The following is a 57,671-nucleotide window of genomic DNA, read 5'->3' on the forward strand; positions in this document are numbered from 1 at the left end:
GTCGAGCTCGTCGTTGTCGTACTGCCCGTCCGCATCGGTCGTCACGACGTACTGCGCTCCGCCCTCGGCAGCGAGGTGGTAGCCCAGCCGGAGCGCGGCCCCCTGACCACGGTTGCTCGGGGCAACACAAACGATGGCCTCGTGCTCACGGGCAACGTCGGCGGTATCGTCGGTCGCGCCGTCGACAACGACCAGGACGTCGACCGGTTGGCCTGCACAGGTGCGCGGCATGTTCGTCAGCACCGGGCCGATCCCGGCGGCTTCGTTGTAGGCGGCAATCACCACGACGATCGGCGCGAACGACGGCTTGCCGAAGTCCTTCACCGCGAGGGAATCCACGTCGTCCGGGTAGTCCGCCATCGCCGGCCGCGCCTGGTCCCTGCCGAGCAACGCCCGCAACCCGATCGCCCCGGCCAGCGGGAAGAGCACCAGGCCGGGCAGCTGGTAGCGCCAGGAGAACTCGAATGCCGCGGACCCCAGCAGCAGGATCACGCCCGCCGCAGCGGGCAATAGAGCCGCAGACCTGAGCCCTGAGGTCTTGGCACGACCGAGACCGGCGACCGCGGCCAGTGCGATCAGCACACAGATTCCGAGCGCGAGGCCGGACGTGTAGCCGCCGTTCAGCTGGTAGGCGCGCAGGATGACAGCAGGCACGTGCGACACGTGCGGCTCCGACCCGCCCCATTTCACCGCGGCCTGGACGGTGTTGGGGTCCTCCAGGTTGGGATACGTGGTCTGGAACTGCCAGCGCTCCAGCGGTACGTCGTCCGGCGACGTGGTCCGCGTCGCCGCGAAACCCTTGAAGAAGTCCTTCAGCGCAGCCCCGGTGACGTCGAGTGGCTGGTGCCGGATCACCAACCGCGCGAACTCCGTGGCCAGCTCCTGCTTGGTGGTGCCGGGTGGTAGCGGTCCAGGCCAGTTGGGGTCGCCGTAGTGGTTGTGTGCGTACTTGTCGACGCCGAGGCGCTGGCCGAGTGGCTCCTTGGGGCAGAACAGCTTGGTGCCCTCGTTGAGCGGCAGCTTGGCGCAGTCCGCGACCACAGCGGTCCGGCCGTAGAGCACCTGGTTCTCAGCACCGGTGAATCCCCCCCGGCCGGTCTCCGCGTGAAAATAGATCGCATAGGCGCTGAAGACCACTGCGAATCCAGCTATGGCTGCAGCAGTACGTCGTACCAGCTCAAGACGGCGCCGACGCCAGGCATTGCCCACCACGACCAGGTAGAGCACGACTGCGATCAGCAGGGTCAGGCCGATGGTGCGGACCGCGAAGGCCGCACCCAAGAGCAGACCTACTGCGAGGGCACGCTTCCAGCCTGGGACACCCCAGCCGAGGAGGAGCCAGAGGGTGGCGACCAGCAGTACGTCGAAGGTGGTCTCGGCCATGATGTTCTGCTCGATCTGCACCTGGTAGGCGTCGAGCAGGAGCGGTGCGGCCGCTACGGCGGCCAGCCAGCGGTAAACGTTGAGCCGGCGGGCCAGTGCATAGATGGCGATACCCAGCAGCAGTCCAACCAGGTGCTGCACGATCACGACGAAGGTGAGGCCGCCGAGCGCCTCGAGAGGGCGTAGTACGAACTCGTAGCCGATCGGGTTGAGCGCGTCCGGCTTGAGCTCCTTCATGTTGTTCAGGTACTGCACCGAGTCGGTGTAGATGATCGCCGGCCGGTAGGCGATGGTGGCGAGCACGCGCAGGACGGTGCCCGCCAGCAAGAAGAGGGCGAGCAGCCAATGCGTCCTGAGGATGCGCCTCACTGGGCGCTGAAGTACTGCCACTGCCACGTTCGGGCGAGCCCGTCCTCCAGCGACACCGTCGGCTCGTAGCCGAGGTCGTTGGTGATGTCGACGACGACCGCCGGCATCTCCCCGGCCGGTGCCTCGATGTGCTCGGCCGGGACCGGACGGCCGGTCACGCCGCGCACGGTCTCGACCATCTCCAGCACGGACACGGACCGACCGGATCCGATGATCGCCCGGCCGTCGTACCCCTTGTCGAGCGCGAGCAGGATGCCCGCGACGACGTCGTCGATATAGACGAGATCGCGTCGCTGCTTGCCGTCGCCGTAGATCCGGACGCCCTCATCCTTGAGTGCCGCCCGCATCATCCGCGGCACGAAGCTGTCCTTGTGTGACATCCCCGGCCCGTAGACGTTGGTGAACCGCAGTGCGGCAGTCGCGAGACCGTAGCTGCCCGAGTACGCCGACAGCAGCATCTCGCACGCTGCCTTGGTCGCGCCGTACGGCGTCAGTGGCCTGAGCGGGAGGTCCGCGGTGATGGTCGACGTACCCACGTTGCCGACGACGGCGTTGGTCGACGCGAGGATGAAGCGGTCCACACCGCTGCCGCGGGACAGCTCCAGCAGGACCTGGGTGATCGTCACGTTCTGGGCGAAGGTCTGCATCGGCGCGTCGACCGAGCGCAGTACCGAGGTCAGCGCGGCCAGGTGGACCACAGCGGTCGGCCGGGTCTCGAAGGCCGAGATGCAGACCTCCTGGTCGGCCAGATCGCCGGTCACGACGTGCACGCCCTCGTCCCAGGACGCGTCCGGCGGCTCACGATCCACCGCTGTCACCGGGACACCTCGCTGCCGCAGGCCGGCCACCACGGCCCGCCCGATGAATCCGGCCGCTCCGGTCACCAGCACTCGTTCGTCCATGCCCATCAACTTACCGTCGGCCGACCAATCCCGGGACACAGGCGAACGGTCTGCGACGAACCCTTGACCCCAGGTGATCATGATGGGCAGGATCACTTTCGGACGCGGGCTGACAACCTTGTCATCGGGGCCGCGTAGAACCCACTGGCGGGCGGCTGGTGTCGCGGGGAGGCTGTGTGGTTCCCGCGGCGGCGGCCGTGTGCCGGTCCGGCCGTGCAAGGAGCGTAGATGAATCTCCGCCGCCCACTGGGGCTCGTCGCGTCTCTCGGACTGGTTATGACAATGTCCTCTGCTATGACGCCAGCGAATGCCGTCCCACCAGCCTCCACAGCGGAGCAGCCGGTGGTGAGCGGTTCGTCGTTCTTCACCTCGTTCGAGCCGGGGCAGCCGCAGCCCGGATACACCGATGCCGTCGAGACCGGCCCGGACGGGAAACCGCGCACCGAAGGGGTCCGCGGGCCGACGCCGACCGGCATCGGCGGCAGCGAGATGGACAAGGTCACCACGGTGACTGCGAACGGTGAGAACACCGGTGGCGGCGAGATCGCCACCAATGTGGCCGACGGTGACAAGTTCACCAAGTGGCTGGTGTTCGAGCCGACCGGCTGGCTGGTCTACGAGACCTCGGTCCCGGTGGTGATCCGCAAGTACGCGCTCACCTCGGCCAACGACGCCGACGGCCGCGACCCGCAGAACTGGACCGTGCAGGGCTCGAACGACGGGACCACATGGACCACGCTGGACACCCGGACCGGCGAGAACTTCGAGACCCGGTTCCAGACCAAGGAGTACAGCTTCACCAACGAGACGGCGTACAAGTTCTTCAAGCTGGACATCACGCTGAACCACGGTGAGAACATCGTCCAGCTCGCCGACTGGTACCTGTCCAACGGCGCCCCGCTGCCGCCGCCCGGCCCGACCGCGGAGTCGCGGCTGGACTCCGGCCCGACCAGCGCCTACAACGCCCGCGCCCGGGTCGGATTCACCGGCGTCAAGTCGTTCCGGTACGCCGGTCATCAGACGGCCGAGGGCCGTGGCTACACCTGGAACAAGATCGCCGACGTCGCTCTGTTGGTCGGCAAGGACACCCGGCTGTCGTACAAGATCTTCCCCGAGCACACCGAAGGCGATCTCAGCTACCCGAGCACCTTCGCCGCACTCGACCTCGCGTTCTCGGACGGCACGTATCTGAGCGATTTGAAGGCCAAGGACCACCGCGGCTTCGAGCTCAGCCCGCGCGGCCAGGGCGACACCAAGGGTCTGTCCACGAACCAGTGGAACAACATCGACGCTGACCTCGGGAAGGTCGCCGCCGGCAAGACGATCGAGCGGATCCTGGTCGGCTACGACAAGCCGTCCGGCCCGGCCGACTTCCGCGGCTGGATCGACGACATCCGGATCGCCGCCGCGATCAACCCCGATCGCGCCGCCCAGAAGACCGCGGCCAAGCACCCGTCGGACCTGGCCCTCACCACCCGCGGTACGAACTCGACCGGTGGGTTCTCCCGCGGCAACAACTTCCCGGCGACCGCCGTACCGCACGGCTTCAACTTCTGGACGCCGGTCACGAACGCGGGCTCGACGTCCTGGCTGTACGACTACGCCAAGGGCAACAACGAGGCCAACAAGCCGACCCTGCAGGCGCTGTCGATCAGCCACGAGCCCAGCCCGTGGATGGGTGACCGGCAGACCTTCCAGGTGATGCCTTCGACAGCCGCGACGCCGACCGCTGACCGGAAGGCGCGGGCCTGGTCGTTCAGCCACGACAACGAGATCGCCCGGCCGTACTACTACGGCGTCACCTTCGACAACGGCAACGCGGCCGAGATCGCGCCGACCGACCACGCGGCGATACTGCGGTTCTCGTTCCCGGCCGGCAACCCGTCGCTGGTGTTCGACAACGTCAACAACAACGGCGGTCTGACCTTGGATCCCGAGACCGGTGTCGTCACCGGTTTCAGCGACGTCAAGAGCGGCCTGTCCACCGGCGCCGGCCGGCTCTTCGTGTACGGCGTGGTCGACCAGAAGGTGGTTGCCTCCGGCAAACTGTCGAACGGCGGCGGCGCGAATGTCGGCGGCTACTTCTCCTTCGACCCGAAGGAGACCCAGGTCCAGCTGCGGATGGCAACCTCGCTGATCGGCACCGCACAGGCGAAGAAGAACCTGGAGCTCGAGCTCCCGGCCGGGTCGAAGTTCGGCAAGGTCAAGGACGCGGCCCAGGAGCAGTGGGACGCGAAGCTGCGCACCATCGAGGTCGAGGGCGCGACGGCCGACCAGCTCAGCACGCTCTACTCGAACCTCTACCGGCTGTTCCTCTACCCGAACAACGGCTCGGAGAACACCGGGACGTCGTCCAAGCCGGTCATCAAGTACGCCTCACCGACGTCACCGAAGGTCGGTACGGACACCCCGACCACGACCGGCTCGAAGATCGTGGCCGGCCAGACCTACGTGAACAACGGCTTCTGGGACACCTATCGCACCGTGTGGCCGGCGTACTCGCTGTTCGCCCAGGACTCGGCCGCCGACCTGGTGAACGGGTTCGTCCAGCAGTACAAGGACGGCGGCTGGATCTCCCGCTGGTCGTCCCCGGGCTACGCGAACCTGATGGTCGGCACCAGCTCCGACGTCGCCTTCGCCGACGCCTACCTGAAGGGCATCAAGGGGATTGACGTCCAGGCGACGTACGACGCCGCGCTGAAGAACGCGGCCGTCGTACCACCGTCGCAGAACGTCGGCCGCAAGGGCCTCGACCTGTCCACCTTCAACGGCTACACGGCCAACACCACCGGTGAGGGCTTCAGCTGGTCGATGGACGGCTACATCAACGACTTCGGCATCGCGAACATGTCGAAGCAGCTGTACGACACTGCGAAGAAGAACGACCCGCGCAAGCAGGAGTACCTGGACAACTACAAGTACTACCTGAACCGGGCCCGCAACTACGTGACGCTGTTCGACCCGGCGATCGACTTCTTCCAGGGCAAGGACCCCGACGGTGTCTGGGGCTACTCGCCCAGCACCTTCGACCCGCGCGACTGGGGTCACGACTACACCGAGACGAACGCGTGGAACATGGCGTTCTCGACCCCGCAGGACGGCGCCGGCCTGGCCGCCATCTACGGCGGCCGCGACGGCCTGGCCAAGAAGCTCGACGAGTTCTTCAGTACGCCGGAGGACGCGCTGCACACCGGCGGGTACGGCGGCACGATCCACGAGATGCTCGAGGCGCGCGACGTACGGATGGGTCAGTACGGGCACAGCAACCAGCCGTCGCACCACATCACGTACATGTACGACTTCGCGGGTCAGCCGTGGAAGACGCAGGCGCTGGTGCGCGAGTCGTTGTCGCGGCTCTACCTGGGCTCGGAGATCGGGCAGGGGTACCCCGGTGACGAGGACAACGGGGAGATGTCCGCGTGGTACCTGTTCAGCATGCTCGGGTTCTACCCGCTGCAGATGGGCTCGCCGACGTACGCGATCGGCTCGCCGCTGTTCACCAAGGCGACAGTGCGGCTGCCCGGCGGCAAGAAGCTGGTGATCAGTGCACCGGCCAACAGTGCGCGGAACGTCTACGTCAAGAGCGTCCGGGTGAACGGGAAGAAGTGGACCTCGACCGCGCTGCCGCACAACCTGATCGCGAGCGGCGGCAAGATCGAGTTCGAGATGACCGACCAGCCGTCGTCATGGGGCACCGGCCGTAACGACGCGCCGCCGTCGATCACCACCCCGGGCGAGGACCCGAAGACGTGGCAGGACTCGACCTCGGACGAGGGTGCGGTGGTCGGCGCCGGTGGTCAGGACGTGACCGCGCTGACCGACGACGACGCGAAGACCCAGGTCACGCTGACCGGGGCGAACCCGACGATCACGGTGGCGCTGCCGCAGGGCCGGCCGGTCGGGATGTACACGCTGACCAGTGGCACCACCGGTGCTGCACCGTCGGCGTGGGTGCTGGAGGGGTCGAACGACGGTACGACGTGGTCCCCGGTTGACCGCCGTACCGGCGAGAAGTGGGCCTGGGCGTCGTACACCCGGTCCTTCAGCATCGCCTCGCCGAGGGCCTACACGCAGTACCGGCTGGTACTGACGCCCGCTGGGACCGACGGCGTGACGCTGTCCGAGATCGAGCTGCTCGGGACGCTGAAGGGTGTCGAGGCCGGGACGCACCCGACGGACAAGCGGGTGGCCGAGACCAAGCCCAGCCCGACGCCGTCGCAGTCGATCGACCGGAACTACGGGTAACAGTCAGCGGGGGCGGCGGCCTCAGGCCACCGCCCCCGCTGGACGTTTCTCCGGCGGAGCCTGCCCCTGAAAGGTTCCGCCGGAAGAGATGAGGAGGGGTGGCGGTCCCCGCCCGGACTGCCACCCCTTCACCCTTATCGACGTCCGAGTCGTCCGAGACGTTGCCTGGGGTGCCAAAGAGTCCACATGCCGGACACGATCAGCTGGTGACGACCGCGAACCAGGCGAGATTCAGTGCCACCAGCGCCGTACCCGCCGCCACGGTCGGCACCCAGCCGAGACCGGCTCGCCGGGCGAACACGGGCAGCGCGAGCGCCATCGCCAGACCACCGAGCTGCACGGTGAACAGCACGCCCAACAGGTCGGCCACGCAATGCTCCGCCGAGGGGGCACACAGCGGCGCGCCGGTCCGGACCATCACGTCGTACGCGAGCGCCGCGGCCAGGCCGGTCAGCGCCGCCTGGAGCAGACTCCTACCGAACAACCGGGTGTCCATACGATCACGCTAAGCGCGCGGCGGACGCCGTACCTGAGCAAAACTACTCAGCCGGTCCAGCGGCCGGTGAAGAATCCTGCCGCCCAGATCGCGGCGAGGGGTATGGCTACGGCCAGGTAGAGGCGGCCGAGCCATGGTTTTCGCTGGACGAGGACCGCGAGGCCGATCCAGAGCGGCCACCAGAGCAGGGTCGCGCGGGTCAGCGAGTAGATCCAGAACGACGTACAGAACGCGCCGATGGTGGCAGCCACCCAGGCGGCCTCACCCCAGGATCGGCGCCAGAACAGCCAGGCGAGCAGGAGTATGCCGATCACCAGCGCGACCAGCTCGGCCCGGAACATCCAGGTCCAGTCGCTGCGGTCGGCGGCGAAATGGCCCTTGGTGGCGGCATCGATCGTGTGCTGGATCGAGACCCACGGCCAGGTGAACTCGCGCGCCCAGCCCTTCTCCTGGGCGGCCTGCCAGGCGAACCAGGAGCCGTGGATCTGCTTCAGGTAGGCCATGAAGCCGAGCACCGGGACGGCCGGCAGCGCCAGCCACGGCAGCGACAGCCAGTCCCGCTTCTTCGAGGTGACGAACTCCACGATCAGCGCGAACGCGAGGAAGATCCCGGACACCCGCACGGTCGACGCCAGCGCGACCAGGACCGCGGCCCGTGCCCACCGGCCCTGCCGCGCGGCCAGCCAGGCCGGGAACGCGAACGCGCAGAACAGCGCCTCGGTGTAGCCGGCGGCCAGGAAGACACCGACCGGCGCGGTGAACCAGACCACCGCGGCGTTGGGGCCGAAGTTCTTGAGTTGCGGGAACTCGTACTGCGCCAGTCGCGCGAGGTACACCCCGGCGACAGCACTGGCGACCGCCGACACGACGATGCCCGCGGCAACGTATCCGATCCCGGTCCAGCTGACGACGCGGACGAGCGCCGGGAACCCGGGGAAGAACGCCGCCAGCGGTGCCCCGGACGGCTCACCGTTGGCGTACCCGAACTCCGCGACCGCCTTCAGGTGCCAGACGTCCCACTGCAACCAGGCCCGCCAGACGTTCGGGTAGTCGCTCCCCCGGTTGAACAGCAACGGCGCCGAGATCGACAACAGGAACAACCCGGCCCGGGTGACCAACCACCACCCGAGCACCTCCCGCGTCATCGCACTCGGCATCCACCGCTGCAGGCGCGCTCCGTCAACCCGAGCCCGCTTGGCCTTTCCAGGCGTGGGTTCCTCAGCAGCCGTCCGCTCAAACACCGGCGCACCCGCCGCTCACCGAACCCACCCGAGGCCAACTCACGCCCCCCATGGTGCCCCATGCCAAAAGCAACCGGCGGCACCCGGGTGGGTGCCGCCGGTCAAAGCTATTGCCCGCCGCCGGGTGTCTCCGGCGTCTGACTTGGTTCAGTTGTCGGGGCCCCGGTGGGCAAGGACGGCCAGCCTGGTGAGCTCGGCTTGGTCGGCTTGGTCCTCGTCGGTGGTGTCCTGGTCGGCTTCTGCGACGGCGTCTGCGTGGGGGTCTGGGTCGGCGTCTGCGTCGGGGTCGGCGTCTGCGACGGAGTCTTCGACGGCGTGATCGTCGGCGTCGGCGTACCCATGTTGTCGTCGGACGGCTCGGGGAAGTCCTCCACCGGCTGGCCGTCGAGCGCAGGCTTCATGAAGTCGACCCAGGTCTGCGCCGGATAGTCACCACCGAAGAAGGCGTTCTCCTCGGTGTAGTCGTCGAGGTCGGACTCACCCTCCTTGCCGGCGCGGTAGAGCACGGCCGTCGACAGCTGTGGCGTGTACCCGACCCACCACGAGGTCAGGGTGTCGTCGCCTTCCTCGAACTTCTCGCACTTGCACTTGGCGTTCGCCCGGCGGTGGTCGATGGACATACCACCCGCGGTGCCGGTCTTGCCGGCGGCCGGCCGGTCGATCGCCTGCGCCTTGCGGCCGGTGCCCTTGCGGTCCTCCACGACCTGCTGCAGCGCGTAGCTCGTCGTGTTGGCGATGTCGGCATCGATGGCCGGCACCTGCTTGTACTTCGTCTTGGCCGAGAACTTGACCACGTTCTTCAGGTCGCGGACTTCCTTGATGATGTGCACCGGGGTCCGCTTGCCCTCGTTCGCGAAGACCGAGTAGGCACCCGCCATATCGACCGGCGACGCGTAGGCGTTCGGGCCGAGCACCAGGGCAGGCGCGTCCCGGTCCGCCTTCGGGATGGTCGGAATGCCCGCGGCCTCGGCCATATCGCTGACCTTCTCCGGACCGTCCTCCATCTGCTGGTCGACCAGGTCGTAGAACGCGGTGTTGACCGACTGCTCGGTCGCGGACAGCAGGCTCACCCGGCCGTAGTTCTCGCCGAACTCGTTGTCGTACTTGCCGCCGCGGATCTCGATCGGCCCGTTGCCCTCGAACGTGTCCTCGAGCGTCTTCCCGTCCTTCAGCGCCGCCGCCACCGCGAACGGCTTGAAGGCCGAACCGGGTCTGGCCTTGGCCGTCGCCCAGTTGATCTGACTCGTCAGGTAGTCCGGTCCGCCGACCACCGCGACCAACTCACCGGTCTGCGGACGAACCGAGGCGAGGCCGATGTGCAGGTCCTTCGCGCTACCGGGCTGCTTCTTGTTGAAGACCGCCTTGTTGGCCGCGTTCTGCAGGTTCCGGTCGATCGTCGTGTAGACCTTGAGGCCGCCGCCGACGATCTCGTCGTCGGTGAACCCCTGCTTGACCAGCTCCTTGCGGACCATGTCCAGCAGGAAGCCCTTCGACCCCTTGAACCGGCTGCTCCTGGCCTTCTTCTTCAGCGGCGGAGGGGCCTTGCTGTACTGGGCGTACTGCGCGTCCGTGATCGTCCCCATCTGACGCATGCCGTCCAGGACGTACTGATACCGCCCGAGGATTCGCGTCTTGGTCGCCGCGGAGGTGTCGTCGGGGTCGAAGACGGTCGGGTTGTTCAGCACCGTGGCGAGCAGCGCGGCCTGCGGAACGGACAGGTCCTTCGGATTCGGGACCTGGAAGTACGCATCACCAGCGGCCGCGATGCCGTAGGCACCCTCACCGTAGTAGATGGTGTTGAGGTAGCCCTCCAGGATCTTCTGCTTGTCCTCGGACCGGCTCAGCTTGGTGGCGATGAACAGTTCCTTGAACTTCCGGGCCGCCGTTCGCTCCTGGGTCAGGTACATGATCTTCACGTACTGCTGGGTCAGCGTCGAACCGCCCTGGAGCTGCTCACCCTGGGCGATGTTGAAGGCCGCCCGGGCCATACCGGACGGCGAGATCCCCGGGTTGGTCCAGAACGTCCGGTCCTCGGCCGCGATCACCGAGTCCTGGACGTGCTTCGGGATCTGTGCCAGCGGCACCGACCGGCGGTTCTGATCGTAGAGCTGGCCGATCTCGTTCTTGCCGTCGGCGAAGTACACCGTGGTGGTGTTGGTCTGGAACTGCTTGTTCGTGTCCGGGATCTCGGTCGTCTGGTAGACGATGAAGAAGGTGGCGACCGCGCCGATCACCCCGACGAAGAACAGAGCGAGGAGCCAGCCGAGGACCCGGAGCGCCCAGTGCTTCTTGCGCCGGACGGGTACGGCCTTTCTACGAGCTTCACTCACTGTGCAATCCTCGACGATCTCGCGGAAGTCATTGCCCCACAGACTACGGTGGGTGTGGTAACGGCCCCGAATCCGCTCCGGATGCTAACAAGTCGGCCGGTCACCCCGCGATTCGCCTGGAACTAGCCTTACCCAGATCTTTCCCAGGGGGTCGGCAAGCGATTACCCCGTGAGGTGGGGTGCGAGCAATGTCACGGCGATCAGGGCGGCCGGGAAGCAGGCGAGGAACATCGTGAACGTGTAGCCCATGATGTCGCGCGCCTTGAGCCCGAGGATGGCCAGCGTCGGCAGCATCCAGAACGGCTGCAGCAGGTTCGCGCCGGCCTCGCCCAGGTCGTAGACGACCACCATCCAGCCCGCGTCCACCTTCAGCTCGTTGGCGGCCTGCAGCACATACGGCGCCTCGATCACCCACTTGCTGCCGCCACTGGGCACGAAGATGCCGAGGATGCACGAGTAGATCGCCACCAGCGGCGGGAACAGGAACTGGTTGCTTGCCTGCACCAACCATCCGGCCAGCCGGGCGGAGATACCGGTGTACGCGATCATCCCGAAGATGCCGCCGTACAACGGGAACTGCAGCAGTACGCCGGCCACCGCCGGAGCACCGTCGCGCACGGCCCGGGCCATCCGCCACGGCCGCCAGTGCAACAGCAACGCGAGCAGGAACAGGATCAGGTTGACCGTGTTCAGGTCGAGCGCGTTGAAGAAGCTCTTCCCGCTGAAGTAGCGGACCAGATACACCACGCCGAGCAGGACGATCAGCAGACTGAACAGCGGCGAGTGCTCGATCCAGTCCCCCGGTCTACGCGTCTCACCTTCCTCACGCCGGCCGTTGTACGCCGAGCCGCGGCCGATGAGCGGCCGTAGCTCGATGCCGAGGTGTTCTGCGGTCTTCGAGTTGTCCTCACCCGGTGCGACGAACCAGGCCATCACTAAGCCCACGACGTACACGAGGAGCGTGGCGACGAGCGCCTGCCAGGTGAAGATGGTGTCGCTGAGTGGGATCAGCCCACTGGCGTGACCGCCGGCCATGATGACCTCCTGCACCGGCGCCGGGCTACTGCTCGCACTGGCGACCTGCAACGCGGCCGAGCCCGACAGGCCTTGCGCCCACACAGTGCCCAGACCGAGGAACGCCATCGCGCCCAACGCGCGGTAGTCCGCCTTCGGCACGTTGCGGGCCACCTCACGCGCCAGGATCGCGGCGAACACCAGACTGAAGGCCCAGTTCAGGTACGACGCCAGCATCGCGACCGCGGCCACAAAGGCGACGGCGGCCCGCGGCGTCTTGGGGATGCGCGCCAACCGCGCGATCAGCCGGGCGACCGGCCGACTCGTCGCAACGGCGTACCCACCGATGATGATCATCGCCATCTGCAGGGTGAAGGTGATCAGCGACCAGAAACCGATGCCCCAGGCATCGACCAGGCCGAAGCCCTTGGTCGCGGCCGGGTCGTCCGGGCGTTTCAGCAGCGGTTCACCGGTGACGAGTCCGAAGACCAGCACCACGAAGGTGCCGACCAGGACGAACCCGAACGCGTCGGGCAACCACTTCTCGGTGAACGCGGTGAACCGCAGCGCGATCCGGGCCAGCGGGCCGTCACCGTCAGCACCGTGCTTCGCGTGCTTCCCATGGGTGTCGCGCGGCATGAGTACTGCCATGACCCTCCGCTCTTGGACCACGACTCTGCGTGTCGACTGATTAACGCAGCACGGCGACTGACGTAACAGGTTTCCTGGCGCGTCCGCGGGAGCAAGGTGACATACGGCGACTTTGTTAGGTCTTGTCCACAGCTCCCCGGTCTGCTTACAGTGGCGGCACGATGTATCGAACCGATACATCAGGTCATGACAAACTAGACCGAGGGAGGTGGGTCATGGGAAACCGCAGTGGGGTCCTGGAGCTCGCCGTACTCGGTCTGCTGCATGAAGCGCCGATGCACGGCTACGAGCTCCGCAAGCGCGTCAACGCCCAGTTCGGCTGGGGACGCGTGCTGTCGTTCGGTTCGCTCTACCCGTGTCTGAAGGCGATGCTCCGCAACGGCCTGATCACGGCCGACTCCGGTACGCCGGAGTCCGGTCGCAGGCCCAAGATCGTCTACACGATCACTGCCGACGGCAAGGACTTCTTCGCGCACGCGATGCACGACGCAGGTCCGTCGGCGTGGGAGGACGACACGTTCGGCGTCCGGTTCTCGTTCTTCGGCCGGACCGATCCGGCCACCCGGTTGCGCATCCTCGAGGGCCGTCGGGCCCGGATGGAGGAGCGGCTGGCCAACTTCCGGGCAGCGATGAGCCGGACCGCGGAGCGGATGGACGCCTACACCCTCGAGCTGCAACGGCACGGCCTGGAGTCGGCCGAGCGCGAGGTCCGCTGGCTGAACGAACTGATCGACGGCGAGCGGCGGCAACAGCGGCCCCCTGACCAGCATCAACCGCCTACCCAAGGAGATCCCAGATGACCTCGATCCGCGTAGCGATCGTCGGCGTCGGCAACTGCGCCAGCTCGCTCGTCCAGGGCGTGCACTACTACCGGGACGCGAAGCCCGACGAACGCGTACCCGGCCTGATGCACGTCCAGTTCGGCGACTACCACGTCCGGGACGTGCAGTTCGTCGCCGCCTTCGACGTCGACGGCAAGAAGGTCGGCCTGGACCTCGCCGACGCGATCGGCGCCAGCGAGAACAACACGATCAAGATCTGCGACGTGCCGCCGAGCGGTATCACCGTGCAGCGCGGTCACACCCTCGACGGCCTCGGCAAGTACTACCGCGAGACCATCACCGAGTCCGACGCCGAGCCGGTCGACGTGGTCTCCACGCTGCGTGAGGCGCAGGTCGACGTCCTGGTCTGCTACCTGCCGGTGGGTTCGGAGCAGGCGGCGAAGTTCTACGCCCAGTGCGCGATCGACGCGGGTGTCGCGTTCGTGAACGCGCTGCCGGTGTTCATCGCCGGCACCAAGGAGTGGGCCGACAAGTTCACCGCGGCCGGCGTGCCGATCGTCGGTGACGACATCAAGTCGCAGATCGGCGCGACCATCACGCACCGGGTGCTGACCAAGCTGTTCGAGGACCGCGGCGTCACCGTCGACCGGACCTACCAGCTGAACGTCGGCGGCAACATGGACTTCAAGAACATGCTCGAGCGGGAGCGGCTGGAGTCCAAGAAGATCAGCAAGACCCAGTCCGTCACCTCCCAGCTGCGCGACGAGATCGACGAGCGCAACGTGCACATCGGCCCGTCCGACTACGTGGCCTGGCTGGACGACCGCAAGTGGGCGTTCATCCGGCTCGAGGGCCGCAACTTCGGCGACGTCCCGCTGTCGCTGGAGTACAAGCTCGAGGTCTGGGACTCGCCGAACTCGGCCGGCATCATCATCGACGCCATCCGGGCCGCGAAGATCGCCAAGGACCGTGGCGTCGGCGGCCCGATCCTGTCGGCGTCGTCGTACTTCATGAAGTCGCCGCCGGAGCAGTACGCCGACGACGTCTGCCGCGACCTGGTGGAGAAGTTCATCCGCGGCGAGGTCGAGCGCTGATCTGTTGACAGCCGCTTGATGGTCCCGCAGTCGGTTTCGGCCGGCTGCGGGACTGTTTTATAGGTTTGTCGTCATGCGACTGCATGTGGGGTGTGCGCAGTGGACGCATGCCGCCTGGCCGCAGCCGTCCCGGGAGAAGCTCCGCTCGTACGCGTCGTGGTGCAACGCGGTCGAGAGCAACACGACCTTCTATGCCACTCCCTCCCAGACCACTGTCGCCGGCTGGGCGGCGCAGACTCCAGCCGACTTCCGCTTCGTGGTGAAGCTCCCGCAGCTCATCAGCCACGAGCGTCGGTTGAGTGGGGTGGAGGTGGAACTTCGCGCCTTCCTCTCCGCGATCGAACCACTGGCCGACCGCAACCACGCGTTGTGGATCCAGCTGCCCGCCTCGTTCTCACCGACCGACCTCGGCAGTCTCGCCGCATTCCTCCACCAGGCACCGCGCGGCTATCGGTACGCCGTCGAAGTCCGCCACCCCGCGTTCTTCGACGAGCCGCGGACGGCCGAGTTGCTCGAGCGGGTCCTGGCCAGGGTCGACGCGGAGTGGGTCCCCTTCGACACAGTCACGCTCTTCCAGCATCGACCGACGAGCCTTGCCGAACGTGATGCCTGGATGAAGAAGCCCCGAGTGGTACGACGTACTCGCGCGCTGACCGCGCATCCGATCGTCCGCTACATCGGCCGGGACGACGTACAGCAGACCGTGGACGGGTGGGCCTACCTCGTCGACTCGGTCGTGAACTGGCTTGGCGAGGGTCGCTCGCCCACCGTCTTCCTGCACACACCGGACAACGTCGAGGCGCTCGGGCTCGCCCGCCGGTTCCACTCCGACGTCCGCTCACGCGTGCCTGCGTTGGCCCCACTCCCTGAGCCCGTCGAGGTCGACCCTCCCACGCTGTTCTAGGGCGCGTCGCCCTTGTCGGGCATAGGGTCGGGCCGCATGGCGCTGCGACTTGTTCAGGTGAATTTCAAGGCTCGGGATGACTCGGCGCTCGGTCGGTTCTGGGCGGACGCGCTCGGCTGGGGTGTTTCCAGCGAGGGACCCGGGGTGACCAACGTTGAGCCCGTGGGCTTCGTCTGGCCGGGCCCTTCCGCCGTCTGCGTCGATGTCGTCGCCGTCCCGGACCCCGAAACGGTGAAGTACCGCGTGCACCTCGATCTCGCCACCACCTCCCAGGCCCATCAGGCCGAGTTGGTCGCGCGCCTGGAGGAGCTCGGTGCGACGCCCGCCGATGTGGGTCAGGGTGAGGTGCCGTGGACGGTCCTGGCTGACCCGGAGGGCAATGTGTTCTGCGTGCTGGAGCCTCGGGAGATCTACCGGGACACCGGGCCGATTGCCGCGGTGGTGGTGAACTGTGCGGATCCGCGGGCCATGGCGCGGTTCTGGGGCGAGGCGATGGACTGGACCGTGCACGAGGTGACCGACGATCATGCGAGGCTGCGGTCGGCCAAGGGTGTCGGGCCGTACCTGGAGTTCATTCGCACGCCCGACGTGCAGACCTTCTGGAACCGTGTCCATCTGGACCTGATGCCGTACCCCGGTGACGATCAATCGGCAGAGGTGGCCCGGCTGCGCGCTCTGGGCGCCACTGACGCCGACGTCGGCCAGGGCGACGTGCCATGGAAGTGCCTCGCCGACTCAGAGGGCAACGAGTTCTGCGTCCTCACCCCGGGCTGACGCAGAGCCTCGGCCCTAGCCGCCCTAGCTGTTCCGGGGTTTTCCACAGCTGGGCAACTCGTCGTCCGGACGAGGGCGAATCTCCATATGTTCTCCGCCGAGATCACACCTCGGGAGGACAGACATGGAGCACGAAACCCTTGCAGATCAGGCCGGTTCGACGGGAGTGCGGGCCACCGCGGAGGAGCGGCAGGCGCGAGCCGAGTGGCTCATCGCCGAGTTCCGCCGACGTGCGGCCGCCTGCGACGATCCCCGTGAAGAAGCGAACCTGCTCCGCTCCGCGGACTCGCTCGTCCGCCTGGCCACGGCGTACCAGCCGTGACCGCGACGTTGGTCGCCGCGCCGGCGGCCACCTCACTGGAAGACCTGCTGACCCGCAGTGGCCCGGAGGCGGTCGCGCTCTCCGGCGCGGCCCAGTCCGCCTGGAACGGTCAGGTCATCGAGGCCACCGGCGAGGTGCTCGGCCTCGCCCACTGGGACGGCACGCTGTACCTCGGTGACAGCATCCTCGATCCACTGCGGCAGATGTACGAACGCTCCGGCGAGAAGCAGCCGATGCCGGATCTTGTGCGGTACCGCGAATCCCTCGCCACGATCCTGCACGAACAGGCACACTTCCTCGGCCCCGCCGGCGCGACCCAGGAGGCGGCTCGGGGCGCCTTCACCCGGCCCGGCGGCCGGCAACTCGAGGAAGGCGTCGCCGAAGCGTGGGCCCAGGACCACCTGAACGACTTCCTGACCCGCCTCGGCGTGGACAAAGTTGCCCCTGGCATCAACGACGTCAAGGGCGGCGGCTATTACCCCGCGTTCGTCCCTGCCGTCCGCATCCTCACCACCGACCTCGAGAACCGGGCCGGTCTCAACCGCGGCGAGGTCCTCAACGCCCTGAACCGCCAAACCGCCGAAGGCCAGCTGCCACTGCTGGTCACCCTCCACTACAACTCCAGCCGCCTGCCCGAGCTGGATTCACCCGCCGAAGCGGCCGAAGTCCGCGGTCGCCTCGAAACCCTCCTCCGCGACGGCCTCCCCCAACTCGACGCCTTCGAACTCCTCCCGCCCGGCTTCGCCGCCGCTCGCTCCCGCTCCACGACCGGAGCCCTATTGGACCGCCTGCACACCGAGCTCAAAGCCGCCGAGTCCGACCGCTTTCCCCATCCCACCGCTTGCGCCCTGCCCGCTCCCGCCCCAACCACCGCATCTCGCCTGATCCCAAGTCCGCACCACACGGCCCTCTCCGGCCTAGCTCCCCCCACCAACCACTCGGGTTCCGCGGCACCTGGCAGTGCCAGGTCACCCGACCGCAGAGCAGCACCTGCAAAGGACCTTGCTCGCTGAGCGGTGTCCCTGCAGATCACCGCCTCCCGCGACTCCGACCGATGAGCCGGCCCGTCCTCGGCGGGTGACCTGACCCGGGTACGGTGGCGAAACGTCCACGCATTCGAAGGAGCTGATTGATGAACCTGGTCGAGGAAGCCGCCGCCATCGCACCCGGGCTGATCGATCTGCGGCGGGTACTGCATCAGATTCCCGAGGTGGGGCTCGATCTGCCGAAGACTCAGGCGATGGTGCTGGATGCGGTGGCGGGGCTGCCGTTGGAGATCAGTACCGGCAAGGATCTGACCTCGGTGATCGGCGTACTGCGGGGTGGGCAGCCTGGGCCGACGGTGCTGCTGCGGGGTGACATGGATGCGCTGCCGGTGGTCGAGGAGACCGATCTCGAGTACGTGTCCACCAACGGGAACATGCATGCCTGCGGCCACGACCTGCACACGGCCGGACTGGTCGGTGCGGCACGGCTGCTCAGTGCGCATCGCGAGGAGTTGCAGGGCAATGTGCTCTTCATGTTCCAGCCGGGTGAGGAAGGTCTGGGCGGCGCGGGCTACATGATCCGGGAGGGTCTGCTGCAGGCGACCGGTGACAAGCCGATCGCCGCGTACGCGATCCATGTCTGGTCGCACGCCGCCAAGGGACTGTTCCAGACCCGGCCGGGGACGATGATGGCCGGCTCGAACCAGTTGCACATCACCGTGCACGGCAAGGGCGGGCACGGCTCGTCGCCGTACACGACGGTGGACCCGGTGCCGGTGGTGGCTGAGCTGGTGCTGGCGTTGCAGACGTACGCGACTCGGAGGGTGGACGTGTTCGACCCGGTGGTGATCACGGTGACGCAACTCGCGGCCGGGGTCGCGGTCAACGTCATCCCGAACACGGCCCGGCTCGGCGCCACCGTGCGCACGCTGTCGAACGCGACCTTCGACCAGTTGTCGCGGGAACTGCCGGCGTTGGCTGAGGGGATCGCGACGGCGCACGGCTGCACGGTCGAGGCGGACTTCAGCAAGCAGTACCCGGTGACGATCAACGATGCGGCGCGGACGGCGGAGACCTCGGCACTACTGGGCGAGGTGTTCGGCGCGGAGCGGGTGCCGCCGTTCGACAACCCACTGATGGGGTCCGAGGACTTCTCGATGGTGCTGGAGCAGGTGCCCGGGACGTTCGTGATGCTGGGCGCGCGCCCTGACGACGTCGGCGAGGACGGACCGTCCAACCACTCGAGCGTGGTTCGCTTCGACGACGCCGTCCTCGGCGACCAGGCCGCAGCCCTCGCCCAGCTGGCGACATCTCACCTGATCCCCGCCTGAGCCCGCGGCTGAGCTCTGGGTGAGGGCCTGTGACTGGCCGGCCCGCCAGAGGCCGGCCAGCCACAGGGATCAGGACGGCGCGACGGTGAGGCTGTAGGCCCCGCGGCTGCCGTAGGTGGAGTAGCCGGTGTTCAGCGGGTCGCCGTAGCCGACGTTGTCTACCCGCAGGTAGTACGTACCCGGCTGGAGAGCGCTGGTAACACTCGCCCCCAGGCCGGTCGGCGTACCGGCGTCGCTCTGGCCCGAGGCCGGGTCGGCCGAGGCTACGACCGCGCCCGAGCTGTCCAGCAGGTCCAGCTTGATGTCGAGGTTGCCACCGGTCGCCGCGGCGCTCGCGGTCGCGGTGTAGTTGCCGGCAGCACCGACGTCGACACGGTAGACGTCGGTGTCGGTCTCGGCCGCGATCACCCCGTTGGCCGCCGTACCGACAACCAGTGCAGCCGCCGCGTCGGTCGTGTCACCGACGTCGTCGGTGCGGAGCGCGACACCGTGGGAGCCGATGACGGCGTAGTCGTCCTCGGTGTTGTTGGCGCCGGAGTACTCGCCCTTGCTCCACTGGCTGATACCGCGGTAGTAGCCGACGCCCATGATCGGAGCCCAGGCCCCGTGGCCCTGGTAGTAGCCGACCGACGCGGTGCCGTCGTGACCGAGGCCGACGTTGTGGCCGGCTTCGTGGGAGGCGGCTTCGGCGAGGTTCTTCGCACCGGTGCCGACGCCCTTGGTGAACACGAGAGCCGGCTGGTAGTAGTCGTGCTGGGTGGTCCGGTCGTAGACACCGACGTACGCGACACCGCCGCAGCCACAGCCGGACTGGTACCAGGTGTCCGGGTCGATCAGCACGCGCGTTCCGTACTGCTCATCGGACGCACCGGCCCGGTCGATCGCCTCCTGCGGCGGCTCCTGCGTGGTGACGTCCACATCGAAGGCGGCGTAGTCCTCCGCAACCCTCGCCCACACTTCATGTAAGACGTCCTGCTCCGCGGTACCGAACGTCGCCGGATCGCCGTCGGTGTCGTACGCCGACACGTTGACCGGGTCGACACCCTTGGACGCGTTCCACGCCGTACCGGTGATGGTGTGGCCGTCGAAGTCCAGGTAGATCACGCGGTTCGAGCCGGGCTTGCTGTGCAGGTCGAAGGCCGGACCCGCAGCGGCGGCGACGGCTTCCGTGGCCCAGCGCGGTGACGCCTCGTCGGTCTTCTCCGAGGGAGTCAGAGCCGGCTCGCGGTAGAAGAGGCGGCTGTCGGCATCCAGCCAACTGGTCTTGTCGGTGGCCAGAATCTGCTGCAGCTGCTGCTCGGGGAGTCCGTTGCTCGCAGCAATCTCGGCGAGCCTGGACTGGACCTTTCCCAGCGCCGCGTTACCTGGTGTGGCTTCGGCGAGTAGTTCGTCGATCGGCGTCTGCTGGGCGTCGGCCTGGTTGCCGGCCACCACGGCCAGCGCACCGAAGACGACAGCTCCGGCGCAGGTCAGTGCACCGGTGCGGCGGAGTCTGTTCACAGGAGTCCTCCTGGGGGTTGGGCGGTTCCCCCCGCGGTCTGTCCCCCCGCGGCATGTCCCCCCAAAGGCCCGGGGCCGTCGATCTCGGTGGGAACGACGGCCCCGGGCAGTTCAGGGGTGTCAGCTGACGCGGACCGTGTAGGCGCCGCGGCTGCCGTAGGTGGAGTAGCCGGTGTTCAGCGGGTTGCCGTAGCCGGTGTTCTCGACCCGGAGGTAGTACCGCCCGGCGGCGACCTGACTGCTGATGCTCGCGCTCAGACCGGTCGGGGTCGACGAGTTCGACTGGCCCGCGGCCGGGTCAGCGGTCGCGACGACAGTGCCGGAGGAGTTCAGCAATTGGAGCTTGATGTCCAGGTCGGCGCCGGACGCGGCCGCGTTGGCCGCGAAGGTGAAGGTGCCGGCCGACAGGTCGATCCGGAACGTGTCGACGTCTGAGTCACTCGCGTAGACACCGCTCACGCTGGTGCCGAGGGTGAGGGCGGTGGCGTCGCTCGTGCCGTTGCCGTGGTCGTCAGCCCGCAGCGCCAGACCGTTCTGGCCGGCCACCGCGAAGTCGTCTTCCTTGTTGTTGGCACCGGTGTACTCGCCCTTGCTCCATTGGCTGATCGCCTTGGAGTAACCGACGCCCATGATCGGGGCCCAGGCGCCGTGACCCTGGTAGTAGCCGACGGACGCCGTACCGTCGTGGCTGAGTCCGATGTTGTGGCCGGCCTCGTGCGACGCGGCCTCGGCGATGTTCTTCGCGCCGGTGCCGACGCCCTTGGTGAAGACGAGGGCCGGCTGGTAGTACGCGTGGTTGCTGATGTTGTCGTACACACCGACGTACGCGACACCGCCGCAGCCACAGCCGGACTGGTACCAGGTGGTCGGGTCGATCAGCACCCGGGTGCCGTACTGCTGGTCGGACCCTCCGGACCGGGTGATCGCAGCCTGCGCCGGCGCCTGCGTGGTGACGTCCACGTCGAACGGCGCGTAGTCCTCGGCCACGCGGGCCCACACATCGCGTACGACGTCCTGCTCGGCAGTGCTCCACGTGCTGGTGTTGCCGTTGGTGTCGTACGGGGTGACGTTCACGGTGGCGGGCTTGCCGTTGGTGTTCCACGCCGTACCGGTGATGGTGTGGCCGTCGAAGTCCAGGTAGATGACCCGGTTGGAGCCCGGCTTGCTGTGCAGCTCAAAGGCCGGGCCGGTAGCGGCGGCGACCGCCTTGGTGGCCCAGCGCGGGGACGGCGCCGCGGCCTGCTTGGTTCCGGAGACCGGCTCGCGATAGAAGAGCTTGCCGTCCTTGTCCAGCCAGCTGGTCTTGTCGGTGGCCAGGATCTGCTGCAGCTTCGCGGCGGGGATGCCGTTGCGCTCGGACAGCTCGGCGAGTCGCGACTGGACCCTGCCGAGCGCACTCTTACCCTGGAGCTCCTGACCGAGGAGCTGGTCGATCGGGGTGGGGACGGGCTGTTGGGCGTCGGCCTGGTTGCCGGCCACCACGGCCAGCGCACCGAAGACAACGGCTCCGGCGCCGACGAGCGCAGCGGTGCGGCGGAAACGGGTGTGCATTAGGGGGTCCTCCTCGGACTCCTACGCCTCACATGTGACATGCCTCACGTGCGGTGGGCGGTTCCGCACTGTGCGTAGCCTGCCCGATGGTTTGCCCGGCTGGGAATACTTTTCCGCGGAATTAACCTGCGTCTGCGGCGGCCACAGACGCAGACCGGAGGACCGCCGCTGGGCCATGATGGCCCGGACGGGACGAGGGGAGATCCGGTGCGGTTCATGATGATGTTCAAGGCCAGCGACCAGTCCGAGGCCTGGGAGAAGGCGAGCGAGAAGAGCCTGACCGAGATGACACAGGTCATGTCGGAGATGGCCGAGAAGGGGGTCCTGCTCGCGGGCGAGGGGCTGCTGCCGAGCTCGGAGGGCTTCCGGCTGGAGCTGAACTCCGGCAAGCAACGAGTCGTCGACGGGCCGTTCGCCGAGACCAAGGAGCTGATCGCCGGCTTCTGCCTGATCGAGGTCGCCTCCCGCGAGGAGGCGGTCGAGTGGGGCTGGCGCTGCCTGGCCGCCGACGACGGCAACACCGGCCGTCTGGAGATCCGGCAGGTTGCGACCGCGGACGACTTCGGGGACGAGTTCACAGCCGAGGCGCGCGCCCGCGAGGAGGCGACCTTCGTCAAGGCCGCCGAGAACCGTCAGAGGAGCAACACCTGACGGATCGACGTACCGGCGGCCAGCCGGTCGAACGCCTCGTTGAGGTCGTCGAGGGCAACGGTTGAGGTCAGCAGCCGGTCGACCGGGAGTCGGCCGGCCCGGTAGAGCGCGATGTAGCGCGGGATGTCCCGGCTGGGGATCGACGATCCCAGGTACGAGCCCTTCACCGTGCGCTCCTCGGCGACCAGGCTGACCGCGGGGATGCTGAACGCCTGCGACGGATGCGGCAGCCCGACAGTCACCGTGGTGCCGCCGCGGCGGGTGGCGGCGTACGCCTGCGCGAGCACCTTCCCACTCCCGACCGTCTCGAAGGCGTAGTCGGCGCCCCCTGACGTTGCCTCCCGCACCTGATCCACCGCGTCGTTGTCGCGGGCATCGATGGCGTGGGTCGCGCCGAGGGACCTGGCCAGCTCCAGCTTCGACGGTACGACGTCCACCGCGACGACCGGATGCGCACCGACCAGGACCGCGCCGAGGAGTGCTGACAACCCGACCCCACCGAGCCCGAAGACGACAGCACTCCGCCCGGCCCGGACCTGGGCGGTGTTGACCACCGCACCGACGCCGGTCATCACCGCGCAGCCGAACAGCGCCGCGATCTCCGGCGGCAGCGACGGGTCGATCTTCACCGCCGACCGCGCCGACACCACCGCATGGTCAGCGAACCCGGACACCCCGAGATGGTGATGCACCCCGTCCAGACGTCGTACGCCGTTCAGCAGCGTGCCGGCCGTGTTGGCGGCGGCGCCCGGCTCGCACAACGCGGCCCGGCCCTCGGCACACGGGCCGCACTCGCCGCAGGCGGGGACGAAGGCGAAAGCGACCGTGTCACCAGGGCCGAACCCAGGCGCTTCCGACGCGACGACCTCGCCGGTGGCCTCGTGGCCGAGCAGCATCGGCATCACGCGCGGCCGCGAACCGTCGATGACGGACAGGTCGGAGTGACACAGTCCGGCGGCGCGGATCCGGACCAGCAGCTCACCCGGTCCGGGCGGTGCCAGCTCGACTTCCTCGATCTGCAGCGGGCGTGACTCGGCAGACGGGCCGGGCAAACCCATCTCCCGCAGTACGGCGCCGCGCACGATCATCCTGTGATCCCTTCGAGTGCCTCGCGGATGCGATCCGGAACCGGAACCGGGCGGCGGTCCTCCCGGCCGACGAACACGTGCACGAACCGGCCGGTCGCGGCGGGCTGGTCGGAACCCTCGCGGAACAGGCCGATCTCGTAGCGCACACTCGAGTTCCCCAGCTGCCCGGCCCGCAACCCCGCGTCGACCGTCCCCGGGAACTCGAGCGAGTCCTTGAAGGTGCACTGCGAGTCCACACAGAGCCCGATCACCTCACCGCGGTGGATGTCGAGCCCGCCGACCCGGATCAGGAAGTCGTTGATCACGGTGTCGAAGAAGCTGTAGTACTCCACGTTGTTCACGTGCCCGTAGACGTCGTTGTCCTTCCACCGCAACGTGATCCCCAGAAAATGCGGAAAGGAACTCCGGTCCATCGGCCCACCATAAGGTGATCGGCATGAGATTTGTCCTGATCCCGGACTATCTGACGGACTGAGGGGTGGGGCTGATGAGTGTGATCGAGGGGCGGCACACGGCGTCGTACGACGGGGACCTCGTGGTGTTCCTGATCGGGATGCGGATCAACTCGCTGCGGGCGGTGCGGGCGTGGCGTCCGGTGGCGCGGGCGATGGGCCCGATGCTGCGGGAGCTGTCGAAGGATCCGGACAGCGGGTTGCTCGGGTACCGGCTGCTGCCGACGTGGCGCGGGATCACGCTGATCCAGTACTGGGGGTCGGTGGAGAAGCTGCAGGCGTTCGCGAGCGACGACAACCGGAACCACCGACCGGCCTGGCTCGACTACTTCCGGCAGTCGTTCAAGAGCGGTGCCGCCGGGATCTGGCACGAGACGTACGTCGTACCGGCCGGCAACACCGAGACCATCTACGGCAACATGCCGCTGATCGGGCTGGGCAAGGTCGCCGGCGTCGTACCGGTCAGCCAGCGTGGGGACACGGCGGCCGAGCGGCTGCACCGCTCGACGGAGGATTGATCGTCGCGGCTGTCGACATCCCGTAACCTACGGTAGCGTAACTTACGGTGCCGTAGGGTGGGTCGGAATCCCCGAGGAAGGAGATTCCGGTGCCCGACAAGCTGGTGACGAATCTGCTGCACGAACTGGAGCCCGTCGTCGAGCAGAATCTCGAGCGACACCTGGCCATCACCAAGGACTGGAATCCGCACGACTACGTGCCGTGGAGCGAGGGCCGCGACTTCGCCTTCCTGGGTGGTGAGGACTGGTCGCCGGAGCAGTCCCGGCTGGACCCGGTCGCCAAGGTCGCGATGATCACCAACCTGCTGACCGAGGACAACCTGCCCTCGTATCACCGGGAGATCGCGACCCAGTTCGGCCTCGACGGCCCCTGGGGCACCTGGGTCGGCCGGTGGACCGCCGAGGAGGGCAGGCACGGGATCGCGCTGCGCGACTACCTCGTGGTCACCCGCGGGGTGGACCCGGTCGAGCTCGAGAACGCCCGGATGGCGCACATGACCGCCGGTCACGTCGTCGAGAAGAACATGCTCGAGGCGGTCGCGTACGTCAGCTTCCAGGAGCTCGCCACCCGTGTCTCGCACCGCAACACCGGTAAGGCCACCGGCTGCCCGATCGCCGACCAACTGCTGGCCCGGATCGCGACCGACGAGAACCTGCACATGATCTTCTACCGGAACCTGGTCTCCGCGGCCTTCGAGACCGCGCCGAACGAGACCATGCGAGCGGTCACCAACGAGGTGAAGGACTTCTCGATGCCGGGCGCCACGATGGAGGGGTTCGCCCGCAACTCCGTGACGATCGCCAAGGCCGGCATCTACGACCTGCGCCTGCACCACGACGAGGTGGTCGCTCCGATCTTGCGGAAGTGGAAGGTCTTCGACCGCGAGGACCTCTCCGGCGACGGCGCCAAGGCACGCGACGAACTCGCCGAGTTCATGACCGCCCTCGACGCGCAGGCCACCCGCTTCGTCGAGCAACGCGACCGCCTCCGAGCCCGCCAGGCCGCCCGCACGAGTGCCTGACGCCGTCAGCCCAGTACTCGGGCGGAGGCGTGGGTTGACCTAGGCTGCGAGCGTGCGGTTCATCCGGGATCTGGCGACGCTGCTGAAGCGTGGGGATTTCCGGCGGTTGTTCGCGGTGCGGTTGACGTCGCAGTTCGGCGACGGGGTGTTCCAGGTCGCGTTGGCGTCGTACGTGCTGTTCTCGCCGGAGCGGGCACCGGATGCGGCGGCGATCGCGGGGCTGTTCGCGGTCGCGTTGCTGCCGTACTCGATCCTCGGGCCGTTCACCGGCGTACTGCTGGACCGGTGGTCGCGGCGGCAGATCCTGTTCGGGGCCAACCTCACCCGGGCCGCCCTCGTCATCGGGGTCGGCGTGATCGTTGCGATCGGCAACGCGGGAGTTCCGTTCTACCTCGCCGTACTGCTGACACTCGGGGTCAACCGGTTCCTGCTGTCCGGGCTGTCCGCCGGCCTGCCGCACGTGGTCGACCGGGACGAGCTGGTGATGGCGAACGCGGTCACCCCGACCTCGGGTACGGCGTCCTTCCTCGTCGGCGGCGGTATCGGTGCCGGGCTCAAGCTGATCGCCGACTCCGACCTCGCCGTCCTCGGGCTGACCGTCCTCGTCTACACCGCGGCGGCCCTGCTCGCCCTCAGACTCGGGCGCAACCAGCTCGGCCCGGATCTCAACGGTGACGAGCCCGGTTTCGTCGAGGCAATCCGAACCATCGCAACGGGCCTGATCGATGGCTGTCGGCACCTGAAGGAGCGCAAGCAGGCCGCGCTCGGACTCGCCGCGATCGGCTCGCTGCGGTTCTTCTTCGGCCTCCTCACGGTCTCGATGATCCTGCTCTACCGCAACTACTTCTACGGCCCCGACCGCCTCGACGAAGCCTTCGGCGCACTCGCCGTCGCGACCGGTGCGGTCGGAGCCGGTCTGTTCCTCGCCGCGCTGGTCACCCCGTGGGCGACCCGGGTGATGGCGTTGCGGCAGTGGATCACGCTGCTGTTCTTCGCCGCCGCGGTTGTGACCGCGATACCCGGCGGGCTCTACACCCAGCCCGCGATGATCGTCACCGGCTTCCTCACCGGCTTCTGCGCACAGGGCGTGAAGATCAGTGTCGACACCCTCGTCCAGACGCAGGTCGACGACGTCTACCGCGGCCGGGTGTTCTCCCTCTACGACATGATCTTCAACGTCGGGCAGGTGTCCGCGGCCGCACTCGGCGCGCTGATCCTGCCCGACGACGGCAAGTCGTACCTGGTCCTCGCCTTCATCGTCCTCGGCTTCGTCGTCACCGCGCTGGTCTACTCACGACTCAGCCGGGACGGCTCAAGGCTTGTCGTGTGATCTCCTGCAGTCCCGAGTGCCGCGCAGCACGCAGGAGGAGATCACACGACAAGCCTTATGTGCCGCGGAGCGCGGTGATGGGCTGGATGGCGGAGGCCTTCCACGCGGGGTACGTACCGGCGGCCAGGCCGATGAACGCACCCAGCAGGGGTGACCCGAACGCGAGCCGGTTGTCCAGGATCGGTGTCCAGTCCCGCATCCACGACACCCCCACGGTGAGCAGTACGCCGACCGCCGTACCGAGCAAGCCACCGAGGAATCCGACGATCACGCTCTCCACCAGGAACTGCACGGCCACGTGTCTTCGGGCAGCGCCCAGGGCTCGACGCAGACCGATCTCGGAGATGCGTTCGAGCACCGACAGCAGGGTGACGTTCGCGATACCCAGACCGCCCACGAGCAACGCGACCGCCCCGAGCAGCAGGAACAACGCGTTCAGGTCGGATTCGACGCCCTTGCGTACGGCGCCCTGCTTCGGCGGAGCGTCGACGGCCAGCGTGCTCGGGTCGTTCGGCTGGATCGCGACCGGTGCCTGACCGGCGATCAGTTGGGCCGCGCCGACCTGGGTCCGGATCTCGACCGCGTCCGGCGATTCCAGGTCGTACGCCGTCTTGGCCGCACCGTTCGGCATGATCACGGCGTCGTTCAGTTCGGCCCGGCCGGTGACGGAGTCGAGGATGCCGATCACCGTGTACGGCTCGTCACCGATGAACACCGCGGGCTGTGAGTCGACCCGGTTGATGCCGAGCCGCTCGGCCGCATGTTTGCCGAGGACAACCACCTTGTCAGCACGCTGGTCGTGCCCGGCGTCGAAGAACCGGCCGGTCGAGAGAACAGCACGGACGGCTTCCCACAGCCCGGCCGAGCCGGCCATCACCTGTAGGGCATGACCGTTCCGCTGCCCGTCGAGACCCACCACACTGCGCACGAGATCGTCGCCGACGTCGAGAGCACTCACGGTGCCGGCAGCTTCCACACCGTTGAGGCGCTCGACCCGCTCCGGCGCATCCCACGGCAACTGAGTGGCTGCCTCGCCTTCCTGACCGCCCTTCTCCTCGGGCTGTACGACGACCCGCGTCGCGGCGGCCAGGTCGAACCGCTGCGTGATCTGCCCGGACGCGGTCTGCCCGAGTCCTACTGTTCCTACCAGGGCGGCGATCCCGAGCACCGTCCCGAGTGTCGTGAGGATCAATCGGGTAGGCCTGGCGGCCACACCCGCCAACGCCTCGTCCAGGAGATCCCGCACCGCGGGTCTGGATCTGAGGCGCCGACGGGTGCGGCGCGAGGTGGACGGCCCGCCGGCGGGATCCGGGAGGCCTGCTTCGGGGGTCACCACTGGAGGGTTCCGTCGACGATGCGGACCTGGCGCTGGGCCCGGCTGCTGACGTGGGCGTCGTGGGTGATGACGGCCAGCGTCATCCCCTCGTGGTGCAACTCGTCGAACACTTCGAGGATCGCCTCCGCGTTGGCGCTGTCCAGGTTGCCGGTCGGTTCGTCCGCGAGCAGCAGGCTCGGCTCCGCGACCAGCGCCCGGGCGATCGCGACCCGCTGCCGCTCACCGCCGGACAGCGTGGTCGGCGCGAAGTCCGTCCGGTGCGCGAGCCCGACCCGCTCCAGAGCCACCCTGGCCCGGGCCAACCGCTCGCGCCGGGGCACCCCGACGTACACCATCGAGAGCGCGACGTTCTCCAGTACGGTCCGGTGGTCGAGTAGGTGGAACGACTGGAACACGAACCCGATCCGCTCACCCCGCAGTACGGCGCGACGCCGCTCCCGCAGGCTCATCGTGTCGACGCCGTCCAGCCGGTAGACACCGCCGGTCGGGTTGTCCAGCAGCCCGAGCAGATGCAGCAGCGTCGACTTCCCCGATCCGGACGGCCCGACGATCGACAGGTACTCCCCTTGCCCGATGGTCAGGTCGACCTCGCGGATCGCCTGCACCTCGGGCGGTCCCGGGAAGAACCGCCGTACGCCGATCATCTCCACCACCGGCGCCGGGATGGCTACTGCGGTCGCGGTCATCGTCCGACCACCACTTGGTCGCCCTCGGACAGCTTGGTGTCGCCGCTCGGCGTGACCTGCGCATAACCGTCGGCCGACAGCCCGACCGTCACCGGGATGAGCTCGACCTTCCCGTCCCGCAGCACCTCGATCCGCGACCCGCCGTCCGGTCCGGACGACAGCGCGGCCACCGGTACGGCGAGCACCTTCCCGGCGGTGCTCTTGACCGGGATCGTCACCCGGACATTCGCATCGCGGAACAGCGCCAGTTGCTTCGCCGTCAGCGTGTTCGGCGCGACCACGACGTCGTACTGGTCGCCGTTCTTCGTGACCCGGCGGACCTTGCCGGCCACCGCCGTACCTTCGCCGAGGTCGAGGCTCGCGGCCATCCCGGCCTTCAGCCGCTCGGCGGTCGCGGCGTCGACCTTGACCGTGACGACGAGCGAGGCGCCGCTGGCCGACATGACCACGCCGTTCACCGTGCCGCCGCGCTCGACCTTCACGTCGTCGACCCGGCGCGGCAGCGTCTTGACGTAGACGATCTCCGATACCGGCAGCGGCGTACCGGCCTTGAACTCGGCCTCGTTCAGGGCCTCCTGCGCGTCGGCCAGGTTCTCCTCCGCGTCGTCGACGGCGCCCTGCTGGACGGAGGTGTCCTTTGCCTTCGCGGCCTTGGCCTGCTTCAGCTGGGCCTGCGCCTGCCGAAGCGCGTTCTTCATCTGGTCGACGCTCTTCTCCGCCCCGTCGACGGCCTGAGTGAGCTGCTTGTCCGGCTCGGGAGCCTCGTACCCCGCCTCCTCGTAGAGCCGCTCGACCGCTTGCGATGTGTCCGTGTCGTACTCGTCGTCGACGTCGCCCGGGTCCAGGCCGAGCCGGTCCAGCGTCTGCTCGAGTTGGAGCACGTCCGGGCCTCTGCTCCCCGGCGAAAGCGTCCGGTACATCGGGAGTACGCCGGCCAGGCCGATGACCGGGCGGCCGGTGATCTCCAGCAGCGCCTTGCCCTCGGTGATGGTCGACCCGACAGTCGGGACCTTCCCGGTCACGATCGCCGGTGTGGTCAGCCCGCTGGTCTCGACCCGGATGTTCACCGCGCCGTCGAACGAGGCGTCGCCCCGGCCGACGACCTTGCTGGACAGTGCCTTCTTCTCCACCGGCACGGTGATCTGGGACGCCTTCGGGGCCGCGGTCTTGGCGGCCGCGTCCTCCGGGGAGGTGATCCGGCTGCCGGCGGCGACACCCACCCCGAGCGAGACCGTCGCCACCGCGGACACCCCGACCAGCACCCGGCGGCGGGACTTGGGCGAAGCGGTCACCGGTTCGCCATTCCGTCGCGGTACGCCTCGAGCTCGGCCTTGTGCTGCTCGACGAACTCCTTCTCCTGCTCGTACTGCACCGTCTTGTACGCCTCGTCGTACACCTTGGCCCGGCACTTCTGGTCGGCCACGGCGAGGTCGATCTCGAACTTGCGCAGCTCGGCGAGCTTGGTCGCGTCCACCTTGTCGAAGGACGGCGGGCCCATCACGGTCTTGCCCGGGGTGCTGCCGCCGGGCTTGTTGCCGGTCAGCTCGTCGAGTTTCTGGCTGACCTTCTGCCGCGGCTCGTCGACCTTCTTGTAGCCGGACTGACCGGCCTCGGCCAGGCAGTCGGCCCAGGCGGTGGTCGCGTCGACCACGCGCTGGTCGTCCTCGATCCGCTTCGCGAGCGCCTGGATGTCCTTGAACAGGCTGTCGTATTTCTTGAACTCGGCCTCGCGGTCCTGGCCCTTGCCGTAGACCTCCTCGGCCGCCTTGCCCCGGCAGCCGAGGTCCATCTTGCCGCTGTCGGCCGGGCCCTCACCCTCCTTCGGGGCGATCACGATGTTGCCGTTGCCGGTCGCGTTCGGCCCGTTCAGGGCCTTGTCGTACGCCTTCTGCGCGGTCGGCGAGAGCGCGTTGCGGATCTTGGTGTTCGGGTTGTTGTCGTCGTCGGCACCGGCCTTGGACCAGTCGATGGTGCTGACGCCGTAGCCGTACTGCTCGGCGAACTTGTCCGGCGGCAGGTTGAACGCGTCGTCGAACTTGCCCTTCGGCTGGGACTCCGGCGGGACCGGCACGTACTCGAACCCGGCCGCCTTCATACAGGCGGCGGTGGCGTCCTCGACCTTGCGCTGCTTGGCCAGCTCCTCCTCGGACGACCCGGCCCCACCGCCGGCCCGGACCGCCATCCGCATCCCGCCGCCGGCCGAGCTGACGAAACCCTCACCCATGTACTCCGCGAGCGGGCTCTTGTCACTTTTCTGATCACCGGTCGCCGCACCCGGGTCATTGGAGTTTCCACACCCGGCCAATGCCAGGACCGCCACCAGGGCGAGTGCTTTCCGTGAGGTTCTCATGGCTGTGGAGCGTGCCGCCCGGGCCATGAAGAACCTGTGAAGGAGCGATATGCACCCGGTGCTCTCAGCCGATCTTCATCGGATTCTCATGATGTTCGGTCACATTGAGGTAGCGCCCCGAGCCGGGTGATCGTCGAGTGCTGGAGGTGTCCAGGTGAGTGCATCGCAAGGCGGAAGAGCTGACTCGATGTGGTTGTATTGTGTCTGCTCTTCCAACGCAGCGAGGCGCTTGCCTGGGCGCCTCCAGTGCCGACGATCACCCGGCTCGGGGCGCTAGATGCCAGCCCGGATCCTCGTCGCCGAAGACGATCTGAAGCAGGCGGAGCTGATCCGGCGGTATCTCGAGCGGGAGGGGCATCTCACCGTCGTGGTGCACGACGGTCGCGCCGCGATCGACGAGGCCCGCCGGCGCAGCCCCGACCTGCTGGTACTCGACGTGATGATGCCCAAGGTCGACGGCCTGGACGTCTGCCGGGTGCTCCGGGCCGATGGCGACGTACCGATCATCATGCTGACCGCCCGCTCCACCGAGGACGACCTGCTGCTCGGCCTCGACTTGGGCGCGGACGACTACCTGACCAAGCCGTACAACCCGCGCGAGCTGGTGGCCCGGGTCCGGACCGTACTGCGGCGCACCCGGAGCCGGTCCGAGGGCGAGGTGTACCGGGTCGGCGAACTGGAGATCGACCCGGTCCGGCACGAGGTCCGGCTGGCCGACCGCCTGGTCGAGGTGACCCCGGCCGAGTTCAAGATCCTGGCCTGCCTGGCGGCCTCACCCGGGCGGGCCTTCTCCCGGCAGCAGTTGCTCGAGCACGCGTTCGGCTTCGACCACTACGTGTTCGACCGGACCATCGACGTCCACGTGATGAATCTCCGGAAGAAGATCGAGCCGTCCGCGGGCACCCCGGCGTACCTGAAGACCGTGTACGGCGTGGGCTACAAGCTGGCCGACAAGGTGGTGACGTCCGATGCGTCGTAGCGTGCTGGTCCGGTTCCTCGGGCTGTCCCTCGCGGTGGCCCTCGGTGCGGTGATCGCGACCGCGGTGATCGCGACGTACAGCACCTCGGAGCAGTTGCAAGGTGAGATCGACGCGAACACGGGCCAATTGCAGGTGGACGGCCGGATCTACTCGGAGCTGTCGAAGTACGCCGCCGATCACTCGACCTGGTCGGGTGTGGACAAGCTCGTCCACGACCTGTCCGACGAACTCGGCCGGCGGATCGCCCTGACCGATCCCGACGGCACCGTGATCGCGGACTCGGCCCGGATGCTCGGCGCCGGGCCGGCGCTCCCATCGGTGCCGGCGGCAACGGTCGACGCACGCAGCCAGGGCATGACGAAGTTTTCCGGAGCGGTGAGCGTGTTCACCGCCCGCAAGACCGCTCTGGCAGGCAGCGCGAACGAGGTGGTCAGCGCCGCTGCCATGCCGGGGCTCTATCCGGGCTACCCGGGCTGGGGACTCACCGACGCGGAGCGACAGGAGCGCGACCGGCTCGCCGAGCAGGCCGCAGGGTGCTACCGCGCCGAGGGGAAGGCCGCAACCGTGTCCACGGTGTCCGGCGCTGGCGGTGCCGACCTGCCGGTGGTGATGGTGGAGAACGGCCAGACCGCTGACGGTGCGAGCATGATGCAGATCTCCAAACCGGGGGCGCGCGACGACAAGTGCATGCCGCCTGGTCTCAACGCTCCGAGCGCGAAGGCCAAACTGGTGAACGACGACGAGATCCGTCGCGCGACCGGCTGTCTCGACGCCGCCGGGCAGGACTACACGATCACCGAGTTCGACGGGTTGCGCGCGGTCGAGCCGAAGGACAAGGCCGAGCTCTCCGAAGCGTTCTTCACCTGCACCTCGGAGGCCCGATCGCAGGCGTTGACGCCGTACGTCGCCCCGTCGGCCAAGCTCTACCTGGGTGCGAAGAGCACGTTCAACGTGTTCTCCGGTGCGGGCCTGCTGCGGACCGCGGCGACCGCGCTCGGGGTGCTGCTGATCGCAGCGCTGGTGATGGTGTTCGCCGGGCGGCGGCTGGTCCGGCCGATCGTGGCGCTGACCGGCGCGGCCCAGCGGATGCGGAACGGCGACCATGCGGCCCGCGTACCGGTGACCGGGAAGGACGAGGTGTCCCGGCTCGGGCACGCGTTCAACGCGATGGCGGAGTCGATCCAGCGGCACGACCACCAGCGGAAGGCGATGGTGAGCGATGTCGCGCATGAGTTGCGGACCCCGCTGGCCAATATCAAGGGCTATCTGGTCGCGTCCGAGGATGGCGTCGTACCGCTGGATAGTGAGCTCGTCACCTCGCTGCTGGAGGAAACCGGACTGCTCGAGCACCTGGTGGCCGACCTGCAGGACCTGGCGCTCGCGGACGCCGGCATGCTCCGGCTCCACAAGGCTCCGCGTGACCTGTCCGAGCTCGCGCAACAGGTGGTGTCGGCGCATCGGCACGCGGCCGACACGGCCGGGGTGTCGCTGACGGCCGACGTGAAGGACGCCGCGATCGCACCCGTCGACAGCGCCCGGATCCGCCAGGCCCTCGGCAACCTGGTCTCGAACGCCATCCGCTTCACCCCGTCCGACGGGCACGTCGTGGTCGGCGTACGACGAGGTGCCGACGGCTACAACCTCACCGTCACCGACAACGGCACCGGCATCGCCGACGAGCACCTCCCTCACCTCTTCGACCGCTTCTACCGCGCCGAACAGTCCCGGAGCCGTACGACGGGTGGCAGCGGACTGGGCCTGGCGATCACCAAGCATCTGGCCGAAGCCCACGGCGGTCGCATCACGGTGACCAGCCGCCTCGGCTCCGGCTCTACCTTCACGATCTGGATCCCGGCTGGTTAACTCAGGGTCGTGGCTAAGGCTCGGGTCGCGGACGTGCATGAGGTGGCGTCGGGGATGCCGCACGTCACCGTCTGGCAGAAGGACGGCAGCGGGCGTCCGGTCTACCAGGTCGGCGGGAAGTCGTTCGTGTTCTTCCGGACCGCACGACCGGACGCGTTCGACCCGGACACCGGTGAGCGGTACGACGACGTGATCGTGATCTGGGTCGAGTCCGAGGAGGAGAAACTGGCCCTGGTGTCGGACGAGTCGAACCCGTTCTTCTCCACCCCACACTTCGACGGCCACCCCTCCGTCCTCGTCCGCGGTAGCCAGATCGGTCGCCTGACCAAGCAGGAGCTCACCGAAGTCATCCAGGACGCCTGGCTCTGCCGAGCGTCCAAGCGACGCGCCACGACCTGGCTCGAAGAACACCGGCTTAAGCGTTAGCGGCCCGTCGTATAGAACTCTGCGAGTCGTTGGACGGCCTCTACCTTTGTCATGGCTCGCACCTCGGCTTCCGGGATGTGTGCCTCGGCAACGAGTGCTCGGACCACTCCCGCCGGGATCGTCTCGGCGGGAGCGTTTGGTCCCTGTCGATCCGGGAGAATCTTGTCTTCGACGCAGGCCCAGAACTCTCCGGCGGTCACGGCGAGCTGGTCACGGAGGATATGTGACCAGATGGACGGGCCGTAGTCGGTGCGATCGACCGGATGGCTGATCCTCGTGTACAGAATGCGTCCGTCTGGCAGCGCGAACTCGTAGTTGACGTGGTGGGTTCCTCGCTTACCCGTCGCGCGTTTGCGTTCGGTCCAGCCTTCGGTGACGCAGAATCTCTGATGGTCCGTCCGGGTGGCTGGACGGCGTTGTTCGCTCACCACGCGCGTCAGGCAAGCAGCCAGTCGCGCAGTTGCTGGTCTGAGGAGAGGGCGACGATCTGTACCAGACCCCAGTTCTCGGCGTGGTTGGGCGCTAGACGCAGGTGGTCGGCCCACTCCTCCGCGTAGTCGCGGAGCGCGTCGATCATCTCCTCTACGGCCTCGTCGAGCGTGGCCCCGTCAGCAGCGACAGGGAGTCCCGGGATGAAGAGCGACCAGCCGTCGTTCTCGGCGACCGCCTCAGCGCCGGAGGGGCGGACACGGGCGAGGAAATGAACCAGCCGGTCTGCGTCAACGGCCGCAACACGGCGCGCGTCCCGGGTGACCGTGGCCGGGCGACCGTCGTCGGCAGCATCAAGGATGTCCTTGAAATGCTCACGCGCCTCGCGCGCGCTGCGGTACTCGACCTGCGAGCTCATGACCTTCTCCATCTCTCTGCTGTGTACACAGCGTACACGGCAGAGGCATCTCCACCAAGCAGGAACCGATCGAAGTGATCCAGGACGCCTGGCTCTCCCGAGCCAACCGCCGCGCGACCACCTGGATGAACGAGCATCGCTTGAGCTGACTGCGCTCCGCGCTAGGTTGCGTCATCCCAGTCCATCCGCACAGATCACGGTCTCCCCCGAACGCGGTCTGCGCGCCGCCGAAGGCGGCCAGAAGGTCAGCCGTCGCGAAGCGGCGTCCTTTCTCGATCCATCGTCTTAGCTGGGGCGAGGGCGCGAGCGGTGTCCAGCAGGTCGGTACCGGTCGGCAGCGTCGCGATGATGGGAGTGTCCAGGCCGTTGGCGACGTACCGGTTGATGTGCTCGCGGCATTCCGCCGGGGTGCCGTGGACGACGAGGTCGTCGATGACCTCGACGGGTACGGCGGCCATCGCGGCATTGCGGTCGCCGGCGGCCCACGCCTCGCGCATCTCCTTCATCGCGGCACCACGACCCAGCCAGTCGTGGAAGGCGGCGTACCCGGGGACGGTCAGGTAGGTGGCGATCAGGAAGCGGCCGATGTTGCGGGCCATCTCGGCGTCCTCGGTGACACAGACGAAGATCCGCGCGGCCAGCTCCTTGTCCGGCCCGAGCTCGGCCCGCACCTGCCGTACGTCGTCCGCGGACAGCCAGTTGGTGATCGCGCCGTCCGCCTCCCGCGCCGCCAGCTTCAGCATCTGGGGTCGGAGCGCGGCCAGCATGATCGACGGCGGTACGTCCGGTGCCTTCTCCAGCCGGAACCGCCGGATGGTGAAGCTGTCGAACTCCCCGTCCACCTTCTCCCCGGCGAACGCCAGGCGGAGAAATCTGAGTACGTCGCGGGTCCGGGCCAACGGCGGGTCGTACGCGATCCCGTTCCACCCGGTCACGATCGTCTCCGACGACGCCCCGATCCCGAGCACGAACCGCCCCGGCGCGAGATCCGCCAGCGCCGCGGCACTCATCGCCAGCGCGGCCGGCCCCCGCGTGTGCACCGGTACGACGGCCGTCCCGAGCCGCAACCGGTCGTCCCACTCGGACGCGAGCACCAACGGAGTGAAGGCATCCGCCCCGGCCACCTCGGCCGACCACAGATCCGTGTAGCCCAGCAGCGACAGGTCGGCGATCAACGACCGGTGGTCCCGCAGCGGCACCCCGGTCAGTGGAACAGTCAGGCCCCAGCGCATCAGATCATCCTCTTCAGCAGCGGCAGTGGTGCGTACCGCATCACCCGGGCGAGAGGGATCCACGGCCACGGTGGAACATACGCCGTCGCCTTCTCGGCCTCGATCGCGGCCACCATCGCGCGGACGCCGGGAACGGTGTCGACGATCAGCGGGGTGTTCGCGACGTGTTCGTTCATCTCGGACCGGATGTAGCCGGGGAAGATCGTGCTGACCTTGATCGGCTTGTTCAGCAGCTCCAGCCGGAGGCCCTCGGCCAACGACGCCAGCCCGGCCTTGGTCGCGGCGTACGTCGTCACCGTCTTCGGCAGCCCGCGCAGCGCGGAGACGGACGAGATGAAGACGAGGTGGCCGGCGTTCCGGGCCCGGAACAGCTCCAGCGCGGCCTCGGCCTGTGCGAGCGCACCGACGAAGTTCGTCATCGCGGTCTGCAGATTCGCGTCGAACCGGCCGGTGCCGAGCGGCGCACCCTTGCCGAGGCCGGCGTTCACGATGATCCGGTCCAGAGTCAGCTCGGCGTCGGCCTTGCGGAAGACCTCGAAGACCTGCTCGTGATCGTTCACGTCGAGCCGGTGGACAACCACGGTCAGGTCCGGATGCCGCTCAGTCAGTTCCTCTCGGAGCGCCTGCAACTTGTCCTCGCGCCGAGCGGTCAGCACCAGGTTGTGGCCCTTCGCGGCGAACTGCCGGGCCATCTCCGCACCCAGCCCGGAACTCGCGCCGGTGATCAGGATGTTGCGTCGCATCACTGTCCCTATCTGTAGGAAAGCAATTCGGTGCCGTCGAGGTGTGCGTGCTCGTTGTAGCTGACCATGGTCAGACCGCTGCGACCGGACACGACCTTCGTGATCGCAGTGTTGATCGTGACCGGGTTCAGCCGCGACCACAGGCCGTCGCCACCGGACAGCAGCCGGCTCACCACCGCCGCGATCGGTCCGCCCGAAGTGAACACCACGGCCGTCTCGCCCTTGCCGAGTCGCCCTGCCGTACGTCGTACCGCTGCCTCGGACCGGTCGCAGAAAGCGGTGAAGCTCTCGGTGTACCCGTCGCCGCCGAGCGTCCAGCGTTCGGTGGCTGCCGTGAACATCTGCTGGAAGGCTCGCCCGGGATGACCGGTCCGGGCGAGGTCGGCCAACATGACCGCGCGGCGCCGATAGGCGGGTTTGTGCGCCACGATGATCTCTTCGTGATCGAACTCGTCGAAGCCCTTGTCGACCTCAGGCGTGAACCCGGAGAGTGCTGCCGTCTGAGCGTGCCGCCGCATCGATCCAGACACCACCAGCTCCGGCGTCACCCCGCGCGCGACCAGCGCCTTGCCCAGCACAGCCGCCTGCTGCTCACCTGTCGGTGAGAGCCGGTCGTAGTCACTCTTGCCGAACGACGCCTGCGCGTGCCGGATCAGGTAGATGGTCGGCATTCAGCCCCTCATGATCCGGCGACAGCGCCGCTCGAGCAGGTTGACCGGGACCCAGAACCCCTTGAACCGCGGGTTCCGGGTCTGCTTGTGGTGGTAGCGGTAATAGATCTGCTGCGCGATCACGGCCAGTCGGAAGAGACCGAACACCTCGTAGAAGGCCCAGCTCTCCGGTTTCAGTCCGGACCGCTCGGCGTAGTACTGCACGATCTCGTCGCGCGTGATCATGCCCGGTGCGTCCGACGGCTGCAGCCGGAAGCGGCGGAAGGCCCAGTCGTCGTCGGCCTGCACCCAGTAGGCGAGGGCGCCGCCGAGGTCCATCAGCGGATCGCCGAGGGTCGCCAGCTCCCAGTCGAGTACGCCGACCACCTCGAGCGGATCATCCGGCGCGAGTACGACGTTGTCGAGGCGGAAGTCGTTGTGGATGACGCAGGTCCGGACGTCCTTGGGCTGGTTGGCGGCGAGCCAGGCCATCACGCGCTCGTAGCTCGGCACGTTCCACGTCTTGGCCTTGCGGTAGCGGTCGCTCCAGCCGGTGACCTGGCGTTCGACGTAGCCTTCGCCGCGGCCGAGGTCGGTCAGGCCGGCCTGCGCCGCATCGACCTGGTGGAGGTCGACGAGAGTGTCGATCAGCGTGAAGCACAGCTGCCGGGTCTGCTCGGGGGTGAGGTCGACACCGAGTTCGGAGTGGCCCGGGATGGAGCCGACGATCCGCTCCATCACGTAGAACTCGGAGCCGATCAGCCCGGTGTCATTGCAGTGGGCAACCATCTCGGGCACGTACGGGAAGACCGGTTTCAGGCTCGCCTGGATCCGGTACTCGCGGGACATGTCGTGGGCGCCCTTGGCCTTCGTCCCGGCCGGCGGGCGACGCAGGATCAGGTCATGGCCGTCGTACCGCAGTAGATAGGTCAGGTTGGACGCGCCGCCGGAGAACTGCTTGACCTCCGGCAACCCGGCCGGCAGTTCGGTCCGCTGCCTGAGCCAGCTGTCCACCACCGGCACGTCGAAGGCGTCCTCCTCGCGGACCGCACGCGCGCCATCACCCATTGCCGGACTCGGCACGCTCCCGTGCCCGGGCGGCGATCTTGCGCATCTGCCGGTCGTACAGCGGACGGGCGAACCGCTTGGTCCGCCACGCCATCAGGGCCGGCCGGTCCGGGATGATCAGGAACTGCTTCTTCTTGATCCCCGCGATCACCCCGGCCGCGACGTCCTCGGCCGAGCGCGGCGACTTCTCGATCAACTGCCGCGCGGTCGCACCCATCTGGGTGTCGTCGCCCTGGATCGAGTCGCCGAGATTGGTCCGGAAGAACGACGGGCACAGCACCGAGACCGTCACGTCGTACGGATGAAGCTCGTGCGACAGCGTCTCCGAGAGCGCGACGACACCGGCCTTGACCGTGTTGTACGAACTCATCATCGGCGGATGCACGAGCCCGGCCGCGGAGGCGGTGTTGACGAGGTGGCCGGACCGCTGCCGCTTGAACACCGGCGTGAACGCACGGCAACCGCGGACCACACCCATCAGGTTGATGTCGACGACGCGGTCCCACTCTTCCAGCGACTCGACGTCGATCCGGCCGCCGGTCGCGACCCCGGCGTTGTTGATCAGGATGTCGAGCCCGCCCCAGTTCTGCTCACACCACTCGACCGCCTTCGCCCAGTCCTCCGGGCTGCGCACGTCGAGTTTCAGGTACGACGCCCCATCGTCGGGACCGTCCACCGACACATCGGTGCTGAGCACCTGGTGGCCTTCGGCAACGAACTGGGCGACCAGCGCGGCGCCTAGTCCGCTGGCACCACCGGTGACGAGTACACGGCTCACTTGGCCTCCTGATACTGAGCCAGGTATGGAGCCAACTCCAGCTTGGCAATCACTCCACGGTGCACCTCGTCAGGCCCGTCCGCCAGCCGCAGCGCCCGCGCACTCGTCCACGCCGCAGCCAGCGGGAAGTCGTCCGACAGTCCGCCGCCGCCGTGCAACTGGATCGCCATGTCGATCACGTCCTGCGCCATCCGCGGTACGGCGACCTTGATCTGGCTCACCTCGCTCAACGCACCGGCCAGCCCCTTCGTGTCCAGCAGGTACGCCGTCTGCAGCACCAGCAACCGGGCCTGGTTGATCGCGATCCTGGCGTCCGCGATCCGCTCGCGGTTGCCGCCGAGGTTCACCAGCGGCTTGCCGAACGCGGTCCGGCTGGCGCCACGCTGGAGCGCGAGCTCGAGCGACTTCTCGGCCAGCCCGATCAGCCGCATGCAGTGGTGTACCCGCCCCGGACCCAGCCGGCCCTGCGCGATCTCGAAGGCGCGCCCCAGTCCGACCAGGATGTTGCTCGCCGGCACGCGGACGTCGGTGAACGACACCTCGCCGTGGCCGTGCGGCTCGTCGTACCGGTGCATCGCGGGGAGCAGGCGCTCCACCTTCACGCCGGGGGTGTCGCGCGGGACGAGCACCATCGTGTGGCGCGCGTACCGATGCGCATCGGGGTCGGTGCGGCCCATGAAGATCAGCAACTCGCAGTCGGGGTGACCGATGCCGGTGCTCCACCACTTGCGGCCGTTGATCACGACGTCGTCGCCGTCGAGGATCGCGGTCGCGGCCATGTTGGTCGCGTCCGACGAGGCGACGTCCGGCTCGGTCATGCAGAACGCGGACCGGATGGCGCCGTCGAGCAGCGGTTCCAGCCACTGCTTCTTCTGCTCGGGAGTGCCGTACCGGAGCAGAACCTCCATGTTGCCGGTGTCCGGCGCGTTGCAGTTGAACACGTACGGCGCGAGGAACGAGCGGCCGGTGAGTTCGGCGATCGGGGCGTAGTCCAGGTTCGACAGGCCGTCGCCGTACTGCTCGTTGCCCGGCTCGGCCAACGGGAGGAAGAGGTTCCACAGACCTTGTGCGCGCGCTTTCGCCTGCAGGTCCTTGACCATCGGCTGTGGCTGCCACGGGTCGGCGGCGGTCCGGGTCGCGGCGTGCAGCTCCGCCTCGACCGGCTCGATCTCGGTCCGGATGAACTCCCCGACCCGGCCGATGAGCTCATTCGCGCGGCCCGAATGTTCGAACTCCATCAGACTCCCCTCGGTTGCCTTGACCGTAGCGCAGCGGCTAAGCAATGCTCAATAGCGTGAGTCAGCAGCGTTGGACGGCGGATGATCGCCGCAAACAACTGGTCCGGATCGGCCTGATGATGCTGCGGACCCAGCCGATCCACGAACTGTCGATCGACGCGGTCGCCGGTCAGGCCGGGATCTCGCGCGGCCTGCTGTTCCACTACTTCCCGAGCAAGCGGGACTACTACGTCGCGGTCATCTCGGCCGCCGGGCGCCGGCTGCTGCGAGTCACCAAGCCGGACGAATCACTGGCACCGCCGGAGCAGCTGCGGCAGATGCTGCTGTCCTTCGTCGCGTTCATCACCCGGCGGCGGGCTGCCTACATCTCCTTCGTCCGCGGCGCGGCCGGCGGCGACGACTACGTGGTCAAGGTGTACGCCGAAACCCGCGCCGGCCTGGCCACCCGCGTGCTGAACCTCATCGGCTCCCCCGACGTCGTCGACCAGCCGGCGTCCCTCGAGCGGTTGACGGTCCACGCGTGGCTCGCGTACATCGAAGACCTCGCCATCGAATGGTCCGGCCTGCCGGAGAAAGACCGCCCCACCACCGACGAGGAACTGGTCGACCACGCCATCGCCGCCCTAGAAGCCCTCCGCAAGCTCTAACCCCCTCTGACGGGTCAGCCCACCAGACGGGGGCGGGCGGTGGAGGCGCGGACTACTAGTTCGGTGGCGAGCTCGACGTGGAGGGCTTCTAGGTCGTGGCGGTCCAGGAGGCGGATGAGCAGGCTGACTGCCATCCGGCCCATCTCCTGGAGGGGCTGGCGGACTGTGGTGAGTTGCGGGGTGGTGGCGCGGCTGAGGTCGATGTCGTCGAAGCCTGCTATCGACAAATCGCCAGGGACGGAGAGGCCGCGATCCGCGGCTGCCTGCATGGCGCCGAGGGCGGTCTTGTCGTTGAAGGCGACCAACGCGGTCGGGCGCTGGTCGAGCAATTCGGCGGCGGCTCCGTAACCGTGCGCGGTGGTCGGCTCGACGTGGCGGACCAGTGTGGGATCCGGGAGGATGCCGACGTCTGCGAGTGCGGCCGAGTGGCCGCTCAACCTGGCACCGGCGGCGAGCCATTCGCGCGGGCCCGCGATGACGCCGATGCGGGTGTGGCCGAGTGAGGTGAGATGCGCGGTCACCTGCCGGGCGCCGGAGTGATGCGCCGCCGAGACTGAAGCGACGTCACGCGGCAGCGTGGTCCGGGGATCGACCACCACGAACGGGAACCGCCGTGCGCTCAGCCGGACCACCTCCTCGGCCGGCTCCGGCGGCAGGATCAGGATCGCGCCGCCGACACCACGTTGGGCCGGCAACCGCGACAGCACCTGCTCTGTCTGCGTCGCCTCGCCCGCGTTCAGGATGACCTGCCGCCCGTGCCGGTCCAGCGTCTCCGCGATCGAGGAGACGATCAGGCCGAAGTAGTCGGTCAGCACGTACGGGCACCGGACATAGACGGCACCGTCGACGGGTTTCGCCGTACCTCCGCGTGGACTCGGCGCCCGCAACCCGAGCTCCTCGACCGCCTGCTCGACCAGCCGCCGCGTCTCCGGCGCCACACTCCCCTGCTGGTTGAGCACTCGTGAAACGGTCGCGATCGACACCCCGGTCGCCGCCGCCACGTCGCGGACCGTGGCCCGATCCCGGCTAGGCATTTGTTACATCGCTCTGTTTCACGCTCAGCACTCTAGACCACCGCTCCCACGCCTTGACAGAGCCTGAGCAGAAGCGTTTCCTGAGGCCGTTTGTTGCAGTGTGTTTCATCGGGGGCTGACCTGAGGAGTGCGATGAGAACACAGGCAATAGGAGCGGCTCTGGCGCTGGCCGTGGGCTCGGTGACCGTTCCCGCCGCCGAGGCCCATCAATCGAATGCACAGTCCCCGGCCCAAGCCACCCAGGCCCGGGTGTGGGTGACGACGCCCGACCGGGCCGAGCTGCTGCACGAGCGGGCGCCGGTCAGCTTCCAGCCGGGAGCGAGTGACCGTACGACGATCACGGTCGACCCGCGGACGTCGTACCAGAGTGTCGACGGCTTCGGCGCCTCGATCACCGACTCGTCCGCGAACGTGCTCTACCGACTCAGCCCGGCAGACCGGGAGAAGACAGTGCGGTCGCTGTTCGATCCGCAGCAGGGCATCGGGGTCAGCTTCCTGCGCCAACCGGTCGGCTCGTCCGACTTCACCGCCGAGGCCGAGCACTACACGTACGACGACGTACCGGCCGGGCAGACCGACTTCGGGCTGAAGCACTTCAGCATCGCGCACGACCAGCAGCAGATCCTCCCGCTGCTTCGGCGCGCCAAGCAGCTCAACCCGGCGCTGAAGGTGATGGCGACACCGTGGAGTCCGCCGGCCTGGATGAAGACCGGTGACTCACTGGTCGGCGGCCGACTCAAGGACGATCCGGCCGTGTACGACGCCTACGCGCGCTACCTGGTGAAGTTCGTGCAGGCGTACACCAAGGCCGGCGTGCCGATCGACTTCCTCTCGATCCAGAACGAGCCGCAGAACCGCAAGCCGAGCGCCTACCCGGGCACAGACATGCCGGTCCGCCAGGCGGCCGCGGTGATCGAGCGTCTCGGCCCGCTGCTGCGGATGGCGAGCCCGCGGACCAAGATCCTCGGCTACGACCACAACTGGACCACGCACCCGGGCGACATCGCCTCCACCCCGCCCGGCGAGGATCCGGAGACCGACTACCCGTACAAACTGCTCGACTCATCAGCCGCGCGCTGGATCGCGGGTACGGCGTACCACTGCTACTCCGGCGACGCGTCGGCGCAGACCGCGTTGCACAAGGCGTTTCCGACGAAGGGCATCTGGTTCACCGAGTGCTCCGGCTCGCACGGGCCGGACGACACCCCGCCGCAGATCTTCCGCGGCACCCTCACCTGGCACGCCCGCAACCTGATGATCGGCACCACCCGCAACTGGGCGAAGTCGGTGGTGAACTGGAACATCGCGCTCGACTCGACCGGCGGCCCGCACCTCGGCGGCTGCGACACCTGCACCGGCCTGGTCACGCTGCAGCCGGACGGAACGGTCAGCACCGACGCCGAGTACTACACGATCGGCCACCTGTCGAAGTTCGTGAAAACCGGCGCGGTCCGGATCGGGAGTACGTCGTACGGCACAACCGGGTGGAACGGGCAGCTGATGTCCGTTGCCTTCCGCAACACCGATGGCTCGACGGCGCTCGTCGTACACAACGAGAACGACGATCCGCGATCGTTCGCGGTCGCGGTCGGCGACAAGCACTTCGAGTACGAGTTGCCGGGTGGTGCGATCGCGACCTTCACTTGGGGAGGACTGTCGGCGCACGTGCCGCAGCCCGTCTCGTTGGAGGGTGCGACGGCGACGGCATCGGTGAACGGTGCGGAGGCCGGCCTGGCGATCGATGCCGACGGCTCGACGGTCTGGCAGAGCAAGCAGGCGCAGGCGCCCGGTCAGTGGTTGCAGGTGGACCTCGGGTCGGCCCGTCACTTCCGCGACCTTGCCCTGGACAGTGGCGGTCAGATCGGCGACTACGCCGCGACCTGGCAAGTTGCCACGAGCAACGATGGCATGCACTGGTCGACGCCGGTGACCGGGTCGTCCACCGGCCAAGTCACGACCGTGGAGCTCGGTCAGACCAAGGCGAGATACCTGCGGGTGACGGCGACGGCGACCAGCGACCACTGGTGGAGCCTCGCCGATCTGCGGTTGTACCGGTGACTCAGCCGACCTCGATCCGGGAGCTGCCGCGAGCCGTCCGGGCCTCGTAGCTGGTGGTCACCGGGGCGTCGGGGCGGAGCTTGTCCACCGCGCGGTAGGACAGCTTCGCCTCGTCGCCGGTCACCTCGAGGACGCCGTACCCGTGCTGCCTCATGTCGATCAGCTTCAGATGCGGGTTGTACTGCAACCGCTTCTGCTCTTCGGCGCGAGCGCCGGCCGTCCCCTTGAGGTCGCCGGTGTTGGTGGAGGAGACGGACGGTACGACGAACTCCACGCCGGACCGCTTGGTGCCGGCCGGGTTGCCGGGGCTGCCCGGAGCGAAGCCGGTGTTCCACAGTTCGCCGGCGAAGGTGTCGTGGTCGTCACCGGTGACGACGACCAGGTCGGAGACCCGGTCGGCCGCGAGTGACAGCAGTTCGGTCCGCTCGGCGCCGTACCCGTCCCAGGTGTCCATGAAGGCGCGCTCACCGGCGGCTCCGGTGATCATGCCCATCATCATGTTCGGGTTGGCGAGCACCTTCCAGCGGGCGCCCGAGCCGCGCAGGCCGTTGTCCAGCCAGGTCTTCTGCGCCGGGCCGAGCATGCTCCGGCCGGGTACGTCAGCGGCCTCGCAGACGATGCTGCCGCCGTCGTCGCACGGCTGGTCGTCCTTGTACTGCCGGTTGTCGATGGCAAACAACTCGACGGTCCGGCCGAGCCGGAGTGACCGGTAGGTCCGGGTCATGTCACCGGCGTACCGCGGGACCGGCATCCGCTCGAACCAGGTGTGCCACGCGGCACTGCGCTTCTCCTTGAAGAACAGTTCGGGCAGCGTCCAGTTGTCCTTGCTGTAGTTGTTGCGGAACTCGTGGTCGTCCCACAGCGGCAGGAACGCGTGCTGTGCGTGCATCGCCCGGAGGTCGGCGTCGCTGCGGAAGAGCTCAGCGCGACCAGGTGGTTGCGGTGGGTTGCCTCACGGTCATCCCGCTCGCCGGAGAGATCTGCGAAACAGGAGCGTCATGCCAGATTGCTACCGTCTCGACGCATGACGGCGGAGCTGATCGAAGGAATGGAACTGCGGACGGTGCCGAGCACGGACCCTGACGTCCTGGCACTGGCGTCGGCACAGCAGGCCGAACTCGCCGCGATGTACGGCGACGACCAGCCGCTGGTCGCACTACATCCCGACATCGCGTTCATCCTGCTCACCCTCAACGGCACCCCGGTCGGCTGCGTCGGCCTGCAGCCGGTCTCCCCGGGCCTCGGCGAGATCAAGCGCATGTACGTCGACCCGTCCTCCCGCGGCTGGGGTCTGTCCCGCATCCTCCTGAACGCGGTCGAGTCCCAGGCCCGCACCACCGGCCTGACCCGCCTCCGCCTGGAAACCGGCACCCGCCAGGTAGAAGCCATAGCCCTCTACACCAACCACGGCTACCTCCCGACCCCGCCGTACCCGCCCTTCGAGAACGAAGCAGCCTCCCTCTGCTACGCCAAGGACCTCTGACCGCCGAGTTGTATAAGTACGTTTCTAATAAGTGTGCTTATACAACTTGCGTGCGGTGTCAGGCTTTCGGGAGGTCGAGGACGAGGGCGTCGCCGGACGGGTGGAAGCCCAGTTTGGTGAGGTAGGGCGTGGAGTCGCGCATGCGGGGTGGGGCGAGCACTTGGTGGAAGCCGTGGCCGGTGAAGACGTCGCTGCGGCGGTAGACGAACTCGCCGGGGGTGAAGTCGCGGTACTTGGGCAGGACGTAGTCGAGATCGATCTGGGCCCGGCCGTCGCCGGCGTCGTGGGCGAGGACGACACCGACGGTCCGGTCACCGTGCTGGACCAGGAAGGCGTACGGGCTGTCGTTCGCGGCGAAGCCGGGGTTGAAGCGGCTGATGTCCTTCTGATGTGACGCGAGCACGTGGCCGAGGTACGCGTCGTCGCCGTTGACCTCGAGGACCTCGTACTCGGCCTGGTCGTGCCGGTGCCGGAGCAGCCGCCAGAGATGGGCCACGTTGATGACGCCGAGGACGGCGTTCATCCCGACCATCGGCCAGACCTCGATCGCGAGGTTGAAGCCGACCAGGATCACGCAACCGACCAGGTTCAGCACGCGCAGTCGCAGGATGCGGGTCTGCAGCAGTGACAGCACGACCAGCGCGGAGCCGCCCCACCCGATGATGCTCAAGACGTCCACAGCGCGAGGGTAGACCAGAACGCCGGGTGGACTGATCACGTCGGAGACTAGGACTGTGATCGAGTCGCTGCTGCTGAACGGCGTACCCCTGCGGACCGTCGACCCCGGGTTGCTGAGAGCAACGAGCTACGGGCACTTCACGTCGATGCAGGTCCGCGACGGCCGGGTGGACGGTCTCGACCTGCATTTCGACCGGCTCGACCGCAGCTCCCGGGAGGTGTTCGGCCAAGGAGTCTCCGCCGACCGAGTCCGTGCCTACCTGCGCGCTGCCCTCGAGACCGCCGGCTCCGGCGATCTCTCGATCCGCGTCAACGCGTTCGCCTCCGACGACGCCGAGCCCAACCTGCTCATCCGCGTCGGCCCACCGATCGATCCCGGCGTACGACCTCTGAACCTGCTCGCCTTCCAGCACGAGCGGGCCGTCCCGCACCTCAAACACACCGGCACCTTCGACCTCGTGTACTACGGCCGGCGGGCCGAACTCGAGGGGTACGACGACGCCCTCTTCCACACCGCCACCGGCGAGATCTCCGAGGCCTCCATCTGGAACATCTGGTTCGCCCGCGGCACCAGCGTCGTCTTCCCGTCCGCCCCGGTCCTCCCGGGCATCCGGCAACAAACCCTCCAGCGCGGTCTCGACACGTACACGACGACCGTCGTCACGCTCACCGACCTGCCGACGTACGACGCCGCCTACCTGACCAACTCCATCGACCCGGCGCTTCCGGTCCGCGCGATCACGACCGGCAACGGCACCACGACGTACGACGAGCATCCGCCGTCAGCCGACGTGATCGGCAAGGCCTACAAAGACGTGCCGGCGCAGGAGATCTAGGCGCGCTCGGACCACCAGCGGAGGAGTTCCGCGCGGGCCTCGTCCTCGCCCAGCGGGCCCCGGTCGAGCCGGAGCTCCATCAGGAACTTGTAGGCCTGGCCGACCTCGCGGCCCGGCGGGATGCCGAGGATCTGCATGATCTGGTTGCCGTCCAGATCGGGGCGGAGGGCATCGAGTTCCTCTTGTTCCTTGAGCCGCTCGATCCGGGCCTCGAGGTCGTCGTACGCGGCCCGGAGCGCATCGGCCTTGCGCTTGTTCCGGGTGGTGCAGTCGGCCCGGGTCAGGACGTGCAGTCGTTCGAGCTGATCGCCGGCGTCGCGGACATAGCGCCGTACGGCGGAATCGGTCCACTCGCCGGTGCCGTAGCCGTGGAAGCGCAGATGCAGTTCGACCAGCTTGCCGACCTGCTCGATCTGCTCGTTGCTGAACCGCAGTGCCTTCATCCGCTTCCGGGCCAGCTTCGCGCCGACCACGTCGTGGTGGTGGAACGTCACCTTGCCGGCGCCCTCGAAGCGGCGGGTCTTCGGCTTGCCGATGTCGTGGATCAGCGCGGCGAACCGGGAGATGAAGTCCGGCGTGGGGACCGGCAAGCGGGACTCGAGGTCGATCGCCTGGTCGAGCACGGTGAGCGAGTGCTCGTACACATCCTTGTGCCGGTGGTGCTCGTCCCGCTCCAGCTGGAGCGCGGGCAGCTCGGGCAGCACGTGTTTGGCCAGGCCGGTGGACACCAGCAGGTCCAGGCCGATCCGCGGGTGGTCGGAGCAGACCAGCTTGATCAGCTCGTCGCGGACCCGCTCGGCCGACACGATCGTGATCCGCTCGGCCATCGCGGTCATCGCCGCCACCACCGCGGGATCCGGGGTGAACCCGAGCTGCGCGGCGAACCTTGCCGCCCGCATCATCCGCAGCGGGTCGTCGGAGAACGAGTCCTCCGGCCTGCCCGGCGTACGGATCGTCTGGTGGGCGACGTCCTCGAGCCCGCCGTACGGGTCGACGAACGTCCGCGACGGCAGCCGGACCGCCATCGCGTTCATGGCGAAGTCGCGCCGGGACAGATCGCCCTCGAGGCTGTCGCCGTACGAGACCTCCGGTTTGCGTGAGGTGGGATCGTAGGACTCCGACCTGTACGTCGTGATCTCCAGAACCCAGTCGCCCTTGCGACAACCGATCGTTCCGAAGGCTTTTCCGATGTCCCAGATGTGGTTGGCCCAGCCCTGCAGTAACCGCTCGACTACGTCGGGGTGCGCGGAGGTGGCGAAGTCCAGGTCCTTGCTCCCCCGGCCGAGGAGAATGTCCCGGACGGGACCCCCGACCAGGGCGATCTCGTGCCCGGCGTCGGCGAACCGGGCACCGAGCTCGTCGACCACCGGTGCGATCTGCAGCAATGTCTGGACCGCCCGCCGCTGGACGGCGGACAACGATCCGGCGGAGGCTGACTGGTCGGCGAAAGGTGACACGGGAAACTAGGTTACGGTGACGGCGTGTTGAGACGGCGACTGAGGCTCTCCGCTGCGGCGGTTGTGGGCCTGCTGATCGCTGCGTCGGCAGCGGTTCTCGGTACGGCGCCGACGTCCGCGGCGCCGGTGGAGGACCCGGTCGTCGACGTCACCATCGACTCCTTCGCCCCGGTCGCGCCGAAGCCGGGTGACTCGGTCCGGATCACCGGCCGGGTCACGAATACCAGTGACATCACCTTCCGGGCCCCGCAGGCGCTGGCGTGTATCGATCGCAAGCACCTGGCCACCAACGCCGACATCGCCGCCGTCTCCGCCGAGCAGGACGTGCCGATGAGCGAGCGGGACAGCTGCAGCGGGCTGACCACCTTCGAAAGCGGCACGTTCCAGCAGTTCGGCGCCCCGCTGGCTCCGAAGGCGTCGGTGCAGTTCACCCTGACCGTGCCCTGGAACGAGTGGCAGCTCAAAGGCAACACCGGCGTGTACGTGGTCGGCGTGATGTTCCGCGGGCAGCCGACCGAGGACAGCAGGGCGCGGGTCACCGCCGGCCGGGCCCGCACCCTGATGCCGGTGATCGGCTCCGATCCGCCGACCCGCAAGGTGAACACCGCCCTCGTCATCCCGTTGCGCCATCGGCCGACCCAACTGGGCGGGACGCGGTTCGCGAACGACTCGCTGGCCCAGTCGATGGCGCCCAACGGTCCGCTCGGCCGGTTGCTCGCACTCGGCACGACCCGCAAGGTCACCTGGCTCGTCGATCCCGCGATGCTCGACGAGGCACGCCGGATCAAGGACGGGTACGTCGTCGTCGGCGACGACAACCAGACGACGCCGGGCAGCGGGCAGAAGGTCGTCACCGCCTGGCTGAAGGAGTTCGACGACAGCCGGGCCCGGGGCAACCAAGTGGTCCTGCTCCCGTACGGCGATCCGGACGTGGCCAGCCTGATCGACGCCAGCGACCCGTTGAGCAAGGATCCGGTCAGCAAGATCGTCGGCGATGCCCGGGCCACCAGCGAGGAGTACATCCTGGCGCCCGGTTCGACCGCCCCGGCCATCTTCACCAACGGCTTGTGGCTGGAGAACGGCTCGGCCCGCGGCCGCTACCTCGCCGCGGCCTCGTCCGGCTTCCCCGGTTCGACCGACCAGGACCTGAACCTGGTCAACAGCGCGGCGTGGGTGACCGCCGAACGGCCGACCCTGACTCCGTCGCCGGTCTACAACGTGCTCACCCCCGAGGGTCCGAAGACCCAGGTCCGCACCGTCATCGCGAACTCGGCCCTCACCACCGGCGGTCCGGACCCGGACACCGCGGAGAACCCACTGCAGGTCCGGCAGCGGTTCGCCGCCGAGACCGCATTGCTGGCCACGGGCGGGACGACTCCCGTGTCCGTGGTCGCGCTACCGCCGCGGGGCTGGGACGCCGAGGGCAGCGCCACCGCGGCGATCGCCGGCGACCTGGCGCTGCCGTGGATCGCACCCACCGACGTCAACCAGATCGTCGCCGCCACACCGAGGCCGCTGACCACCAAGGCACCCAACGCGCCGCGGTCGAACCCGGCGCTCACCGGCGGACAGCTCGACGCCGTCAAGCGACTCAACGACGCCACCCTGACCTACCGCAACCTGCTGGCCGTGCAGGAGAACCTGGACGAGAACATCCAGCGCGCACGGCTGCGCTCGGCGTCCAACGGCTGGCGCGGGTTCGCCGACGAGGCGAGGCAGTTCACCGCGATCGAGACCGGCTCGGTGAACCAGCAACTGGCCAAGGTGTCGCTGGTCAACTCGAGTGTCGAGCAGGGCCAACACGGCGTGATCAAGGTGAACCTGGCCGGTAGCAAGGGCACCTTCCCGCTGACCATCTCGAACGAGCTGGACGAGTCCATCCGGGTCGGCATCGCGGTGACCCCGGCGAACCGGACCGACCTGCGGATCAAGGCGCTGCAGACGAAGGTGCTGCCGCCGCGGGGCAAGGCGACGTACCTGATCGAGGCGAGTGCGGAGCAGAACGGTCTGATCAGGGCGAACGCCCAGGTGATCACCGCCTCGGGCCGTCCGGTCGGCCGGTCCCAGGAGTTGGTGATCGAGGCCGCGCAGTACGGCAGTGTCGGCTGGATCCTGGTCGGCGCGGCCTGCGCGCTCCTGTTCGGTACGTCGTTCGTCCGCATCTACCGGCGGGTCCGGACCGAGCGGCGCAACCCGGAACCGACCGAGCCGGCCACCGATCCGCTGCACCCCGCGCCGATCGATCCGGAGCCCGGTACCGGCCCCGTGAACTCCGCCGCCGACGGCGTACCGGAATCCGCCCCCGATGCGCCGGTGGACGCGTCCCTGAAAGAAGGAGTCGGTTCGAAGGATGGCTGACCGCACCCTGCGATCCGCGGGGGTGATGGCAGCCGGAACGGTGCTGTCCCGCCTGCTCGGATTCGTCCGGATCGCCCTGCTGGCGGCCGCCATCGGTACCGCGCTGCGCGGCGACATCTTCACCGCCGCGAACACCATCCCGAACAGTCTGTACATCCTGCTGGCCGGCGGGGTGTTCAACACCGTGCTGGTGCCGCAGTTGGTCCGGGCGATCAAGAACCACGACGACGGCGGCCGGGACTTCACCAACCGGTTGCTCACCTTCGGCTTCGTCGTACTCGCCGTGGTCACGGTCGGCTGCGTGATGCTGGCGCCGCAGATCGCCGAGCTGTACCTGCCGAAGGAGCTGAAGGACCCGTCCCGGGCGGCCGAGCGGGAATCGATGGTGGTGTTCGTCCGGCTCTGCCTGCCGCAGATCTTCTTCTACGGCGCGTTCGTGCTGGTCGGCCAGGTGCTGAACGCGCGGCGCCGGTTCGGCCCGATGATGTGGGCGCCGATCGCGAACAACATCGTCGCGTGCGCGTCGATCGTGGTGTTCCTGCTGATCTACCGCACCGGCGACCCCCCGGCCACGTACAGCCACGGCGAGGAGTTGCTGCTCGGGCTCGGGCACACGGCTGGTATCGCCGTACAACTGCTGGTGCTGCTGCCCTATCTGCGGGCGAGCGGGCACATGTACCGGCCGAAGTTCGGTCTGCGCGGCACCGGGTTGGGCCACACCGCCCGGCTGGGTATCTGGACCATGCTGTTCGTGGCGGTGAACCAGGTGACCCTGGTGGTCGTCACGAAGCTCGCGATCGCGGGTAGCGCCTCGGACACTCCCGGTGCGAAGGCCGGTCTGTTCGCCTACAGCACCGCCATGCTGATCATTCTGGTGCCGCACGGCATCGTCTCCGTGTCGCTGGCGACGGCCGCGCTCCCACAGATGTCGGCGCTCGCTGCCGACGGCGACGTGACCGAGGTGGCCCGGCTGTCGGCCCGGTCGATCCGGCAGGCGCTGGCGATCGTCGTACCCGCCGCGGCCGCGATGATCGCGTTCGCCTATCCGATCGTCACGGTGATCGCCGGCTACGGCTCCGGTAAGGACAACCTGACGCTGATGTCGTACACGCTGATGACGCTGGCGCTGGGCCTCGTGCCGTTCACCGTGCAGTACTTCCAGCTGCGCACGTTCTACGCGTTCGAGGACACCCGTACGCCGTTCTTCCTGCAGTGCGTGATCGCGGCGACCAACATCGCGGCCGCCGTGATCGGGGTCCGGGTGCTGCTGGACGCGGAGCACCTGCGGTTCAGCGGTGTTGTGCTGGGTGCGGCGTACGCGCTGGCGTACCTGGTCGCCGTCCTGATGTCCCGCCCGGTCCTCGGACGGAAGGTCCCCCGGGTGCACGGTGCGGGTATCGGGCTGCCGCTGCTCGCGATGGTGATCGCCGCGGTGTTCGCGGTCGGGGCCGGCCGGGGTGCGCTCTGGCTCCTGGGCCTCGCCGTCGACTGGTCCGGACCGCTGGGCGCCATCCTCCAACTCGCGGTCGCGGCGGTCGTGATGTTGCCCGTGTACGCCGGGATCGCGCGGGTACTCCGGATCCACGAGGTCAACGACGTGGTGTCGCTGGTCACATCGAAGCTCCCCGGTCGCCGCTGAACCGATCCGCTTGTGCACTCGTGCAGATCTGTAGATGCTGACGGGGCACTGTGTCTCGTCGAGAGACGCCGAGTGCGGCTAGCGGTGGTCCAGGCGTTCGCTGGCAAGGCGGAGGAGGAGAGAGATGCGGAGCATCTCGCGACGACGACAACGCCGCCAGCGGGCGGCTGGGGCGCCGCTAGACGTGCTGGGCGTCTCTTGACGAGGCACTAGCATGGGGGCTGCGATCGGGCCGCCAGCTGATCGCGCCGGATCCCCGCCGACCGGGTCCGGAGCGCCAGACGCAGTCCGACCAGTGCATCGAGGAGGGCGAGAGACACCGTGTCGAACCAGACTGTCAGTCCTGGTGCCCTGCTTGCCGGCCGCTACCGGATCGCCGAGTTACTCGCGGAGATCGACGGTGCGCGGGTGTGGCGAGCAGTGGACGAGGTACTCAGCCGGGCCGTCGTCGTGGATGTCCTGCCGGTCGGCGACCCGCGGACCAACCTGCTGTTCGACGCCGCCCGGCGCGCTGCCGCGGCGGCCGACCCCCGCTTCCTCCGCGTGCTCGACTGCGACATGCACGACGGCGTCACGTACTGCGTCCGCGAGTGGGCCGGAGGCCGCCCGCTCGAGCGGATGCTCAGCAACGGCCCGCTCACCGGGCAGCAGGCCGGCTGGCTGGCCCGCGAGGTGTCCGAAGCGCTGGAGAACCTGCACCGCACCGGCCACGCCCACGGCTCCATCAGCCCGGCCACCGTCGTGGTCACCGACGCCGGAGCGATCAAGGTCGTCGGTCTCTCCACCGAGGCGGCACTGCGCTCGACCGGCCCGGGTTCCCCCGAGCAGGACGTCCGCGCGCTCGGTGAGCTGCTCTACGCCTCGCTGACCGCCCGGTGGCCCGGCCCGGCGCCGGCGTGGGGGCTGCAGCCCGCTCCGGTGGAGCACGGCCGGCTCCTGAGCCCGCGTCAGGTGCGCGCCGGTGTGCCGCGTTCACTGGACGACATCAGCGACCGGCTGCTCAGCAACCCGCCGCGGCACCACGCACCCCCGATCACGAGCGCGGCCGGCCTGTCCGCCGCGCTGTCCGGGGTTGTCGGCAGCTCGCACGAGCCGCCGAGCCAGATGGACGAGACCGTCGCGATCGCCCGGCAGAATGGCAGCGTCGACGACGCCACCCAGGTCGTCCCGCCGACACCGCCGCCCGCGCTGGACCCGACGCCCCCGGCGTACCAGTCCAACGGGCAGGAGCAGCACTCGGCGTACTCCGCCCCGGCCGAGACCCGTCCGGTCCGCCGCCAGGCGCCACCACCGTCGAACGGCAACGGTCACCGTCGCCGGCCCGACGAGCCGAAGCCGAAGGGCGGGTGGGGCGGCCGGATCCTGATCCTGCTCGCCGTCCTGGCCCTGCTGTCGGTGATCGCGATGGCCCAGTTCCTGCTCAAGGGCGCGATGAACAACGACCAGGGCACCGATGACGCCGGCGGCGACAAGACCGCGCCGCAGACCAGTACGACGCCGTCGGCCACCGGCGGAGCGGCCAAGATCGTCAGCGCCAAGGACTTCGACCCGAAGCCGGACGGCAACGGCAGCGAGCACCCGGAGGACGTGGGCAACACCTACGACAGCAAGCCGACGACGACCTGGACCACCCAGTCGTACAGCCGGCCGAAGCTGGGCAATCAGAAGCCGGGCGTGGGCATCATCTACAACCTGGGCTCGCCCACGTCGGTGTCCAAGGTGTCGGTCGCACTCCAGGGTGAAGGCACGAGCCTGCAGGTGCTCATCCCGAAGGGCGACACCGCCCAGTCCCCGGGCGCCGTGAGCGGCTGGACCCCGGTCGCGACGCAGGAGGACGCACCCGAAGGTACGGCGAACCTGACGCCGTCGCAGCCGACCCAGACGCAGTACGTCCTGGTCTGGCTGACCGAACTGCCGAAGGAGAAGGACAGCAGCAAGTACCGGGGCGAGATCTCGGAGGTCACGATCCAGAAATGACCTCGTCGGATATCACTCGGATCGGCGCGGCTGATGCCGTTGCCCAGTCTGCGGAGCATGCTGGGCCGGTGAGCTACGACCAGATGGACGACCACGAGCTGCTGCGGCTGCACGTGGCCGGCAACCCGGACACGTTCGGGATCCTGGTCAAGCGGCACCGGGACCGGATGTGGGCGGTCGCGATCCGCACCCTGGGTGAGCCGGAGGAGGCCGCCGACGCGCTGCAGGAGGCGTTCATCTCGGCGTTCCGCCGGGCCGACTCGTTCCGCGGCGACGCGAAGGTGACCACCTGGCTGCACCGGATCGTGGTGAACGCCTGCCTGGACCGGATCCGCCGCCGCCAGGTGCGCGCCGCCGACCCTCTGCCGGAGGACGAGGACCGCGCCGCCGAGCTGGCCGGTCCGTCCGAGGACGACCCGGCCGAGGTCCGCGAGCGCCGGCTGGACGTGCTGAACGCGCTCAAGCAGATCAACTCCGACCAGCGCAGCGCCCTCGTCCTGGTCGACATGGAGGGCTACTCGATCGAGGAAGCCGCCGCCATCCTGGGCTGTGCGCCGGGTACGGTGAAAAGCCGCTGCGCCCGCGGCCGGGCCCGGCTGCTGCCGTTGCTCCGGCACTGGCAGACGACGCGGGGTGGCTCCGAGGAGTCCGACGTACCGGCGAGAACCGCGACGGAAGCGGTGGGAACCGAATGAGTGGGTACCCCGTCGAAGCGAAGTCGCCTACCTGCGACCCGACCTTCATGCCTCGACCCGGAGTATTCCGATGACCACTCTGCGCCCGATCCTGGGCACCTCCTGCAAGGAGGCGAGTTCCTGATGACCGATTCCGGTCTGCCGACCAGTGAGCACCTCGAGCACCTGGACCCGGACACGATCGCCGACCTGATCGAGAACCTGCTGCCCGCGCCCGAGGCGCATCGGGCTCGTGAACACGTGAAGGCATGCCCCGAGTGTCAGCAGACGTTCGACGCGCTGACGCAACTGTCCGCGGACCTCGCCGAGGAGGGCCGGGCGGACATCCCGATGCCGGCCGACATCGCCGAGCACCTCGACCAGGTCATCGTGTCGGAGTCGGTGCTGCGCGCGTCCACCGTTGGCGTGCACTCGCTGGTCCAGATCCGCGAGCAGCCGCACCGGCACCTGCCGAAGCTGCTCAGCGCGGCTGCGGCGGTCGTAGTGGTCGCGGGGATCGGCGTCGGTGTGGTGTTCGCCACCAAGGACCAGGCCGCCGACAGCTCGGCCGGGATCGGTCCGTCCGTCCTGCCCAGCGGCATCCCGTCGCTGACGACCAAGGATGTCGGCCCGGACTCGCAGCAGTGGCTCGAGAGCACCAACGGACCCTTGCTGAACGGCACCGAGACTGAGAAGGCCTGTGCCCGGGTCTTCGCCTCCGGCCGGCCGAATCCCGTGGTCCGGCTGGTGCAGCCGGCCAAGGTCGACGGCAAGCGCGCGCTGCTGATCGGGCTGCAGGGCGGTTCGCCCCGGGACATCCAGATCTTCGCGGTCACCGGGTGTAGCGAAGGCAGCGTGGCGACCCCGTTCTACGACACCAATATCACCCTGCGCAATCGCTGAGACGCCAGTGCATTGTCCCGGCCTGGCGGTGGGTACCGTGGGAATGGTCGGCCTCTAGGATCCGTTGAGTACGACGTACCGCAACTCGACGACACGAGGAACGCCTTTATGAGCGACGCAGGAGTCCGCAACGTCATCATCGTCGGCTCCGGCCCGGCCGGTTACACGGCTGCCGTGTACGCCGCGCGTGCCCGGCTCGAGCCGCTCGTGTTCGAGGGCTCCGTCACCGCCGGTGGTGCGCTGATGACCACCACCGAGGTGGAGAACTTCCCTGGCTTCTCCGAGGGCATCATGGGGCCGGCGCTGATGGACGAGATGCGCAGCCAGGCCGAGCGCTTCGGCGCCGAGCTGGTGCCGGACGACATCGTCGCGATGGACCTGACCGGTGAGATCAAGTCGGTCACCGACTCCGCCGGCACCGAGCACCGGGCCAAGACCGTGATCCTGTCGATGGGTTCGGGCTACCGCAAGCTCGGCCTACCGGACGAGGACCGGATGTCCGGCCACGGCGTGTCCTGGTGTGCGACCTGTGACGGGTTCTTCTTCCGTGACCAGGAGATCGCGGTCGTCGGCGGCGGTGACTCGGCCGTCGAGGAGGCCACCTTCCTGACCCGGTTCGCGAAGAAGGTCACGCTGGTGCACCGCCGCGAGGAGCTGCGAGCTTCGAAGATCATGGCCGACCGGGCCTTCGCGAACGACAAGATCGAGTTCGCCTGGAACTCTGAGGTGGCCGAGATCCACGGCCAGGACAAGCTGACCGGCATCACCCTGCGGGACACCGTGACCGGTGAGAC

Annotated in this window: 50 protein-coding genes and 1 pseudogene (2 of these 51 cut by a window edge); 25 read left to right on the top strand and 26 right to left on the bottom strand. The window is 68.3% G+C overall.

The genetic code is table 11. The features are described from left to right. Positions 1–1,752: the 5' portion of a glycosyltransferase family 2 protein gene (locus tag EV652_RS24090; protein ID WP_132211478.1), read on the bottom strand. It extends 465 nt beyond the left edge of the window; the window shows 1,752 of its 2,217 coding nt (coding positions 1–1,752); the start codon lies at positions 1,750–1,752; its stop codon lies off the left edge, out of view. Beyond that, complete coding sequence (locus EV652_RS24095; RefSeq protein WP_242001957.1) at positions 1,749–2,654, bottom strand: NAD-dependent epimerase/dehydratase family protein; 906 nt, start codon at positions 2,652–2,654, stop codon at positions 1,749–1,751. The genes EV652_RS24090 and EV652_RS24095 overlap by 4 nt, the downstream gene beginning before the upstream one ends. A 294-nt stretch (positions 2,655–2,948) precedes the next feature. Between EV652_RS24095 and EV652_RS24100 the strand changes: the two genes are divergently transcribed. Further along, a complete protein-coding gene (locus EV652_RS24100; protein ID WP_242001958.1) occupies positions 2,949–6,899 on the top strand; it encodes a GH92 family glycosyl hydrolase in 3,951 nt (1,316 codons plus the stop codon). A gap of 199 nt (positions 6,900–7,098) precedes the next feature. Here EV652_RS24100 and EV652_RS24105 read toward each other — a convergent pair whose 3' ends face one another. The 4 genes from EV652_RS24105 to EV652_RS24120 all read right to left on the bottom strand — a co-directional run bounded on the left by EV652_RS24105 (position 7,099) and on the right by EV652_RS24120 (position 12,631). After that, positions 7,099–7,395, bottom strand: a complete 297-nt coding sequence (locus EV652_RS24105; protein ID WP_132211480.1) for a hypothetical protein — start codon at positions 7,393–7,395, stop codon at positions 7,099–7,101. 47 nt (positions 7,396–7,442) lie between these two features. After that, positions 7,443–8,540 carry a mannosyltransferase family protein gene (locus tag EV652_RS24110; RefSeq protein ID WP_242001959.1) on the bottom strand — a complete coding sequence of 366 codons (1,098 nt, stop codon included), beginning with the start codon at positions 8,538–8,540 and terminating at the stop codon, positions 7,443–7,445. 203 nt (positions 8,541–8,743) lie between these two features. Continuing rightward, positions 8,744–10,966: a transglycosylase domain-containing protein gene (locus EV652_RS24115; RefSeq protein ID WP_132211482.1), complete on the bottom strand. Its 2,223-nt coding sequence runs from the start codon at positions 10,964–10,966 to the stop codon at positions 8,744–8,746. 162 nt (positions 10,967–11,128) lie between these two features. Then, on the bottom strand, positions 11,129–12,631 hold the full coding sequence (locus EV652_RS24120; RefSeq protein WP_242001960.1) for a short-chain fatty acid transporter: 1,503 nt from the start codon (positions 12,629–12,631) through the stop codon (positions 11,129–11,131). 215 nt (positions 12,632–12,846) lie between these two features. On the opposite strand from EV652_RS24120, the gene EV652_RS24125 reads away from it, so the two are divergent. The 7 genes from EV652_RS24125 (at position 12,847) to EV652_RS24155 (ending at position 18,824) form a co-directional block, all read left to right on the top strand. After that, positions 12,847–13,431: a PadR family transcriptional regulator gene (locus EV652_RS24125; protein ID WP_132211483.1), complete on the top strand. Its 585-nt coding sequence runs from the start codon at positions 12,847–12,849 to the stop codon at positions 13,429–13,431. Then, positions 13,428–14,507, top strand: coding sequence for an inositol-3-phosphate synthase (locus tag EV652_RS24130; protein WP_132211484.1), 1,080 nt, complete (start codon positions 13,428–13,430; stop codon positions 14,505–14,507). Before EV652_RS24125 ends, EV652_RS24130 begins: the two co-directional genes overlap by 4 nt. Positions 14,508–14,580: 73 nt before the next feature. Beyond that, positions 14,581–15,411, top strand: coding sequence for a DUF72 domain-containing protein (locus EV652_RS24135; protein WP_132211485.1), 831 nt, complete (start codon positions 14,581–14,583; stop codon positions 15,409–15,411). A 36-nt stretch (positions 15,412–15,447) separates the two neighbouring features. Next, the gene (locus tag EV652_RS24140) at positions 15,448–16,185 is read left to right on the top strand and encodes a VOC family protein (protein ID WP_132211486.1); all 738 of its coding nucleotides are present in this window, start codon (positions 15,448–15,450) and stop codon (positions 16,183–16,185) included. A 124-nt stretch (positions 16,186–16,309) separates the two neighbouring features. Further along, the gene (locus EV652_RS24145) at positions 16,310–16,507 is read left to right on the top strand and encodes a hypothetical protein (protein ID WP_132211487.1); all 198 of its coding nucleotides are present in this window, start codon (positions 16,310–16,312) and stop codon (positions 16,505–16,507) included. Continuing rightward, a complete protein-coding gene (locus tag EV652_RS24150; protein ID WP_132211488.1) occupies positions 16,504–17,520 on the top strand; it encodes a hypothetical protein in 1,017 nt (338 codons plus the stop codon). The genes EV652_RS24145 and EV652_RS24150 overlap by 4 nt, the downstream gene beginning before the upstream one ends. Positions 17,521–17,639: 119 nt before the next feature. After that, positions 17,640–18,824: a M20 metallopeptidase family protein gene (locus EV652_RS24155; protein WP_132211489.1), complete on the top strand. Its 1,185-nt coding sequence runs from the start codon at positions 17,640–17,642 to the stop codon at positions 18,822–18,824. Positions 18,825–18,893: 69 nt separating this feature from the next. Here the strand turns inward: EV652_RS24155 and EV652_RS24160 are convergent, their stop codons facing one another. Together EV652_RS24160 and EV652_RS24165 are read right to left on the bottom strand one after the other, a co-directional pair. Next, complete coding sequence (locus EV652_RS24160; RefSeq protein ID WP_132211490.1) at positions 18,894–20,324, bottom strand: pre-peptidase C-terminal domain-containing protein; 1,431 nt, start codon at positions 20,322–20,324, stop codon at positions 18,894–18,896. A gap of 120 nt (positions 20,325–20,444) precedes the next feature. Then, a complete protein-coding gene (locus EV652_RS24165; RefSeq protein WP_132211491.1) occupies positions 20,445–21,875 on the bottom strand; it encodes a pre-peptidase C-terminal domain-containing protein in 1,431 nt (476 codons plus the stop codon). Positions 21,876–22,091: 216 nt separating this feature from the next. Here EV652_RS24165 and EV652_RS24170 point away from each other — a divergent pair, with 216 nt between their 5' ends. Continuing rightward, a complete protein-coding gene (locus tag EV652_RS24170; RefSeq protein WP_242001994.1) occupies positions 22,092–22,526 on the top strand; it encodes a YciI family protein in 435 nt (144 codons plus the stop codon). Here the strand turns inward: EV652_RS24170 and EV652_RS24175 are convergent. Next, a complete protein-coding gene (locus tag EV652_RS24175; protein ID WP_132211493.1) occupies positions 22,508–23,614 on the bottom strand; it encodes a zinc-dependent alcohol dehydrogenase family protein in 1,107 nt (368 codons plus the stop codon). The genes EV652_RS24170 and EV652_RS24175 overlap by 19 nt on opposite strands. Beyond that, on the bottom strand, positions 23,611–24,027 hold the full coding sequence (locus tag EV652_RS24180; protein WP_132211494.1) for an acyl-CoA thioesterase: 417 nt from the start codon (positions 24,025–24,027) through the stop codon (positions 23,611–23,613). Before EV652_RS24180 ends, EV652_RS24175 begins: the two co-directional genes overlap by 4 nt. A 74-nt stretch (positions 24,028–24,101) precedes the next feature. On the opposite strand from EV652_RS24180, the gene EV652_RS24185 reads away from it, so the two are divergent. The 3 genes from EV652_RS24185 (at position 24,102) to EV652_RS24195 (ending at position 26,936) form a co-directional block, all read left to right on the top strand. Then, on the top strand, positions 24,102–24,584 hold the full coding sequence (locus EV652_RS24185; protein ID WP_132211495.1) for a DUF4188 domain-containing protein: 483 nt from the start codon (positions 24,102–24,104) through the stop codon (positions 24,582–24,584). Between the two features lie 89 nt (positions 24,585–24,673). Continuing rightward, positions 24,674–25,606, top strand: a complete 933-nt coding sequence (locus EV652_RS24190) for an acyl-ACP desaturase (protein WP_132211496.1) — start codon at positions 24,674–24,676, stop codon at positions 25,604–25,606. Positions 25,607–25,658: 52 nt separating this feature from the next. Further along, complete coding sequence (locus EV652_RS24195) at positions 25,659–26,936, top strand: MFS transporter (RefSeq protein ID WP_132211497.1); 1,278 nt, start codon at positions 25,659–25,661, stop codon at positions 26,934–26,936. A 55-nt stretch (positions 26,937–26,991) separates the two neighbouring features. On the opposite strand, the gene EV652_RS24200 is transcribed toward EV652_RS24195, so the two are convergent. From EV652_RS24200 to EV652_RS24215, 4 genes are read right to left on the bottom strand one after another with little or no spacing between them, the layout of a single operon-like run. Continuing rightward, complete coding sequence (locus EV652_RS24200; protein ID WP_132211498.1) at positions 26,992–28,269, bottom strand: ABC transporter permease; 1,278 nt, start codon at positions 28,267–28,269, stop codon at positions 26,992–26,994. Then, complete coding sequence (locus tag EV652_RS24205; protein WP_132211499.1) at positions 28,266–28,958, bottom strand: ABC transporter ATP-binding protein; 693 nt, start codon at positions 28,956–28,958, stop codon at positions 28,266–28,268. The genes EV652_RS24200 and EV652_RS24205 overlap by 4 nt, the downstream gene beginning before the upstream one ends. Then, entirely contained in the window at positions 28,955–30,250 is a 1,296-nt protein-coding gene (locus EV652_RS24210) for a peptidoglycan-binding protein (protein ID WP_132211500.1), read from the bottom strand. The genes EV652_RS24205 and EV652_RS24210 overlap by 4 nt, the downstream gene beginning before the upstream one ends. Continuing rightward, entirely contained in the window at positions 30,247–31,308 is a 1,062-nt protein-coding gene (locus EV652_RS24215; protein ID WP_132211501.1) for a hypothetical protein, read from the bottom strand. The genes EV652_RS24210 and EV652_RS24215 overlap by 4 nt, the downstream gene beginning before the upstream one ends. Positions 31,309–31,585: 277 nt before the next feature. Here EV652_RS24215 and EV652_RS46040 point away from each other — a divergent pair, with 277 nt between their 5' ends. Genes EV652_RS46040 through EV652_RS24230 form a run of 3 tightly spaced genes read left to right on the top strand, consistent with a single transcriptional unit; the run spans position 31,586 to position 34,577 of the window. Next, positions 31,586–32,287 carry a response regulator transcription factor gene (locus EV652_RS46040; RefSeq protein ID WP_132211502.1) on the top strand — a complete coding sequence of 234 codons (702 nt, stop codon included), beginning with the start codon at positions 31,586–31,588 and terminating at the stop codon, positions 32,285–32,287. Then, a complete protein-coding gene (locus EV652_RS24225; protein WP_132211503.1) occupies positions 32,277–34,151 on the top strand; it encodes a sensor histidine kinase in 1,875 nt (624 codons plus the stop codon). Before EV652_RS46040 ends, EV652_RS24225 begins: the two co-directional genes overlap by 11 nt. Before the next feature lie 9 nt (positions 34,152–34,160). After that, positions 34,161–34,577, top strand: coding sequence for an MmcQ/YjbR family DNA-binding protein (locus EV652_RS24230; RefSeq protein ID WP_242001961.1), 417 nt, complete (start codon positions 34,161–34,163; stop codon positions 34,575–34,577). Here EV652_RS24230 and EV652_RS24235 read toward each other — a convergent pair. The 8 genes from EV652_RS24235 to EV652_RS24270 form a co-directional block, all read right to left on the bottom strand. Next, complete coding sequence (locus EV652_RS24235) at positions 34,574–35,005, bottom strand: cytotoxic translational repressor of toxin-antitoxin stability system (RefSeq protein WP_132211504.1); 432 nt, start codon at positions 35,003–35,005, stop codon at positions 34,574–34,576. The genes EV652_RS24230 and EV652_RS24235 overlap by 4 nt on opposite strands. A gap of 8 nt (positions 35,006–35,013) precedes the next feature. Beyond that, a complete protein-coding gene (locus EV652_RS24240) occupies positions 35,014–35,424 on the bottom strand; it encodes a RelB antitoxin-like protein (protein ID WP_132211505.1) in 411 nt (136 codons plus the stop codon). Between the two features lie 245 nt (positions 35,425–35,669). Then, the gene (locus EV652_RS24245) at positions 35,670–36,656 is read right to left on the bottom strand and encodes an LLM class F420-dependent oxidoreductase (protein ID WP_132211506.1); all 987 of its coding nucleotides are present in this window, start codon (positions 36,654–36,656) and stop codon (positions 35,670–35,672) included. Beyond that, positions 36,656–37,399: an SDR family oxidoreductase gene (locus EV652_RS24250; protein ID WP_132211507.1), complete on the bottom strand. Its 744-nt coding sequence runs from the start codon at positions 37,397–37,399 to the stop codon at positions 36,656–36,658. The genes EV652_RS24245 and EV652_RS24250 overlap by 1 nt, the downstream gene beginning before the upstream one ends. 8 nt (positions 37,400–37,407) lie before the next feature. Continuing rightward, positions 37,408–38,070 carry a histidine phosphatase family protein gene (locus tag EV652_RS24255; protein WP_132211508.1) on the bottom strand — a complete coding sequence of 221 codons (663 nt, stop codon included), beginning with the start codon at positions 38,068–38,070 and terminating at the stop codon, positions 37,408–37,410. Further along, the gene (locus EV652_RS24260; RefSeq protein WP_132211509.1) at positions 38,071–39,117 is read right to left on the bottom strand and encodes a phosphotransferase family protein; all 1,047 of its coding nucleotides are present in this window, start codon (positions 39,115–39,117) and stop codon (positions 38,071–38,073) included. Beyond that, a complete protein-coding gene (locus tag EV652_RS24265; protein ID WP_132211510.1) occupies positions 39,110–39,895 on the bottom strand; it encodes an SDR family NAD(P)-dependent oxidoreductase in 786 nt (261 codons plus the stop codon). The genes EV652_RS24260 and EV652_RS24265 overlap by 8 nt, the downstream gene beginning before the upstream one ends. Beyond that, positions 39,892–41,133 carry an acyl-CoA dehydrogenase family protein gene (locus tag EV652_RS24270; protein ID WP_132211511.1) on the bottom strand — a complete coding sequence of 414 codons (1,242 nt, stop codon included), beginning with the start codon at positions 41,131–41,133 and terminating at the stop codon, positions 39,892–39,894. Before EV652_RS24270 ends, EV652_RS24265 begins: the two co-directional genes overlap by 4 nt. A 56-nt stretch (positions 41,134–41,189) precedes the next feature. Here EV652_RS24270 and EV652_RS24275 point away from each other — a divergent pair, with 56 nt between their 5' ends. Beyond that, the gene (locus EV652_RS24275; protein WP_242001962.1) at positions 41,190–41,780 is read left to right on the top strand and encodes a TetR/AcrR family transcriptional regulator; all 591 of its coding nucleotides are present in this window, start codon (positions 41,190–41,192) and stop codon (positions 41,778–41,780) included. Positions 41,781–41,794: 14 nt separating this feature from the next. Here the strand turns inward: EV652_RS24275 and EV652_RS24280 are convergent, their stop codons facing one another. Beyond that, positions 41,795–42,814: a LacI family DNA-binding transcriptional regulator gene (locus EV652_RS24280; RefSeq protein ID WP_132211512.1), complete on the bottom strand. Its 1,020-nt coding sequence runs from the start codon at positions 42,812–42,814 to the stop codon at positions 41,795–41,797. 132 nt (positions 42,815–42,946) lie between these two features. Between EV652_RS24280 and EV652_RS24285 the strand changes: the two genes are divergently transcribed. Then, positions 42,947–44,872 carry a discoidin domain-containing protein gene (locus tag EV652_RS24285; protein WP_132211513.1) on the top strand — a complete coding sequence of 642 codons (1,926 nt, stop codon included), beginning with the start codon at positions 42,947–42,949 and terminating at the stop codon, positions 44,870–44,872. 1 nt (position 44,873) lies between these two features. Here EV652_RS24285 and EV652_RS24290 read toward each other — a convergent pair. Further along, positions 44,874–45,782, bottom strand: a pseudogene (locus EV652_RS24290) (alkaline phosphatase D family protein); the annotation flags it as partial. A 114-nt stretch (positions 45,783–45,896) separates the two neighbouring features. Here EV652_RS24290 and EV652_RS24295 point away from each other — a divergent pair. Further along, positions 45,897–46,355 (top strand): GNAT family N-acetyltransferase, encoded by a 459-nt coding sequence (locus tag EV652_RS24295; protein ID WP_132211514.1) that lies wholly within the window; start codon positions 45,897–45,899, stop codon positions 46,353–46,355. A 58-nt stretch (positions 46,356–46,413) separates the two neighbouring features. On the opposite strand, the gene EV652_RS24300 is transcribed toward EV652_RS24295, so the two are convergent. Then, positions 46,414–47,034 (bottom strand): hypothetical protein, encoded by a 621-nt coding sequence (locus tag EV652_RS24300; RefSeq protein ID WP_132211515.1) that lies wholly within the window; start codon positions 47,032–47,034, stop codon positions 46,414–46,416. Between the two features lie 55 nt (positions 47,035–47,089). On the opposite strand from EV652_RS24300, the gene EV652_RS24305 reads away from it, so the two are divergent. After that, on the top strand, positions 47,090–47,869 hold the full coding sequence (locus tag EV652_RS24305) for an aminotransferase class IV (protein ID WP_158441233.1): 780 nt from the start codon (positions 47,090–47,092) through the stop codon (positions 47,867–47,869). Here EV652_RS24305 and EV652_RS24310 read toward each other — a convergent pair. Then, complete coding sequence (locus EV652_RS24310) at positions 47,866–49,287, bottom strand: CCA tRNA nucleotidyltransferase (RefSeq protein WP_132211769.1); 1,422 nt, start codon at positions 49,285–49,287, stop codon at positions 47,866–47,868. The genes EV652_RS24305 and EV652_RS24310 overlap by 4 nt on opposite strands. A gap of 63 nt (positions 49,288–49,350) precedes the next feature. On the opposite strand from EV652_RS24310, the gene EV652_RS24315 reads away from it, so the two are divergent. The 6 genes from EV652_RS24315 to trxB all read left to right on the top strand — a co-directional run. Further along, on the top strand, positions 49,351–51,684 hold the full coding sequence (locus EV652_RS24315) for a DUF6049 family protein (RefSeq protein ID WP_132211517.1): 2,334 nt from the start codon (positions 49,351–49,353) through the stop codon (positions 51,682–51,684). After that, a complete protein-coding gene (gene murJ / locus EV652_RS24320; RefSeq protein ID WP_132211518.1) occupies positions 51,677–53,323 on the top strand; it encodes a murein biosynthesis integral membrane protein MurJ in 1,647 nt (548 codons plus the stop codon). The genes EV652_RS24315 and murJ overlap by 8 nt, the downstream gene beginning before the upstream one ends. 321 nt (positions 53,324–53,644) lie before the next feature. Continuing rightward, a complete protein-coding gene (locus EV652_RS24325) occupies positions 53,645–55,300 on the top strand; it encodes a protein kinase family protein (protein WP_132211519.1) in 1,656 nt (551 codons plus the stop codon). After that, entirely contained in the window at positions 55,297–55,995 is a 699-nt protein-coding gene (gene sigM, locus EV652_RS24330) for an RNA polymerase sigma factor SigM (protein WP_242001964.1), read from the top strand. Before EV652_RS24325 ends, sigM begins: the two co-directional genes overlap by 4 nt. 123 nt (positions 55,996–56,118) lie before the next feature. Beyond that, a complete protein-coding gene (locus EV652_RS24335) occupies positions 56,119–56,877 on the top strand; it encodes an anti-sigma factor family protein (protein WP_132211520.1) in 759 nt (252 codons plus the stop codon). Positions 56,878–56,985: 108 nt separating this feature from the next. After that, on the top strand, positions 56,986–57,671 hold the 5' portion of the coding sequence (gene trxB / locus EV652_RS24340; RefSeq protein WP_132211521.1) for a thioredoxin-disulfide reductase. It continues 301 nt past the right edge of the window; only the first 686 of its 987 coding nucleotides appear in the window; it begins with the start codon at positions 56,986–56,988; the stop codon falls past the right edge of the window.

It is taken from the genome of Kribbella steppae, assembly GCF_004342025.1.
In the GTDB taxonomy this organism is placed as follows: domain Bacteria; phylum Actinomycetota; class Actinomycetes; order Propionibacteriales; family Kribbellaceae; genus Kribbella; species Kribbella steppae.

Coding starts and splice junctions, on each gene's coding strand:
- EV652_RS24225 (WP_132211503.1), top strand. CDS start 32,277: ATGCGTCGTAGCGTGCTGGTCCGGTTCCTCGGGCTGTCCCTCGCGGTG.
- EV652_RS46040 (WP_132211502.1), top strand. CDS start 31,586: ATGCCAGCCCGGATCCTCGTCGCCGAAGACGATCTGAAGCAGGCGGAG.
- murJ (WP_132211518.1), top strand. CDS start 51,677: ATGGCTGACCGCACCCTGCGATCCGCGGGGGTGATGGCAGCCGGAACG.
- EV652_RS24130 (WP_132211484.1), top strand. CDS start 13,428: ATGACCTCGATCCGCGTAGCGATCGTCGGCGTCGGCAACTGCGCCAGC.
- EV652_RS24260 (WP_132211509.1), bottom strand. CDS start 39,117: ATGGGTGATGGCGCGCGTGCGGTCCGCGAGGAGGACGCCTTCGACGTG.
- EV652_RS24165 (WP_132211491.1), bottom strand. CDS start 21,875: ATGCACACCCGTTTCCGCCGCACCGCTGCGCTCGTCGGCGCCGGAGCC.
- EV652_RS24205 (WP_132211499.1), bottom strand. CDS start 28,958: ATGACCGCGACCGCAGTAGCCATCCCGGCGCCGGTGGTGGAGATGATC.
- EV652_RS24335 (WP_132211520.1), top strand. CDS start 56,119: ATGACCGATTCCGGTCTGCCGACCAGTGAGCACCTCGAGCACCTGGAC.
- EV652_RS24245 (WP_132211506.1), bottom strand. CDS start 36,656: ATGCGCTGGGGCCTGACTGTTCCACTGACCGGGGTGCCGCTGCGGGAC.
- sigM (WP_242001964.1), top strand. CDS start 55,297: ATGACCTCGTCGGATATCACTCGGATCGGCGCGGCTGATGCCGTTGCC.
- EV652_RS24250 (WP_132211507.1), bottom strand. CDS start 37,399: ATGCGACGCAACATCCTGATCACCGGCGCGAGTTCCGGGCTGGGTGCG.
- EV652_RS24240 (WP_132211505.1), bottom strand. CDS start 35,424: ATGAGCTCGCAGGTCGAGTACCGCAGCGCGCGCGAGGCGCGTGAGCAT.
- EV652_RS24175 (WP_132211493.1), bottom strand. CDS start 23,614: ATGATCGTGCGCGGCGCCGTACTGCGGGAGATGGGTTTGCCCGGCCCG.
- EV652_RS24155 (WP_132211489.1), top strand. CDS start 17,640: ATGAACCTGGTCGAGGAAGCCGCCGCCATCGCACCCGGGCTGATCGAT.
- EV652_RS24140 (WP_132211486.1), top strand. CDS start 15,448: ATGGCGCTGCGACTTGTTCAGGTGAATTTCAAGGCTCGGGATGACTCG.
- EV652_RS24180 (WP_132211494.1), bottom strand. CDS start 24,027: ATGGACCGGAGTTCCTTTCCGCATTTTCTGGGGATCACGTTGCGGTGG.
- EV652_RS24105 (WP_132211480.1), bottom strand. CDS start 7,395: ATGGACACCCGGTTGTTCGGTAGGAGTCTGCTCCAGGCGGCGCTGACC.
- EV652_RS24170 (WP_242001994.1), top strand. CDS start 22,092: ATGATGATGTTCAAGGCCAGCGACCAGTCCGAGGCCTGGGAGAAGGCG.
- EV652_RS24120 (WP_242001960.1), bottom strand. CDS start 12,631: ATGGCAGTACTCATGCCGCGCGACACCCATGGGAAGCACGCGAAGCAC.
- EV652_RS24280 (WP_132211512.1), bottom strand. CDS start 42,814: ATGCCTAGCCGGGATCGGGCCACGGTCCGCGACGTGGCGGCGGCGACC.
- EV652_RS24125 (WP_132211483.1), top strand. CDS start 12,847: ATGGGAAACCGCAGTGGGGTCCTGGAGCTCGCCGTACTCGGTCTGCTG.
- EV652_RS24110 (WP_242001959.1), bottom strand. CDS start 8,540: ATGACGCGGGAGGTGCTCGGGTGGTGGTTGGTCACCCGGGCCGGGTTG.
- EV652_RS24285 (WP_132211513.1), top strand. CDS start 42,947: ATGAGAACACAGGCAATAGGAGCGGCTCTGGCGCTGGCCGTGGGCTCG.
- EV652_RS24145 (WP_132211487.1), top strand. CDS start 16,310: ATGGAGCACGAAACCCTTGCAGATCAGGCCGGTTCGACGGGAGTGCGG.
- EV652_RS24100 (WP_242001958.1), top strand. CDS start 2,949: ATGACGCCAGCGAATGCCGTCCCACCAGCCTCCACAGCGGAGCAGCCG.
- EV652_RS24215 (WP_132211501.1), bottom strand. CDS start 31,308: ATGAGAACCTCACGGAAAGCACTCGCCCTGGTGGCGGTCCTGGCATTG.
- EV652_RS24270 (WP_132211511.1), bottom strand. CDS start 41,133: ATGGAGTTCGAACATTCGGGCCGCGCGAATGAGCTCATCGGCCGGGTC.
- EV652_RS24095 (WP_242001957.1), bottom strand. CDS start 2,654: ATGGACGAACGAGTGCTGGTGACCGGAGCGGCCGGATTCATCGGGCGG.
- EV652_RS24295 (WP_132211514.1), top strand. CDS start 45,897: ATGACGGCGGAGCTGATCGAAGGAATGGAACTGCGGACGGTGCCGAGC.
- EV652_RS24135 (WP_132211485.1), top strand. CDS start 14,581: ATGCGACTGCATGTGGGGTGTGCGCAGTGGACGCATGCCGCCTGGCCG.
- EV652_RS24185 (WP_132211495.1), top strand. CDS start 24,102: ATGAGTGTGATCGAGGGGCGGCACACGGCGTCGTACGACGGGGACCTC.
- EV652_RS24255 (WP_132211508.1), bottom strand. CDS start 38,070: ATGCCGACCATCTACCTGATCCGGCACGCGCAGGCGTCGTTCGGCAAG.